At 67.4% G+C, this 57,671-nt stretch carries 42 protein-coding genes and 3 tRNA genes (1 of these 45 running past the window's edge); 19 read left to right on the top strand and 26 right to left on the bottom strand.

Going from position 1 to position 57,671, the window contains the following annotated elements; translation table 11 throughout:
* Positions 1 to 18 precede the first annotated feature (18 nt).
* From AC0B44_RS11475 to AC0B44_RS11465, 3 genes are all read right to left on the bottom strand, one after another.
* Positions 19 to 91, bottom strand: a tRNA-Arg gene (locus AC0B44_RS11475).
* 37 nt (positions 92 to 128) lie between these two features.
* A tRNA-Ser gene (locus AC0B44_RS11470) sits at positions 129 to 220 on the bottom strand.
* 74 nt (positions 221 to 294) lie between these two features.
* Positions 295 to 1,005: a dienelactone hydrolase family protein gene (locus AC0B44_RS11465; protein WP_471902996.1), complete on the bottom strand. Its 711-nt coding sequence runs from the start codon at positions 1,003 to 1,005 to the stop codon at positions 295 to 297.
* Between the two features lie 62 nt (positions 1,006 to 1,067).
* Here AC0B44_RS11465 and hisC point away from each other — a divergent pair, with 62 nt between their 5' ends.
* Together hisC and AC0B44_RS11455 are read left to right on the top strand one after the other, a co-directional pair.
* Positions 1,068 to 2,147 (top strand): histidinol-phosphate transaminase, encoded by a 1,080-nt coding sequence (gene hisC, locus AC0B44_RS11460; protein ID WP_471902995.1) that lies wholly within the window; start codon positions 1,068 to 1,070, stop codon positions 2,145 to 2,147.
* Positions 2,148 to 2,245: 98 nt separating this feature from the next.
* On the top strand, positions 2,246 to 3,931 hold the full coding sequence (locus AC0B44_RS11455; protein ID WP_471902994.1) for a bifunctional metallophosphatase/5'-nucleotidase: 1,686 nt from the start codon (positions 2,246 to 2,248) through the stop codon (positions 3,929 to 3,931).
* An 8-nt stretch (positions 3,932 to 3,939) separates the two neighbouring features.
* On the opposite strand, the gene AC0B44_RS11450 is transcribed toward AC0B44_RS11455, so the two are convergent.
* The gene (locus AC0B44_RS11450; RefSeq protein WP_471902993.1) at positions 3,940 to 4,911 is read right to left on the bottom strand and encodes an alpha/beta hydrolase; all 972 of its coding nucleotides are present in this window, start codon (positions 4,909 to 4,911) and stop codon (positions 3,940 to 3,942) included.
* 190 nt (positions 4,912 to 5,101) lie between these two features.
* On the opposite strand from AC0B44_RS11450, the gene AC0B44_RS11445 reads away from it, so the two are divergent.
* Positions 5,102 to 5,515 carry a flavodoxin domain-containing protein gene (locus AC0B44_RS11445; protein WP_471902992.1) on the top strand — a complete coding sequence of 138 codons (414 nt, stop codon included), beginning with the start codon at positions 5,102 to 5,104 and terminating at the stop codon, positions 5,513 to 5,515.
* 684 nt (positions 5,516 to 6,199) lie between these two features.
* Here AC0B44_RS11445 and AC0B44_RS11440 read toward each other — a convergent pair.
* Positions 6,200 to 6,287: transfer RNA gene (locus AC0B44_RS11440), tRNA-Ser, on the bottom strand.
* Between the two features lie 27 nt (positions 6,288 to 6,314).
* The gene (locus AC0B44_RS11435; protein WP_471902991.1) at positions 6,315 to 6,785 is read right to left on the bottom strand and encodes a MarR family winged helix-turn-helix transcriptional regulator; all 471 of its coding nucleotides are present in this window, start codon (positions 6,783 to 6,785) and stop codon (positions 6,315 to 6,317) included.
* Between the two features lie 96 nt (positions 6,786 to 6,881).
* On the opposite strand from AC0B44_RS11435, the gene AC0B44_RS11430 reads away from it, so the two are divergent.
* The gene (locus AC0B44_RS11430) at positions 6,882 to 7,868 is read left to right on the top strand and encodes an NAD(P)H-quinone oxidoreductase (RefSeq protein ID WP_471902990.1); all 987 of its coding nucleotides are present in this window, start codon (positions 6,882 to 6,884) and stop codon (positions 7,866 to 7,868) included.
* Positions 7,869 to 7,872: 4 nt separating this feature from the next.
* Here the strand turns inward: AC0B44_RS11430 and AC0B44_RS11425 are convergent, their stop codons facing one another.
* Positions 7,873 to 9,072 (bottom strand): cysteine desulfurase-like protein, encoded by a 1,200-nt coding sequence (locus AC0B44_RS11425; RefSeq protein ID WP_471902989.1) that lies wholly within the window; start codon positions 9,070 to 9,072, stop codon positions 7,873 to 7,875.
* Positions 9,073 to 9,327: 255 nt separating this feature from the next.
* On the opposite strand from AC0B44_RS11425, the gene AC0B44_RS11420 reads away from it, so the two are divergent.
* The 4 genes from AC0B44_RS11420 (at position 9,328) to AC0B44_RS11405 (ending at position 13,494) form a co-directional block, all read left to right on the top strand.
* Complete coding sequence (locus AC0B44_RS11420) at positions 9,328 to 9,828, top strand: bacterial proteasome activator family protein (RefSeq protein ID WP_471903016.1); 501 nt, start codon at positions 9,328 to 9,330, stop codon at positions 9,826 to 9,828.
* Positions 9,829 to 9,872: 44 nt separating this feature from the next.
* Entirely contained in the window at positions 9,873 to 10,736 is an 864-nt protein-coding gene (gene wzt / locus AC0B44_RS11415; RefSeq protein ID WP_471903015.1) for a galactan export ABC transporter ATP-binding subunit Wzt/RfbE, read from the top strand.
* Positions 10,729 to 11,625 carry a galactofuranosyltransferase GlfT1 gene (gene glfT1, locus AC0B44_RS11410; RefSeq protein WP_471902988.1) on the top strand — a complete coding sequence of 299 codons (897 nt, stop codon included), beginning with the start codon at positions 10,729 to 10,731 and terminating at the stop codon, positions 11,623 to 11,625. Before wzt ends, glfT1 begins: the two co-directional genes overlap by 8 nt.
* Positions 11,626 to 11,712: 87 nt before the next feature.
* On the top strand, positions 11,713 to 13,494 hold the full coding sequence (locus AC0B44_RS11405) for an AMP-dependent synthetase/ligase (protein ID WP_471902987.1): 1,782 nt from the start codon (positions 11,713 to 11,715) through the stop codon (positions 13,492 to 13,494).
* Positions 13,495 to 13,588: 94 nt separating this feature from the next.
* On the opposite strand, the gene AC0B44_RS11400 is transcribed toward AC0B44_RS11405, so the two are convergent.
* On the bottom strand, positions 13,589 to 14,167 hold the full coding sequence (locus AC0B44_RS11400; protein WP_471902986.1) for a hypothetical protein: 579 nt from the start codon (positions 14,165 to 14,167) through the stop codon (positions 13,589 to 13,591).
* 151 nt (positions 14,168 to 14,318) lie between these two features.
* Between AC0B44_RS11400 and wzm the strand changes: the two genes are divergently transcribed.
* Positions 14,319 to 15,164, top strand: coding sequence for a galactan export ABC transporter permease subunit Wzm/RfbD (gene wzm, locus AC0B44_RS11395; RefSeq protein WP_471902985.1), 846 nt, complete (start codon positions 14,319 to 14,321; stop codon positions 15,162 to 15,164).
* Here wzm and AC0B44_RS11390 read toward each other — a convergent pair.
* The 3 genes from AC0B44_RS11390 to rfbB all read right to left on the bottom strand — a co-directional run bounded on the left by AC0B44_RS11390 (position 15,152) and on the right by rfbB (position 19,736).
* Positions 15,152 to 16,675, bottom strand: coding sequence for a glycosyltransferase family 39 protein (locus AC0B44_RS11390; protein ID WP_471902984.1), 1,524 nt, complete (start codon positions 16,673 to 16,675; stop codon positions 15,152 to 15,154). The genes wzm and AC0B44_RS11390 overlap by 13 nt on opposite strands.
* Before the next feature lie 3 nt (positions 16,676 to 16,678).
* On the bottom strand, positions 16,679 to 18,583 hold the full coding sequence (locus AC0B44_RS11385) for a glycosyltransferase (RefSeq protein WP_471902983.1): 1,905 nt from the start codon (positions 18,581 to 18,583) through the stop codon (positions 16,679 to 16,681).
* Positions 18,584 to 18,728: 145 nt separating this feature from the next.
* Positions 18,729 to 19,736 carry a dTDP-glucose 4,6-dehydratase gene (gene rfbB, locus AC0B44_RS11380; protein ID WP_471902982.1) on the bottom strand — a complete coding sequence of 336 codons (1,008 nt, stop codon included), beginning with the start codon at positions 19,734 to 19,736 and terminating at the stop codon, positions 18,729 to 18,731.
* A gap of 60 nt (positions 19,737 to 19,796) precedes the next feature.
* Between rfbB and rfbA the strand changes: the two genes are divergently transcribed.
* From rfbA to AC0B44_RS11365, 3 genes are all read left to right on the top strand, one after another.
* Positions 19,797 to 20,672: a glucose-1-phosphate thymidylyltransferase RfbA gene (gene rfbA / locus AC0B44_RS11375; RefSeq protein WP_471902981.1), complete on the top strand. Its 876-nt coding sequence runs from the start codon at positions 19,797 to 19,799 to the stop codon at positions 20,670 to 20,672.
* A gap of 3 nt (positions 20,673 to 20,675) precedes the next feature.
* On the top strand, positions 20,676 to 21,257 hold the full coding sequence (gene rfbC / locus AC0B44_RS11370; RefSeq protein WP_471902980.1) for a dTDP-4-dehydrorhamnose 3,5-epimerase: 582 nt from the start codon (positions 20,676 to 20,678) through the stop codon (positions 21,255 to 21,257).
* Positions 21,258 to 21,351: 94 nt separating this feature from the next.
* Positions 21,352 to 22,227, top strand: coding sequence for a DUF559 domain-containing protein (locus tag AC0B44_RS11365; protein ID WP_471902979.1), 876 nt, complete (start codon positions 21,352 to 21,354; stop codon positions 22,225 to 22,227).
* Between the two features lie 48 nt (positions 22,228 to 22,275).
* Here the strand turns inward: AC0B44_RS11365 and AC0B44_RS11360 are convergent, their stop codons facing one another.
* Positions 22,276 to 22,821 carry a GtrA family protein gene (locus AC0B44_RS11360; RefSeq protein ID WP_471902978.1) on the bottom strand — a complete coding sequence of 182 codons (546 nt, stop codon included), beginning with the start codon at positions 22,819 to 22,821 and terminating at the stop codon, positions 22,276 to 22,278.
* Positions 22,822 to 22,828: 7 nt separating this feature from the next.
* On the opposite strand from AC0B44_RS11360, the gene AC0B44_RS11355 reads away from it, so the two are divergent.
* From AC0B44_RS11355 to AC0B44_RS11340, 4 genes are all read left to right on the top strand, one after another.
* Positions 22,829 to 23,206, top strand: a complete 378-nt coding sequence (locus AC0B44_RS11355; protein WP_471902977.1) for a VOC family protein — start codon at positions 22,829 to 22,831, stop codon at positions 23,204 to 23,206.
* Between the two features lie 47 nt (positions 23,207 to 23,253).
* Entirely contained in the window at positions 23,254 to 24,678 is a 1,425-nt protein-coding gene (locus AC0B44_RS11350) for an FAD-binding oxidoreductase (RefSeq protein ID WP_471902976.1), read from the top strand.
* Positions 24,678 to 25,439: a decaprenylphospho-beta-D-erythro-pentofuranosid-2-ulose 2-reductase gene (locus AC0B44_RS11345; RefSeq protein WP_471902975.1), complete on the top strand. Its 762-nt coding sequence runs from the start codon at positions 24,678 to 24,680 to the stop codon at positions 25,437 to 25,439. The genes AC0B44_RS11350 and AC0B44_RS11345 overlap by 1 nt, the downstream gene beginning before the upstream one ends.
* Before the next feature lie 139 nt (positions 25,440 to 25,578).
* Positions 25,579 to 27,450, top strand: coding sequence for a galactan 5-O-arabinofuranosyltransferase (locus tag AC0B44_RS11340; RefSeq protein ID WP_471903014.1), 1,872 nt, complete (start codon positions 25,579 to 25,581; stop codon positions 27,448 to 27,450).
* On the opposite strand, the gene AC0B44_RS11335 is transcribed toward AC0B44_RS11340, so the two are convergent.
* Positions 27,428 to 27,856 carry a DoxX family protein gene (locus tag AC0B44_RS11335; protein WP_471902974.1) on the bottom strand — a complete coding sequence of 143 codons (429 nt, stop codon included), beginning with the start codon at positions 27,854 to 27,856 and terminating at the stop codon, positions 27,428 to 27,430. The genes AC0B44_RS11340 and AC0B44_RS11335 overlap by 23 nt on opposite strands.
* Before the next feature lie 67 nt (positions 27,857 to 27,923).
* A complete protein-coding gene (locus tag AC0B44_RS11330) occupies positions 27,924 to 30,701 on the bottom strand; it encodes an FAD-binding and (Fe-S)-binding domain-containing protein (protein ID WP_471902973.1) in 2,778 nt (925 codons plus the stop codon).
* Between the two features lie 120 nt (positions 30,702 to 30,821).
* On the opposite strand from AC0B44_RS11330, the gene AC0B44_RS11325 reads away from it, so the two are divergent.
* Genes AC0B44_RS11325 through AC0B44_RS11315 form a run of 3 tightly spaced genes read left to right on the top strand, consistent with a single transcriptional unit; the run spans position 30,822 to position 38,162 of the window.
* Positions 30,822 to 34,109: an arabinosyltransferase domain-containing protein gene (locus AC0B44_RS11325; RefSeq protein WP_471902972.1), complete on the top strand. Its 3,288-nt coding sequence runs from the start codon at positions 30,822 to 30,824 to the stop codon at positions 34,107 to 34,109.
* Between the two features lie 44 nt (positions 34,110 to 34,153).
* Positions 34,154 to 37,462, top strand: a complete 3,309-nt coding sequence (locus tag AC0B44_RS11320) for an arabinosyltransferase domain-containing protein (protein ID WP_471902971.1) — start codon at positions 34,154 to 34,156, stop codon at positions 37,460 to 37,462.
* Positions 37,463 to 37,520: 58 nt separating this feature from the next.
* The gene (locus tag AC0B44_RS11315; protein ID WP_471902970.1) at positions 37,521 to 38,162 is read left to right on the top strand and encodes a TetR/AcrR family transcriptional regulator; all 642 of its coding nucleotides are present in this window, start codon (positions 37,521 to 37,523) and stop codon (positions 38,160 to 38,162) included.
* A 71-nt stretch (positions 38,163 to 38,233) separates the two neighbouring features.
* On the opposite strand, the gene AC0B44_RS11310 is transcribed toward AC0B44_RS11315, so the two are convergent.
* From AC0B44_RS11310 to glf, 12 genes are all read right to left on the bottom strand, one after another.
* A complete protein-coding gene (locus tag AC0B44_RS11310) occupies positions 38,234 to 39,778 on the bottom strand; it encodes an acyl-CoA carboxylase subunit beta (protein WP_471902969.1) in 1,545 nt (514 codons plus the stop codon).
* An 8-nt stretch (positions 39,779 to 39,786) separates the two neighbouring features.
* Entirely contained in the window at positions 39,787 to 44,751 is a 4,965-nt protein-coding gene (gene pks13, locus AC0B44_RS11305) for a polyketide synthase Pks13 (RefSeq protein WP_471903013.1), read from the bottom strand.
* A 51-nt stretch (positions 44,752 to 44,802) separates the two neighbouring features.
* Positions 44,803 to 46,692 (bottom strand): long-chain-fatty-acid--AMP ligase FadD32, encoded by a 1,890-nt coding sequence (fadD32, locus tag AC0B44_RS11300; protein ID WP_471902968.1) that lies wholly within the window; start codon positions 46,690 to 46,692, stop codon positions 44,803 to 44,805.
* A 567-nt stretch (positions 46,693 to 47,259) separates the two neighbouring features.
* On the bottom strand, positions 47,260 to 48,222 hold the full coding sequence (locus tag AC0B44_RS11295; RefSeq protein ID WP_471902967.1) for a cutinase family protein: 963 nt from the start codon (positions 48,220 to 48,222) through the stop codon (positions 47,260 to 47,262).
* Positions 48,223 to 48,236: 14 nt separating this feature from the next.
* Positions 48,237 to 48,782, bottom strand: a complete 546-nt coding sequence (locus tag AC0B44_RS11290; protein ID WP_471902966.1) for a DUF732 domain-containing protein — start codon at positions 48,780 to 48,782, stop codon at positions 48,237 to 48,239.
* 132 nt (positions 48,783 to 48,914) lie between these two features.
* Positions 48,915 to 50,879 (bottom strand): alpha/beta hydrolase-fold protein, encoded by a 1,965-nt coding sequence (locus tag AC0B44_RS11285; RefSeq protein WP_471902965.1) that lies wholly within the window; start codon positions 50,877 to 50,879, stop codon positions 48,915 to 48,917.
* A gap of 217 nt (positions 50,880 to 51,096) precedes the next feature.
* Positions 51,097 to 52,107 carry an alpha/beta hydrolase gene (locus tag AC0B44_RS11280; RefSeq protein WP_471902964.1) on the bottom strand — a complete coding sequence of 337 codons (1,011 nt, stop codon included), beginning with the start codon at positions 52,105 to 52,107 and terminating at the stop codon, positions 51,097 to 51,099.
* A gap of 254 nt (positions 52,108 to 52,361) precedes the next feature.
* On the bottom strand, positions 52,362 to 54,251 hold the full coding sequence (locus AC0B44_RS11275) for an arabinofuranosyltransferase AftB family protein (RefSeq protein WP_471903012.1): 1,890 nt from the start codon (positions 54,249 to 54,251) through the stop codon (positions 52,362 to 52,364).
* Between the two features lie 58 nt (positions 54,252 to 54,309).
* Complete coding sequence (locus AC0B44_RS11270) at positions 54,310 to 55,215, bottom strand: decaprenyl-phosphate phosphoribosyltransferase (RefSeq protein ID WP_471902963.1); 906 nt, start codon at positions 55,213 to 55,215, stop codon at positions 54,310 to 54,312.
* Entirely contained in the window at positions 55,212 to 55,709 is a 498-nt protein-coding gene (locus AC0B44_RS11265; RefSeq protein WP_471903011.1) for a phosphatase PAP2 family protein, read from the bottom strand. Before AC0B44_RS11265 ends, AC0B44_RS11270 begins: the two co-directional genes overlap by 4 nt.
* Positions 55,710 to 55,764: 55 nt before the next feature.
* Positions 55,765 to 57,654 carry a glycosyltransferase gene (locus AC0B44_RS11260; RefSeq protein WP_471902962.1) on the bottom strand — a complete coding sequence of 630 codons (1,890 nt, stop codon included), beginning with the start codon at positions 57,652 to 57,654 and terminating at the stop codon, positions 55,765 to 55,767.
* Positions 57,651 to 57,671: the 3' end of a UDP-galactopyranose mutase gene (glf, locus tag AC0B44_RS11255; RefSeq protein WP_471902961.1), read on the bottom strand. The gene runs 1,203 nt beyond the window's last position; only the last 21 of its 1,224 coding nucleotides appear in the window; its start codon lies off the right edge, out of view; the stop codon is at positions 57,651 to 57,653. Before glf ends, AC0B44_RS11260 begins: the two co-directional genes overlap by 4 nt.

Below are 57,671 nucleotides of genomic sequence, written 5' to 3'. Positions count from 1 at the left end.
CGAGGTGGTTTTCGTGAGTGCGCCCGAAGGGATTCGAACCCCTAACCTTCTGATCCGTAGTCAGATGCTCTATCCGTTGAGCTACGGGCGCAAGTTATTCAATTGTTCGTCAGTGACGGTACACCAACTGGCGGAGGCGAGAGGATTTGAACCTCCGGTCCCCGGTAAGGGGGACAACTCATTAGCAGTGAGTCCCATTCGGCCGCTCTGGCACGCCTCCTCGGGGATTCGAAGCTCTCGAACCGCCGGGACGAAAGATTACACATGCACCGACCCGAAACGCAAAACGGCTGGTCAGCGCAGGTGAGTGTCGAACCAATCGAAGATGCGGCGTCGCGCGTCGACGATCGCTGCTTCGGAGGTGTCCATCTCCGGATCGATCGAGTCGTCTGCGACCGGAGGCTCGTCGGGCCGGTGAGCGAGCCCTTCGTAGCTGACCACAAGCGCCGGCGCGTCCGACCGCCCCGCCGCATCCTGTAGAGCGGCGACCTCGTCCGGCGGTGTCCTCGGGTCGTCGTCGCCGTACAGACCGAGCCACGGGGCCCGCAGCGACGGCACGACATCGACCAGAGGCCGAGCGCCCTTGCGGACGGGTTTCACGATGCCGGGCGCCGCGACACTCACCACAGCGCCGACGACCCGCTGCGCCGCGACGTAGAGCGCGCCGGTGCCCGCCTCGTCGAATCCGAGCACACCGATCATGTCGGGGGCGATCCCCTCGTCCCCGATCCACCGGAACGTCGCGTCGGCTTCCGCGTAGAACCGCTCGACGAAAGGCTCGGGACTCGACGCCTCGTCGGCATCCCGAGTGGGCTGGGGCGCGACGACCAGCCAACGGTCGTCGGCGAGAGTCTCCATGAAGTGGACCAGAGGCGGCGAAAGCCTCTGGGAGCGGTGCAGGATCACGATGCTGCCGCGCGGCCTCGAATCCGGACGAACCACGGTCAGCGGTACGTTGCCGGTACCACCGGCCCGCGGCGCAGCATCGTTGCTGATTTCCGGCATGCTGTCCACGATGACACGCCCACCGGGTGCCCGCACGGAATCGTCGGGAGCATAATCGGCTGGTGACCCCACGGACCCGACCCGATCTCGCTTCGATCCCGGCCTACGTTCCCGGACGCTCGTTTCCCGGCGCTGTGAAGCTTGCCAGCAACGAGACGACCGCCGGACCGTTGCCCTCCGTGCGCAAGGCCATTCTCGATGCCGCCGCCGACGTGAACCGGTATCCCGACAACGGCGCCACGGAGCTGATCTCGGCGCTGTCGAAGCGGCTGCAGGTCCCCGCGGAGAACATCGCGGTGGGCTGCGGGTCCGTGAGCCTGTGCCAGGAACTCGTGCAGATCACCTGCGAGCCCGGCGACGAGGTGATCTTCCCGTGGCGATCGTTCGAGGCGTACCCGGTGGTCGTGGCCGTCGCGGCCGCGACCGCTGTACCCGTGGCGAACACCCCGGACCACAAGCACGAACTCGACGCGATGCTCGCGGCGATCACCGACCGGACCCGCCTGATCTTCATCTGCAATCCCAACAACCCGACCGGCTCGCTCCTCGGGAAGCGGGAACTCGAGCAGTTCCTCGACAAAGTCCCGTCCGACGTCGTCGTCGCGCTCGACGAGGCGTACTTCGAATACGTGCGGCCCACCTCGGACGACGACTTCGCCGACGGTCTGGATCTGGCGAAGAGCCGCCACAACGTGGTCGTGCTGCGCACGTTCTCCAAGGCGTACGGACTTGCGGGTCTCCGGGTCGGGTACGCCGTCGCCGCTCCCGAACTCGCCGCGGCGATGAGCAAGGTGCACACTCCGTTCTCGGTCAACACGATCGCGCAGAAGGCAGCCGTCGCGTCCCTCGAGGCCGCCGACGAACTGCTCGCGCGCACCGAACATGTCGTCGCCGAGCGCCATCGCGTGCGGGATGCACTTCTCGAGGCCGGCTACGACGTGCCCGAGAGCGGGGCGAATTTCCTCTGGTTGCCTCTCGGCGACCGCTCCGCGGCTTTTGCGGAGGCGGCGGCCGAGGCAGGCGTGATCCTGCGGAACTTCACCGGCGACGGCACGCGCGTGACCATCGGCGATCCGCACGAGAACGACCGTTTCCTCGCTTTCGCGACGGGACCGGGGCGGGCCCTCGCAGGCATTGCATGACCTGTGACGAGACCCAACCGTTATCCCCAGGTATCGGTGACGTGACCCTGCGCTGACAGACTCGGGCGATTGGTACGAACCCGACCGGAGGAAGCTGCATGCGCGTTGACAAGGCACGTCGTGTCCTGTCTGCATGTGCTCTCGCGACAGCCCTCTGTGCGGGCACCGCCGTCTCCCCCGCCGGCGCGGCGTCCCAGAACACGGTGCCGGTGCGCATGATCGCCTTCGGTGACCTCCACGGGAATCTCCTGCCTCCGCAGGGGTCGCGCAGCGAGGTGATCCGATCGGACGGCGAGTCCGTTGCCGCAGGTGGAGTGGCACATCTCGCGTCCTACGTGCGCCAACTCCGGGGACAAGCAGAGCATTCGATGCTGTACGCGGTCGGTGATACCTGGGGCTCGTCGCCGCTCGAATCGGCGATGTTCCACGACGAGCCCACAATCGAACTGCTCAACAATCTCGACGTCACCGCCGCCGCTCTGGGCAACCACGAACTCGACGGCGGCTACGCGGAGCTGGCCCGGCTGCGGGACGGCGGATGCCATCCCGACGAGGGCTGCCGTTACGGCGAGACGTTCGAGGGAGCGCAATTCCCACTCCTGGCCGCGAACCTCACCACCACCGACGGAGCACCCGCCGCGCTCCCGTTCAGCGTGAATTACGTCGACGGCATCCCCGTGGGCGTTATCGGCGTGCTTCCCAGCAACACGCCGGAGTTCATCCGTTCCGAGTCGATCGAAGGACTGAATTTCGGCGACGAGATCGAGGCCGTGGACCGGACCGCCGACATTCTCGACTCACTCGGAGTGCGCGCGATCGTGCTGCTCTACAAGGGCGATATCGGTACCGACGGTGGGAGCGACCCGTGCAACCCGGCCGACGGCCCGGCGAACGTCGTCGCCACCTCCGTCTCGCCGAAGGTCGACCTGATCGTCACCTCCGACGGCGACAGGCACTTCAACTGCACCTACCCCGATCCTCTCGGCCGACCACGCGCGGTCGTGCAGGGCGCCTCCCACGGGCGCATCATCTCCGTCGCAGATCTGATGATCGACCGCGAGACCCGCGACGTGCTGCGAGACCACACGCTCACGTTCACCCAGGTCATCACTCACGACATCGAGCCGGATCCGGAAACGCAGGAGTTCGTCGAACGCGCGGTCGAGATGTCCCATGATGTCGCGGGGCGCCGCGTCGGGTCGGCGTCGGCGGACATCACGCGCGAAACCGGACCGAGCGGCGAATCGGCGTTGGGCAACCTCGTCGCCGATGCCCAGCTCGCGGCGGCACGCTCGGCGGGAGCGCAAGTTGCCCTGACCAATCCCGGCGGTCTCCGCAGCGATCTCATGTGCGGCGATGACGGAATCCTCACGTACGGACAGACTTACGCGGCGCAGCCGTTCGGTAACCGCCTCCAGGTTCTCGAACTCACCGGCGCACAACTCGACGAACTTCTCGAACAGCAATTCCAGAAGACGGCCACGGGTGCGCCGCTCGAATGGATTCTCGCGCCGTCACACAACTTTCGATACACGCTCGATCGCATCGCCCCGCGCGGCGAACGCATCCGCGCCATCACCATCGACGGCGAGGAGGTCGATCCCGAGCAGTACTACCGCGTGGTGGTCAACGATTTCCTGGCCGAAGGCGGAGACGGTTTCGACGTCTTCACGCACGCCCGGGCGCGAACCGGTGCGGGTGAGGAACTCGATGCCCTCAACGCGTACCTGACTGCGCAGGATCCCGTCGCCCCTCCCGCAACCGACCGTATCCACATGCACTGACGTCGAATTCAAAGCTGGAGCGCAGTTTTCAGTGTCGGCCACGCGGTCTTGATATCGTCCTGCCAGTATTCCCACGAGTGGGTGCCCCACGGCCGATAGACGACCCGCGCCGGGATATCCAACTGTCGCAGGCGACGATCGAAAGTGATCGTGCACGTCAACGTTCCGAACTCGAGCGGTGTCCCGCCCGACAGGAGATCTTCACCCGATCCGAGGTCGTTCGGGCCCACGAGCCCGTTTCCGGTACTCAGGAAAATCTCTTTGCCGCGGAGACGCTCGGCAAGAAGGTACGAATCGTGTTCCTCCCAGACCGGGTCGCCGGGTGGCCCCCACATGTTGTCCGGGTTCCCGCCCTTGTAGGCGACGGTGCCGCGCACCGAATCGCGGGACGACTCGCGCGAGGTGTCGAAGCAACCGCTCAGTGCCGCAACGCCCCGATACAGATCGGGATGCCGCGTGATCAGGTTCATCGCGCCGGTTGCTCCCATCGACAGTCCGGCGATCGCGTTGACGCCGTTGCCGTGGAAGTGCGCGTCGACGAGCTGCGGCAGTTCTTCCGTCAGGAACGTTTCCCAGCGGTTGATACCGAGTATCGGATCCGCACTCCGCCAATCCGTGTAATAGCTCGCGGTGCCACCGACCGGCAGCACGACGTTGACATTCTTGTCGGCAAAGAATTCTTCGACATCTGTGCGCTGGGTCCATGTGCTTTCGCGGAACTCCGACTCCTCGCCCGCGCTGACCCCGTCGAGCAGGTACAACGTGGGGCGGGACTGGTCACTTGCCGGATGCAGCACCCGCACACGGATGACGCGCTGCATGGCAGGTGAGAACACCTCGATGTCCGTCTGGCGGTCGCCCAGCATCGCCGTCTGCTCGATCGCGGCGACTGCTGCCGGCTGGGCAGGCGCATACGCCGGAAACCCCAGTATCGACAGCAAAACCACGCCGAATACAGTGGTGATTATTCTTTTCAGCATCGAGCTCCCCATCCCCCGACGACATGGATCTTGATCCCAACCCGGCCGCGGTCTGCGGTCAAGCCCACTGGTTGCGACCCCAGTCCCGCCCATCACGATCGTGACCGGTCCCGGCTCAGCGCCCAACGCCGACCACGAGAGCCGGGTGCGACTATGTTTCCCTGATTGGACCGTGGGGAAACCCCAGGGCATGACCGTACTCGTCGTAGCCGGGACCAGCCGAGGAGTGACTCATCAGGTCGCGCAAGTGATCGCAGAGTCCCTGGGAACACGCGATATCGATGCCACGTTGGGCGAGGTGAGCGATCTCGACCGCACGGCGGAGTTCGACGCGATCATCATCGGTAGCGAAGCGGAGAGCGGTAAATGGCCGGCTGAGGCCGGCGACCTGTGCCGCCGCTACGCCGACGCGTTGACCCAGCAGCAGGTGTGGTTGTTCTCCGCGCCCGTGGAGGAGAACAGCACTATCCGCGGTGAGGTGGAAGTGCCCGAACTCCTGGCGGCTGTCGCCGCACGCGATCACAAATACTTTCCGAGTCCCGACCCTGACGAAGTCATGTCCTGGACATCATTGATCGCGGACGAACTCGAAGGAAACAGCTGACAAGCGCGGTCGACAATCCGCCTGCCGTGTAGGGGGACCACGTCGTCCGACGGCCGAGATACAACGAGCCCCCACCCGCAGTCGCAGATGAGCGGTTCGTCTGTGGGCGGCTATGGTTCGTCTGTGGGCGGCTATGGTTCGTCTGTGGGCGGCTATAAGGTCAAATCCCAGACAGGACCTCTCGCTAGGAAGTCCTCTAACCCGACCGATAAGTGGCTACTGACGACTTCACCGAGCGACTCTCCCGCGGAGTGTCATGTGTTTGGTCATACCCAGCCCCCGTGATATCAGCGCCTACCACTCCTCGGGCGTCTTTCCGCGCTGCTGAGCCCGCGCACGCCCGCGGCAGATCAAGCGCTAACCCGGATGTTCACGCGGTGGCTCGGAAAGTCGTCCCGCGCCAGCCTGCCTGAGCGCTACTCCTCGTCGGCCGCAACCTGCGCCGCCTCCTACTTAGGTTTGTTCTGCAGCTCGTCAAGCTACCTTCGAAGTCTCAAATCTCTCACGCAGCCGGCGTCTCACGCCGTCCGGTACCGGATGTCCCCGCTCGGCAGGTCGACTTTCCCAACGCCATTCCTAGACGTCGCACCCGCGATCCCCAACGACCACTTGCATGTCTGTGGCCAATCGGGGCGTTGCCGGACCTTCCCAAGTCAGGGCACAAACTAGACCGCACCTTGCCTTTGGCGGAAGCGGAGGGATTTGAACCCCCGTTGGTTTTACCCAAGCTCGCTTTCAAGGCGAGTGCATTCGGCCGCTCTGCCACGCTTCCGTCGCAAATCCTAACCGCATCTCCGGCCTAGTGGTCGGCGAGGGCTTCGTCGATCCGGCCGAAGATCTGCGCGAGCGCTTTGACCTGGCTCTTGGAGAGAAGGTCGATGAGGTTGGTGCGGACGTCGCGGACGTGGGTGGGAGCGGCTTCGGCGAGACGCCGGCGCCCCTCATCGGTGACGGAAGCCAGCACGCCACGACCGTCGTCGGGGCACGAACCTCGCACGACAAGCTTCTGCTCTTCCATCCGGCGGATCTGATGCGTGAGACGGCTGCGCGACGAGAGGACACCATCGGCGAGTTCGCTCATCCGGAGGGAGCCGTGCTCCGCCTCGGAGAGCAGGACCAGGATCCGGTACTCCGCCAACGACAATCCGTGCCGCTCCTGCAGATTCCGGTTGAGCGCATCCATCAGGCGTCCGTTGCCGTTGACGTAATTGCGCCACGCTGTCTGCTCGTCCGCGGTCAACCAGTTCGGCTCGTCCTGTTCGCTCGTCACGCGGGAAGTCTAGTGGCGCACCCCAGTGGCGGGTTCGCGATGTGTACGCGGTGAGGGAATGACCACCCGCGGCACGCACACGCTAGCGTCGGGGTCATGCACGCAATCGTCGTTACCGAACCCGGTGGTCCCGAAGTTCTCCGGTGGGCCGAGTACCCCGATCCCACGCTCGGTCCAGGCGAGGTCCTGCTCGATGTCGCAGCGACCGCCGTCAATCGTGCGGACCTTCTGCAGCGCCGTGGGCTCTACCCGCCGCCGCCCGGTGCGAGCGAGATCCTCGGGCTCGAATGCTCCGGTGTCATCGCCGAACTCGGTGAGGGCGTGAGCGGCTGGAAGATCGGCGACCAGGTGTGCGCGCTCCTTTCCGGTGGCGGTTATGCCGAACAGGTCGTGGTCCCGGCCGCCCAGTTGCTGCCCGTACCGGCGGGAATCGATATCGCCGTGGCGGCGTCTCTCCCGGAGATCGCCTGCACAGTGTGGTCGAACGTCGTGATGACCGCAGGACTCGAACGCGGCGACGTGCTGCTCGTCCACGGAGGTGGCGGCGGGATCGGCACGCACGCCATCCAGGTGGGCAAGGCGCTCGGCGCGAAGGTGGCGGTGACCGCATCGGCCGGCAAACTCGACCGGTGCCGCGAACTCGGCGCGGATCTCGCGATCGACTACCGCACGCAGGATTTCGTCAGCGAGGTGCGCAAAGCGTTCGGGGGTGCGGACGTCGTGCTCGACAACATGGGCGCGGCGTACCTGTCCCGCAACATCGATGTCCTCGCACCCGACGGACGACTCGTCGTGATCGGCATGCAGGGTGGCACCAAGGGCGAGATGAATTTCGGCAAGCTCCTCGCCAAGCGCGGACACGTGATCGCGACGGGTCTGCGCGGCCGCCCGGACACGGGCAAGTCGGGTAAGAGCGCGATCGTCGCGTCGGTCCGCGAGCACCTGTGGCCGCTGATCGAAGAGGCGAAGGTGCAGCCGGTCGTGCACGCGGAGCTTCCCATCACGGAGGCCGCGCGGGCGCACGAGATGCTCGACAGCCCCGACACGGTCGGCAAGGTGGTACTGCGGGTCGAGCGGAGCTGACCGCTCAGAGGTTGCGCAGCTCGCGGACGAGCTGGTCGATTTCGAAGGTCGTGGTGTAGGGCGCGAGACCGACGCTCACCGCGCCGCCTTCGTCGCTCACTCCGAGCGAGTCGAGCAGCCGGCTCGTACCGCGGGTACTGGCCATCGTCTCGATGCGACGGTCGGCCAGATACGCCGCAACCTTCTCCGCGGGCATGCCCTCCACGGTGAAACTGAGGGTGGGCACCCGGCTCGGTGCCCTGCCCAGCACCATGACACCGGTGAGGCTGTCGAGCTGACGCAGCAAACGGTCGAACAATCCGTCCTGGTAGTTCTGCATCGAGCTGATCGACGTTTCCAGGCGGCTCCGGCGGCTGCCGGAGGCGGTGTCGTCGAGCGAGGCGAGGAAGTCGATGGACGCGGGCAACCCGGCCAGCAGACCGAACTGGTGTCCGCCGACCTCGAGGCGCTCGGGTCCGCGGGCGTGCGGGTCCAGCGACATGGCGGGCACACGATCCAGGTGGGACGGGTCGCGGAACACGAGCGCGCCGATCTGCGGTCCGCCCCAGGCCGCGGCGTCGACGGTGAGGATGTCGGCTCCGAGATCCTCCATGTCGATGTGGGCGAAGGGGGCCGCTGCCGCTGCATCGACCACCATCAGTCCGCCGACTTCGTGCACGAGATCGGAAACTATCCGCACGTCGGGCGCCGACCCCACGATCGACGACGCCGCGGTCAGCGCGACCAGCCGGGTGGTCGACGTGATGAGTTCCTCGTACTGCCAGGTGGGCAGATCGCACGTGTCGATCTCGATCTCGGCCCAGCGGACCCGCGCGCCGTACCGGCTCGCGACACGCAGCCACGGCGCGATGTTCGCTTCGTCGTCGAGCCGGGAGAGCACCATTCCGGTGCCCAGACCGAGCTTGGAACTGAGCGCTTCCGCGAGCCACGCCAAGAGAACGGAATGGCTCGGCCCGAGCACGACACCCTCGGGGTCGCCACCCACCAGGTCGGCGACGGCGATGCGCGCATCCTCGAGGATCGCGGCGCTGCGGCGGGACGACGAGTGCCGTCCGGCGGCCGAGGACGACGCATTCCGGAAGGCGGTCGACACCATGCGCGAGACCGCGTCGGGGATCTGCATTCCCGCTTGCGGATCGAGGTGAATCCAGCCGTCGCCGAGCGAGGGGATGAGCCCCCGGATCCGGGCAACGTCGTAAGCCATGGCTGACACTCTAAAACCCTGTGTCAATCAAGGTCGCCGCCGCCGGGGTGTAGGCGGGCCGGTTGCCCGCGATCGGGTGCCCTCGAGCCGATGTGCCTCGGCGCCGGACCGGAGATTTCCGACGGGAAACAACGTGTCGTGACGTTCGTCGGTGGGAGGGGACAGAATGGAGCCATGACGAATCCGGACAGCGACCAGGTTCTGGTGATCGGCCCCGACGGCCAACCCGTCCGTGTGCCCCGACGGGAAGCGCAGATGGCCGACCCCGGGGCGGCGAAGGACGGCGACTCGGAAGGGAGCGGCGAAACCCTCGCCGACATGGTCGAACAACCGGCCAAGGTCATGCGCATCGGCACGATGATCAAGCAGCTTCTCGAAGAAGTCCGGGCCGCACCGCTCGACGACGCGAGCCGTACCCGGCTCCGGGAGATCCATCGGTCCTCGATCCGCGAACTCGAACAGGGGCTCGCCCCGGAACTGCGCGAGGAGCTGGAGCGCCTCGCCCTGCCGTTCACCGACGACTCGGTCCCGTCCGATGCGGAACTCCGGATCGCGCAGGCCCAACTCGTGGGTTGGCTGGAAGGTCTGTTCCACGGCATCCAGACGGCCCTGTTCGCCCAGCAGATGGCTGCTCGCGCGCAACTCGAGCAGATGCGGCAGGGTGCACTTCCGCCCGGCCTCGGCGGGACGGTCGCGCGCGGCGGCGAGCAGCCGGGTCCCGGCCCCGGACACCCCGGCACCGGGCAGTACCTGTAGGTGCGCGGGGTACCCTCGGTACCCGTGTCAGCCTCTGGAGCCGCATCGTGAGCCGTGTCAGCATCGAAACCCGCGACGCGTGCGTCGACTTTCCGATCTTCGACGCCAAGACGCGGTCGCTGAAGAAGGCGTTTCTCGGTAAAGCGGGCGGTTCGATCGGTCGCAACAACTCGGACGTGGTCGTCGTCGAGGCACTGCGCGACATCACGATGTCGCTGAAGGAAGGCGACCGCGTCGGACTTGTCGGGCACAACGGTGCAGGCAAGTCCACGCTGCTGCGCCTGCTGTCCGGCATCTACGAGCCGACGCGCGGATTCGCGCAGGTCAACGGCCGGGTCGCGCCCGTGTTCGACCTCGGTGTCGGCATGGACCCGGAGATCTCCGGCTACGAGAACATCGTCATCCGCGGCATGTTCCTGGGCATGAGCCGCAAGAAGATGCTCCAGAAGGTCGACGAGATCGCCGACTTCACCGAACTCGGCGACTACCTCAACATGCCGCTGCGCACGTATTCGACGGGTATGCGCGTGCGCGTCGCGCTCGGCGTCGTGACCAGCATCGATCCGGAGATCCTGCTGCTCGACGAAGGCATCGGCGCGGTCGACGCGGAGTTCATGAAGAAGGCCCGGGTCCGGTTGCAGGACCTCGTCGCGCGTTCGGGCATTCTCGTCTTCGCGAGCCACTCGAACGAGTTCCTGGCGCAGTTGTGCGACCAGGCGATGTGGATCGATCACGGACAGATCCGCGAGCGCGGCGACATCGAGCACGTCGTGCGGGCCTACGAGGGCGACGAGGCAGGCGACCACGTGCGCACCGTGCTCCACGACCTCGAACTCGAACGTCAACGTAACGGCGCCGTACGGAACGGTTCCGACGCGGCGGCCACGTCAGGCACCAACAGTGTCTGACGAATGCATCATCGGCGTCGTCGTCACGCATCGTCGCCGTGAACTGCTCGCCGAGTCGCTGAAGGTTCTGTCGACTCAGACTCGCCCCCTCGACCATCTCGTCGTGGTCGACAACGCCGATGAGGACGCCGTGCGCGAACTCGTCGAGTCCGCCGACGTCCCCGCGACCTACCTGGGCTCCAAGCACAATCTCGGCGGCGCCGGCGGTTTCGCCCTGGGCATTCTGTACGCACTGTCGCTCGGGGCCGACCGGGTGTGGCTCGCGGACGACGACGGTCGCCCCGAGGGGCCGGACGTGCTCGCGACACTCCTGGACTGCGCGCAGCGCAACGGTCTGGCCGAGGTGTCGCCGGTGGTGTGCGACATCGCCGAACCCGATCGCCTGGCGTTCCCGCTTCGGCGCGGGGTCGTGTGGCGACGGTGGCGTCACGAACTCGGGGACGAAGATCTGCTTCCCGGTATCGCGTCGCTGTTCAACGGAGCGCTGTTCACCGCTGCTGCGATCGACGCGGTGGGCGTGCCCGACCTGCGACTGTTCGTCCGCGGCGACGAGGTGGAGGTGCATCGTCGCCTCGTCAGATCGGGGTTACCGTTCGGTACGTGCCTGCAGACGGCGTACCTACATCCCGACGGCGCCGACGAATTCAAGCCGATCCTCGGCGGTCGCATGCACACCCAGTACCCGGACAACGAGACCAAGCGGTACTTCACCTACCGCAACCGCGGTTACCTGCTGGCCCAGCCCGGGCTCCGGAAGCTGTTGCCGCAGGAGTGGATTCGGTTCGGCTGGTACTTCCTGGTGACGCGACGCGATCCCGCCGGGCTGCGCGAGTGGGTTCGGTTGCGCAAGCTGGGGCGGGAAGAGAAGTTCGAGCGCCCTTCCCAATAGCCACTTCTCACAACGAATTTCGCGGTTCCGCCCACAGGCGTTGGCAGTTCGACCTACTCTGACCGCCACCGTCTCTGGGAGCCTGCGATGACATCTCGTCTCGACTCACCGTCCACCCTCTGTGCCGCTTTTCAGACCACTGCGGCGTCGTACCCCGACCACGTCGCCGTGCGGACGCCGGACAACTCCGTCCGATACACCTGGCGCGAGTACTCCGAGAAGGTTCGTGCCCTCGCCGCCGGTCTCGCCGGTCTCGGTGTGCGGGCCGGCGACACCGTCGGCATCATGCTGACGAATCGCCCCGAATTCCATCTCGTCGACACCGCCGCCTTCCATCTCGGCGCGGTGCCGTTCTCGATCTACAACTCGCTGACCGCCGAGCAGATCGCCTACGTGCTCGGCAACGCCGGGAACCACGTGATGATCTGCGAGGAGCAGTTCGTTCCTGTCCTGCAGCAGGCGATCGGCGAGACGAAGGTCGAGCACCTGATCTGCGTCGACGCGAAACCCGAGGGCACGCTCTCCCTCGAAGACGTCGAAGCCGCCGCCGAAGAATCGTTCGACTTCGAGGCCGCGTGGAAGGCGGTACAGCCGTCCGACCTGCTCACGCTCATCTACACCTCCGGAACGACCGGGCCGCCGAAGGGCGTCGAACTCACCCACGCGAACCTGCTCGCCGAACTCGCCGCGACCACGACATTCCTGCCCACAGGGCCGGACGACCGCATCGTGTCGTACCTGCCCGACGCGCACATCGCCAACCGCTGGGGTTCGCACTACTCGAGCATCTACAGCGGGATGCAGATCGTCACGCTCGACGACCTGAAAATGGCCATCGCGGTGCTGCCCAGCGTGCGGCCGACGTTGTTCGGCGCGGTCCCCCAGGTCTGGTACAAGGTCAAAGCCGCAATCGACAAGACCCTCGCCGAGGAATCCAGCCCGGTGAAGAAGCGGCTCGCGCTGTGGGCGATCGACGTGGGACGCAAGCGCGCGCGCCTGCAGTCCGACGGCAAGCCCGTGCCGAGGGCCCTCGAGATGCAGCATGCGCTCGCCGACAAACTGGTGCTGTCGGCCGTCCGCAAGAAGCTCGGTCTCGACGAGGTACGCGCCGCCGTCACGGGCGCCGCCGCGATCTCCCCCGAGGTGCTCGAGTTCGTCCTGGCGCTCGGGATTCCGTGCTCCGAGGTGTGGGGAATGTCCGAGACGTCGTGCGTGGTGACGATGAACCGGCCCGGGAAGATCCGGATCGGCACCGTCGGCCAGGCCGTCCCCGGCGTCGAGATCAAGACCGCCGACGACGGAGAACTCCTCGTGTCCGGCCCGCTGATCATGCGCGGATACCGCAACGACCCGGTCAAGACCGCAGAAGCCATCGATTCCGATGGCTGGCTGCACACCGGCGACATCGCACGGATCGACGAAGACGGTTACGTGACGCTCATCGACCGCAAGAAGGAACTCATCGTCAATGCGGCGGGCAAGAACATGTCGCCCACCAACATCGAAGGGGCGCTCCGGGCCGCGTGCCCGATCCTGGGCGGAGCCGTCGTCATCGGCAACGACCGCCCCTACATCGTCGCGCTGCTCGCACTCGATCCCGACGCGCTACCGCTGTTCGCCGAGCAGCGCGGGCTCAGCGGGTCGCACGAGGAACTTTCCCAGCACCCCGTCGTCCTCTCCGAGGTGGAGATGGCGGTGAAAGAGGCGAACACCAAGCTGTCGCGTGTCGAGCAGATCAAGAAGTACACCGTGCTCTCGACGATCTGGGAGCCGTCGGGCGACGAACTGACGCCCACGATGAAGCTCAAGCGCAAGCCGATCGACGCGAAGTACGCGGCGGAGATCGACGCGCTGTACGCGAACGCGTGATGTGAGAGGCAGGTGATCTGCACGGTGAACGGGGATGTGCGCGTGTAATTGCGCGCGTCGATCCCCGTTCACCGCGTGAATGCCTGCTGGCGGGTCAGACCGTGTCGTCGGCCGGGGCGCTCGCGATGCGGTCGAGGACGGCCCGCGCGAGCCACTTGTTGTGCTGCTCGTCCGAGTCCATCCCCTCGAGTTGCTCGGCCAGCCGGCGAATAGGACTGCCGCTTGCCGAGAGTTCTTCGAATGCAGCGAGAGACGACTCGTCGAAGAGATCGACCACCACGACGGCGGCTTCCGAAGCACCGGATTCATCTTGAACAAAACGGACGGCGGGAAGCGCCTTCGCGAGCGCGGCGAGCGACTTGCCTGCTTCCTCCTCGAGCGCCGAGCGTGAGACGCCGACGGACGCGAAGCAGCTCACCGATCCGTCGGGTCCCTCCGTGGGCTTGTCGAGTCGGAGGACTTCGGTGGTGCCGACTGCGAGCGAGAACAGCGGCGCCTCGTCGCCGCGGCCGGGCAGACAACTCACCGTCCAGCGCTCGACCTCCCCGGCTGCCGGATCCTCGAAGGCTGTGTCCAGGTAATAGGCGAGCAGGTCGAGTGACATCTCGTACAGGTCTTCGTCGCGCCGAAGCTCTCGGAAGCTCTCTTCCGATGCGGCCGGGTTCGTTGCCATCGTTCTCCTGCTCGTCCGGATCGATCCTCCCCGAGCCTACGAGTTCGCCCCGTCGTGAGGCACAGCGCGCTCGTGCCGCCGGGTGCCCGGACCGACGAATCCGGCCCACACGTGGTTGGGGCGGATTTCCGCGCGGGTAGGCTCGGGCCTTGTGTCTGCTCCCACCCATGTCGACGAACCGCTGGGAAAGTCTTCTCGGACGTTCCGGCGCGCGTTCCAGGATCTGCGCGATGGCTTCAACCATCGTGAGTTGTGGCTGTTGCTCGGCTGGCAGGACATCAAGCAGCGGTACCGGCGGTCGGTGCTCGGGCCGTTCTGGATCACCATCGCGACCGGTGTCTCGACGATCGCGATGGGCCTGCTGTACGGCACGCTGTTCAATCTCGATATCGCCGAATTCCTGCCGTACGTGGCACTCGGCTTCATCATCTGGAACCTGATCCAGGGCTCGATCCTCGAGGGCGCAGACGTCTTCATGGCGAACGAGGGCCTGATCAAGCAGCTACCGACACCGCTGAGCGTGCACGTCTATCGACTGGTGTGGCGACAGATGATCTTGTTCGCGCACAACATCGTCATCTATATCGGCATCTTCATCGTCTTCCCGCAGAACCTGAGCTGGACCGCGCTCGCGGCCATCCCGGCTCTCGGTTTGATCGCGATCAACGCGGTGTGGATCTCGCTGGTCTTCGGCATCCTCTCCACCCGCTACCGCGATATCGCACCGCTGCTCGGCAGCCTCGTGCAGTTGCTGTTCTTCATGACGCCGATCATCTGGACGGAGAAGTCCCTCGCGGGCACCGGCAACGAAGACCGGGCGCGGATCGCGGAGATCAATCCGCTGTACCACTTCCTCGACATCGTCCGGACCCCGCTCCTCGGCGGCGACCAGCAGGTCTACCACTGGGTGATCGTGCTGATCATCACGGTGCTCGGCTGGGGACTCGCCCTGCTCACCATGCGCAACTACCGCTCGCGCGTCGCCTACTGGGTCTGAGCCGGCTCGAGTTCGATCAGCTGCAACCGGTTGACGGGTTCCTGGCCGGTGACCACGAATCCCGCTTCGGCGAGCGCGCGGTAGGTCTCGGTGTCGGTGAATCGGTAGCGCTCGAACCGCCACCACACGTCGTTGGGGTGCCACACCGTGAAGGGTGTGCCGCGGTCACGGTCGGCGATCACCCACAGCTTCGAGCACCGGTCGGCGGCGCGCTCGGCCAGCACGGACGGCGGCGCATCTGACGACCACAGGCTCGTCCGCTCGGCAGCGGTCCGATCCAAGCCCACGTCCACGAGGTCCTCGAACGCGTCGGGACGTGAGTCGGCTACCGCGCGCGGGGAGGTCGGCTGCCACGACACCGACGGCTCGAACGCGACACAGTCGCCCGGCTGGGACACCTCCTCCAGCCGGTCCGCGACCACGCTGTAGTCCATCCCCCCGGCCTTGCCGAACGGCTGACGCTGAACCATGTACGCCGGTGCCGCGGCGAGCGCGACGGCGACCAGCACCGCAAGCATCGACCACCACCGCGTCGCGACGCGGCTGAGCGCCCAGCCCAGGAACAGTGTCACCGCGGGCACTGTGAACGACAGGTACCGGTCGAGGTACATATTGCTCGCCAGCAGGGAGTACACGAGCAGGATCGTCATCGGTACGAGAAATCCTGGCACCGCAAGCCACAGCAGAAAGCGTTCGCCCGGCCGGACACCCCGTACGGCAGCCGTCACCGCGCCCAGCACGGCGAGCACCCAGCACAGCCCCGCCGCCCACGGCGCCTCCGGGAACCACTGCCCGACGACGATCGTGTAGACGACCGTCTCGTCGACCGGCGGGATCCACGACACCTGCTTGACCTGCGAGTAGGCCAGTACGAGAAACGGCAGCGACAGGACGATCCCCCCGGCGGCCGCAAGCACGAACCGCAACCGGTCACTGCGCCGTGACGCGCGACCACGGGTGACGGCCCACGCCGTCACCAGATGCGCGGCGAGCACCGTCGCTGTATAGACGAACATCATCGTCGCGACGGCCGCCACCACCGCGTAGAGCACCCACCAGCGGGTCCGGCGACGCTGCAGGGCGAGAACGAGCACCAGCGACAGCACCGCCGCACACGCCACCGCGAACGCGTACGAGCGGGCTTCGGTGGCCGCCCAGGTCACCCGAGGGAGAATCGCGAACAACACCCCCGCCGCGACCGCGGCAAGTCGGCCGGCGAGTATTTGCGCGGTCGCCGTGACGGCGGCGGCCCCGACACCGAGCGCCAGCGCACCGGGTATGCGCGCTGCGAACTCACCTGGACCGACGAGAGCGAACCAGCCGTGCAGCAGGATGTCGTGCAAGCCGTGCACGGCGTCCCATTCGGCGAGCAACTCGAGCAGATCACCGAACGGCCGATCGGCAGCGGAGATCGTTGCCGCCTCGTCCCACCAGAACGACGGAACCCAGGAAAAAGCGGCACCGACGAGCACGGTCACTCCCCCGATCAACAGGGGAAGCGGCCACTTCATCGGTCAGTCGTCGATGCCGTACAGCCGCGCCCAGTTCTCGCGACTCGTGAGCTTCGGCATCGCTTCCTGCCACACGGTCTTCATCCGGGGAGCTTCCTTGCGCAACTGCCAGCACACCTTCGCAGCACGCTTGGTGAGTTCGACGGCGGTGTCCTTGTCGCGACGACGCACGCGCACCGCGTTCTGCGACGCGTCGGTGACCACAGCGCCGTCGAACAACGAGACGTGCCACCAGTCCGCGTAGTCCGCCGGGACGGTGACCGGGCGACGGTCCACCTTGCCCGCGAGTTGCTGCGCCGCACGCTTGAGAAGCACGAGACCCTCACGCTTCTTGTCGGGCTCGAACTCCCACACCGACATCTGCGTGTGGGGATCAGCTTCCTTGCCGACCTGCGACGCGGGCAGCGGCTTGGTTTCCGGGTAGCGGTCGCGCAACTCCCGCAGTTCCTTCAGGACGGACTGTCCTCCGTCGTACAGGAAGTCGGGGCCGGCCAGGAAGTCCTCGGCCGCCTTGATGAAGGTCGCGGCGAGGCCGTACTGCATCGAGACGATGAGTTCGCCGATCTTGCGGAACAGGTACTTGGAGATGTCGGGTCCGTCGAAACGCCCGTAGATCGCCGACACCACGAGACCGTTGCGGATGCTGAAGTACCGCGCCCAGTCGTCGTAGTCCTTGAGGTAGAAGTCGGCGTGCCACACACCGGCATTCGGCAGGGTGACCGTCGGGTGCCCGGCGAAACGCGCGCGGATGCCGTACTCGATGTCGTCCCACTGGAAGAACAGCGGTATCGGCAGTCCGCAGTCGGCGATGATCTCGGCGGGGAGCAGACACGTCCACCAGCCGTTCCAGCCGGCGTCGAACCGCGGATCCTGCTTCTTCTTGGTGAGGTCGACGCCCATCTTGGCGCCCGGGGTCAGCACGCCGGCCTTGATCTCGTCGAGCACCTCACGTTCCGCACTGACGTGCAGGACCTGGGGGTTGCTCAACGACAGCATCTGGGCTCCGACGATCGTCGGCTGCACCGTCATGTTCGCGAACGCGTTCAGCCGCAACACCGACTCCGGCTCACACAGGATGTCGTCGTCCATGACGATGACGTTGGCGTGTGCCGCTTTGGCCGAGCGGGTGATCTCGTACATGCCGCGGGAGAATCCGCCGGCACCACCGAGATTGGGCTGCGTCAGGTAGATGAGTTTACTGCCGAGCTTCTCGGCGACCTCGTCGAACGCGGGATGCGACCGAACCTGATCGGTGCCCTGGTCGACGATGCACACCGCATCGATGTCGGCCATTGCCCCGTCGTCGGACGCGAGCGTGCCCACGGTGACGGTGCAGTCCTCGGCACGGTTGAACGTGCAGATCACGACCGCAGCCGGACGCAGGTGCTCGGGCGCCGCGACCGTCCAGCGTGCGTCGGAGATGAGAACCGAACCGTTGCTGGCCTCGACGCCGAACCAGATCGCCCCGCCGTCGACGAAGCGCTCGATGGGCACCTCGAGGTCGAGTTCGCCCGACCCGGAAACGGTCTCGACGGAGACGACGCGTTCGCGGCCCCGGGCGTCGGACGCGTGCACGACGATCCGTGCACTGCCCGAACATCCGTACGTGAGCTGCAGATTCACGGTCTTCACGTCGGTCCAGCGCTGCCAGAAGCTGGCGGGGAACCTGCCGAAGTACGTGTTGGTGTGGGCTGTCGCGCCGTCGGCGAGCTGGAGACCGTAGCGGTCTGCGGCAGCTTCGCCCTTCGTGACGACGTACATCTTCCCGGGCACCCGCGGCGACAGCGACGCGAAGACACCGCGCTGCACGATCAGCCGATCCCGGTGCACCGGTTCGGTGAGCGCGCTGTCCAGCGCTTCCGCGTTGCTTTCGATCGCTGTCGTGTCGCCGGCAGTTGCCTGCTCCATCGAACTACTCCCCGCTAGTGGTCGATCCTGTTACGGATGCGACAGTAGCAGCGCAAATAGGTGTCTCAATGGCACGTACACACACCTCGCGCGATTCGTCCCATTCGGGTCTTCGGGCCTGAACACCCCAAGAACTGCAGGTCGCTCAACCGCCGAGGATTCTTTCGCTGCGTTCGTACACGGCCTCCGTGGCCGTTTTCTGTGGCCTCCACCACGTCTCGTGCGTGCGGTACCACTCGATCGTCGCCGCGAGCCCGGCCCGGAAATCGCGGTAACGCGGCTCCCACCCCAGCTCCGTTCGCAGACGTGTCGCGTCGATCGCGTACCGCAGGTCGTGGCCCGGCCGGTCGGTGACGAAATCGAATGCGTCCTTGTCCTCGCCGCACAACTCGAGCACCGTCTCGACGACCGTCCGGTTGTCCGTCTCCCCGTCGGCGCCGATCAGGTACGTCTCCCCGATCCGGCCTTTCTCGATGATCGTCCACACCGCACTGTTGTGGTCGTCGACGTGAATCCAGTCCCGCACGTTCGCCCCGGTGCCGTACAACTTTGGCCGCACCCCGGTCAGGACATTGGTGATCTGACGGGGAATGAACTTCTCGACGTGCTGGTACGGGCCGTAGTTGTTGGAGCAGTTCGAGATCGTCGCGCGCACCCCGAACGAGCGCACCCACGCGCGCACCAGCAGATCGGACCCGGCCTTGGTCGACGAATACGGACTGGACGGGTTGTAGGGCGTCGCCTCGGTGAACTTCGCCGGGTCGTCGAGTTCGAGATCGCCGTAGACCTCGTCGGTGGAGATGTGGTGATACCGCACGTCGTACCGCCGGACCGCTTCGAGCAGGGTGAAGGTGCCCACCAGATTGGTGTGCACGAAGGGCGTCGGGTCGCTCAGCGAGTTGTCGTTGTGCGATTCGGCGGCGAAGTGCACCACCAGGTCGGCATTCGCGACGAGACGGTCGACGAGTTCGGCGTCGGCGATGTCGCCGTGTACGAACGTGATCTTGTCGGCGACGGGATCGAGGGATGCCCGGTTGCCGGCATAGGTGAGCTTGTCGAGCACGGTCACCTCGACGCCGGGACGGTCGGCGACGGTCTGGTGCACGAAGTTCGCGCCGATGAATCCGGCGCCGCCGGTGACGAGCAGCCTCATGACGCCAAACCCTACCGACAAACCGAGAGATGTCCCGGTGGACGTGGAACACTTGCCCGCATGCGCGGAATCATCCTGGCCGGCGGGACCGGTTCGCGACTGCACCCCATCACCCTGGGCATCAGCAAGCAGCTCACACCTGTCTACGACAAGCCGATGATCTACTACCCCCTCTCGACACTGATGCTCGCGGGCATCCGGGAGGTCCTCGTCATCACGACTCCGCACGACCTCGACCAGTTCCGTCGACTGCTCGGCGACGGATCCCGGTTCGGAATCGAGTTGACCTACGCGGTACAGGAAAAGCCCGACGGACTGGCCCAGGCATTCGTGCTCGGCGCCGACCACATCGGCAACGAGTCCGTCGCATTGGTCCTGGGCGACAACATCTTCTACGGACCCGGCCTGGGCAGCCAGCTCACCCGGTTCACCGACGTCGACGGAGGCGCAGTGTTCGCCTACCGCGTGTCGGATCCCTCTGCCTACGGGGTGATCGAGTTCGATTCCGCCGGTCGCGCGCTGTCGCTCGAGGAAAAGCCCACCGACCCGAAATCGCCGTACGCGGTGCCGGGACTGTACTTCTACGACAACGACGTCGTGGAGATCGCGCGCGGCCTGACACCGTCGGCGCGCGGAGAATACGAGATCACCGACGTCAACCGCACATACCTCGAGGCCGGAAAGCTGCAGGTCGAGGTGCTACCGCGAGGCACGGCGTGGCTCGATACCGGCACCTTCGATTCCCTCCTCGACGCATCGAACTACGTGCGCACCATCGAGCAACGGCAGGGGCTGAAGATCGGCGCACCGGAAGAGGTCGCGTGGCGTCGCGGATTCGTCACCGACGAGCAATTGCGTGCACTCGCCGAACCGTTGGCGAAGTCGGGGTACGGAAAGTATCTGCTCGAGTTGCTGGAACGAGGAAGGGACTTCTAGGCAATGCAGTATCGCGAGTTGAAAGTCGGCGGGGCGTGGGAGATCACGCCGGCCACCTTCGGTGACGAGCGGGGCCTGTTCCTGGAATGGTTCAAGCAGGCCACGTTCGCCGAGGCGACCGGCCGGGATCTGGAATTGGCGCAGGCGAACTGCTCGGTTTCGGCAGTGGGCGTGTTGCGGGGCATCCATTACGCGGATGTCCCACCGGGACAGGCGAAGTACGTCACGTGCGTGTCGGGCTCGGTGCTCGACGTCGTGGTCGACCTGCGCGTCGGGTCGCCGACGTTCGGGCAGTGGGATTCGGTGCTGCTCGACACGACCGACCGTCGGGCGATCTTCCTGGCGGAAGGACTCGGGCACGGTTTCCTTGCCCTGGAGGACAATTCGACGGTGGTGTACCTGTGCTCGACGCCGTACACCCCGGATCGGGAACATGAAGTGCATCCGCTCGACCCGGAGATCGGGATCGACTGGCCGTCCGTCGGGCCGGACGGGAGGCCGCTCGAATACGAACTGTCGGCCAAGGATCGTGCCGCCCCCACCCTCTCCGAGGCACGTGAGGCAGGCCGGCTTCCCGTTCTCTGAAACTTTGGTGGTTCGATGCCCGCTCTGCGGGCACTGATTCACCAAGGCCGGACGGCACCGGAACCTCTTACGACGATGCCGCGTCGAACGAGGCATGGACCGCAAAGAGATCCACACGATCATGGCCCGACAGGACGGCGTGGTCACGCGCATCCAGGCACTCGGATGCGGCATGAGTTCGACATCGGTGGGCCGGAAGGTCGCGACGGGCGAATGGACGACGCTCGCGCCGGGCGTCTACCTGCGTTCCGATCGTGAACGCACCGACGCCGTCGAACTGCGCGCCGCGGTCTACGGAGCCGGGCAGGAAGCGGTGGCGTGGGGTCCGAGCGCCGCGTGGTGGCACGGATTGCTCGAGCGGCCACCCGCTCGCCACTACGTGACCGTTCCCCACCACCGGATCCGTTCGTGCACCCGGGCGACCCGCGTGCGCCGTCGGGACCTGCACTGGAAGGACACCGTCGTGGTCAGGAGCCTGCCGTTGACGGCTCTGCCCCTCACCGTCCTCGAGGCCGCGACCGAAATGCCGAGCGGGTCGGTGCTCATGGACCGCGCGTTGCAGCGGCACACGTCGCTCGAGGTTCTGCAGCAGGTGCATCGCCGCAACTCCGGGCGGCACGGCGCTCGCGCGGCGTCACGCCTGCTGTGCTCGGCGGGTGACGGCGGGCATTCGGAAGCCGAGCGCATCCTGCACCGGATCCTGCGCGACGCGGGTCTGACGGGATGGCGGGGGCACGTGTGGAGCTGCGGGTTCGAGATCGACGTGGCCTTCGAGGCTCGGCGGGTTGCCGTCGAAGTCGACGGCTGGGCCTGGCACCGCGACGCGCATCGTCATCGCCGCGACGCCGAACGTCAGAACGTCCTGGTCAACGCCGGCTGGCACGTCCTGCGCTTCACCTGGCACACCCTGATCGACGATCCCGACGGGGTGGTCCGGCAGATTCGGTCGGCTCTGGATTCCCGCATCTGAAACGTTGGTGGGAAAGTGCCCGCTCAGCGGGCAACAACTCACCAGAGTTCAGCGGATGCGGAAGATCACCAGACGCTGCACGGCGAAGTTGATGACGGTCGCGGTGCCCTGCGCGACGACGAACGCGAACGGGGTGACCCACCACTCGTTCCCGAGCGAGTCGTTGAGCACGCCGTTGATGCCGACCTGCGCGGCGAACGTCACGGCGTACAGAGCCACGACCGCGGCGAAGCGCAACTTGCTCGGCTCCGCCTTGAACGTCCACCGCCGGTTGATGAGGTACGCGGTGGTTGTGCCCGCGACGAACGAGAGCGCCTTCGCTCCGTCGCGGGTGACGCCGAGCGCCATGAGCAACACGTACAGGCCGTAGTCGACGACCGCCGACAGGCCACCCGTCAGCACGAACCGCACGAGTTGCGTCTTGAGCGACAGCGCATCGTCGGCCGTGGAATCGGTCAACGGCAATTCCGGGGCCAGCGGTGCGTGGTGTTCCGGCAACGGCTGCACGTGGTCATGGGGTTCGGGCACGCAGACGAGGGTAACGCCCCCGACCGAACCGACAGTTGACCTCGAGTCCGCTCGAGGTTGCACCATCGGGTTCATGAGCATCGCGCTGAATCACACCATCGTCCACGCGACCGACCCGAAACGATCTGCGCTGTTCCTGTCGGAGATCCTCGGTGTCGGGTCGCCGACCCCCTACGGACCGTTCTTCGTTGTGCAGGTGGACAACGGTGTCTCCCTGGACTTCATGGCCGACCGGCACCTCGTCCGACCGCAGCACTACGCATTCCTCGTCGGAGACGGAGAATTCGACGACATTCTCGGCCGCATCCGATCCCGCGAACTGGAGTTTTGGGCGGACCCCACACATCGCCGCGGTGGCGAGATCAACACCCGTGACGGCGGGCGGGGCGTGTACTGGGCGGATCCCGACGGTCACAACCTGGAGATCCTCACAAAACCGTATGGAGGCTAACCCTGCTCTTGCAGGGCCCCTCGGGCACGCGGGTAGCCTTCATCCTGATGTCCACGACAGCTGCAGAGCAGGCGAGTGAGCCTCTCCCCACCCAGACCCGCACCCTGACCGGCTGGGGGCGCACCGCGCCGACCACCGCAGAGGTGCTCACCACACCCGATGTCGAACTGATCGCGCAGGCAGTCGCCCGCGTCGCGGAAGACAACGAGTCCAAGCCGTCGCATCTGCGGCGCGGTGTCATCGCGCGCGGTCTCGGCCGCTCGTACGGTGACCCGGCCCAGAACGCGGGCGGACTCGTGATCGACATGACGGCACTGAACAAGATCCACAGCATCGACCGCGAATCGCGGCGTGTCGTGGTCGACGGCGGTGTCGACCTCGACCAGCTGATGCGGGCGGCTCTGCCGTTCGGCCTGTGGGTCCCGGTCCTGCCGGGAACGCGCCAGGTCACCATCGGCGGTGCCATCGGCTCGGACATCCACGGCAAGAACCACCACAGCGCGGGCAGCTTCGGCAACCACGTGCGCTCCCTGGAACTGCTCACCGCCGACGGGCAGATCCGCACCTGCACACCCACCGGGCGCAACTCCAAGCTGTTCTGGGCGACCGTGGGCGGCATGGGCCTGACCGGCATCATCCTGCGCGCGACGATCGAGATGACGCCGACCGAGACGGCGTACTTCGTCGCCGACAGCGTGCGCACCGAGAGCCTCGACGAGACCATCGCGCTGCACAGCGACGGCTCCGAGGAGAACTACGACTACTCGAGCGCCTGGTTCGACGCGATCTCCGCGCCGCCCAAGCTCGGACGCGCCGCGGTGTCGCGCGGTTCGCTCGCCACGCTCGACCAGTTGCCGAAGAAGCTGCAGAAGGATCCGCTGCGCTTCTCGGGGTCGACTTTGCTGACCTTCCCCGACATCTTCCCGAACGGTCTGGCGAACAAGTTCGACTTCTCGGTCGTCGGCGAGTTGTACTACCGCAAGACCAAGAACGCGACCGGCCAGATCCAGAATCTGACGCAGTTCTACCACCCTCTCGACCTGTTCGGTGAGTGGAACCGGGCCTACGGTCCCAAGGGATTCCTGCAGTACCAGTTCGTCGTGCCGCCCGAGGCCGTCGAGGAATTCAAGAAGATCATCCGCGACATCCAGCAGTCGGGGCACTACTCGTTCCTCAACGTGTTCAAGCTCTTCGGCGAGGGCAACAAGGCGCCGCTGAGCTTCCCCATGAAGGGGTGGAACGTCTGCGTCGACTTCCCGATCAAGGACGGCCTCAACGAGTTCGTCCGCGAACTCGACAAGCGGGTCCTCGAGTTCGGCGGACGGCTCTACACCGCGAAGGATTCGCGCACGTCCGCAGAGACGTTCCACGCGATGTACCCGCGTATCGACGAGTGGCTCAAGGTGCGCCGCACGGTCGACCCCACCAATGTCTTCGCTTCCGATATGTCCAGAAGGTTGGAACTGCACTGATGATCAACGCCGTGGGTAACCCCCAGACCCTGCTGCTGCTCGGTGGCACCTCCGAGATCGGCCTGGCCATCGTCGAGGAGTACCTGCGCAAGGCGCCTGCCCGCGTGATCCTCGCGGCTCTGCCCGGCGACTCGCGCCGTGAGGACGCCGTCGCCCAGGCGAAGGCTGCCGGTGCGACGTCCGTCGACCTCATCGACTTCGATGCACTCGACACCGCGAGCCACCCCGCCGTCATCGACCGGGCATGGAGCGGCGGCGACGTCGACGTGGCGATCGTCGCGTTCGGCCTCGACGCGGACGCCGAGACGCTCTGGCAGGACCAGCGCAAGGCCGTGCAGGTCGTGAATGTCAACTACACCGCTGCCGTGTCGGTGGGCGTGCTGCTCGGCGAGAAGATGAAGGCGCAGGGCTTCGGTCGCATCATCGCCATGTCGTCGGTCGCCGGTGAACGCGTGAAGCGCGCGAACTTCGTCTACGGCTCCACGAAGGCCGGGCTCGACGGCTTCTACCTGGGCCTCGGCGAGGCGCTGGCGAAGTTCGGGCCGCGCGTGACGGTCGTGCGCCCCGGACAGGTGCGCACCCAGTTCAGCGCCCATGTCGACGAGGCACCGCTGACCGTGAACAAGGAGGACGTCGCGAAGCTCGCGGTCGCCGCCTCCGACAAGGGCAAAGAGATCGTGTGGGCGCCGGGCACCTTCCGGTTCGTGATGATGGTGCTGCGGCACGTCCCGCGCGCGATCTTCCGCAAGCTGCCGATCTAGGAGGCGTGGGGAGAGCAGCGGCACCGGCCGGTATGTCCGAGCGCGTTCACTAAGCTCGACAACCGTGACCGACGCGCCCGTGAGCTCCCCCGCCCTTCCCGTCGCTCCGTTCCGTCGGATCGCGGCCACCGCCGGCGCCATGGTCGCCGCGGTGGTCGTCGCGGTGCTGGTGTCGGCGGTCGGGTTGTTCGCGTTCGGGCGGGTGCAGTGGCCGGCGTTCAACTCGTCCAACGTCACCCAGGCCGTCACGACCGTCATGCAGGTCGTGGCGCTCGCTGCGCTGGGCCTGTCGATCTACTTGTTGCGTCGTCGCAGGTACGTCTGGGGCGCGCGGATCCTGTCCTGGGTGGCGTTGTCCGGCCTGGTCACCGCGACCCTCGGCATGCCGCTCGCCGCGACCCGCCTGTATCTGCACGGCATCTCGGTCGATCAGGAGTTCCGTACCGAGTTCCTCACGCGCCTGACCGACAGCCCGGCCCTGCGCGACATGACGTATGCGGATCTGCCGCCGTTCTACCCGTCCGGGTGGTTCTGGATCGGTGGGCATGTCGCGAACGTTCTGGGTATGGACGGCTGGGAGGCGTTCAAGCCGTACGCGATCGGTTCGATCGCCGTCGCCGCGGTGCTCGCGCTGGTGCTGTGGTCCGAACTCGTCCGCAGCGATCTGGCGGTTCTGGTTACGACGGCGACCACCGCGATCGTGCTAGCCTACGGGTCTCCCGAGCCGTACGGCGCCGTGATCGCGTTGCTGCTCCCGCCCGCCCTCGTCCTCGCGTGGGGCGCGCTGGCACCTGCGCGCGGCTCCGGTGACACACACAAGACCCGCCAGGGGTGGGGAGCCGCCATCGGGACGGGCTTGTTCCTCGGGGTCGCCGCCACTTTCTACACGCTCTACCTGGGACTGGCCGCATTCGCAGTGACGGTGATGGCGGTTGCCGCTGCGATCCTGGCGCGCCGCGCCGGCGGATCGTGGCGGGCCGCGTTGCCGGTGCTCACCAAATTCGTGGTGATCGCCGCGATCGCCATGGTCGTCGCGCTGACGGTGTGGGCACCGTTCCTCGCCGACGTGCTGAGCGGCGCCTCCCCCTCGGGCTCGGGGACCGCCACCCACTATCTCCCCGAAGCCGGTGCGAAACTTCCGCTGCCGATGTTCCACGCCTCCCTGGTCGGGTTGCTGTCCCTGCTGGGCACAGTGTGGCTGATCGGCAGGGCCACGTCGTCGCGTCGCGCGCAGGCGCTCGGGCTCGGCGTGATCGCCGTCTACCTCTGGTATCTCGCGTCGATGGCCTTCACCGTTCTCGGCAATACGCTGCTGGCCTTCCGGCTCGAGGTGATTCTGCTGGTGCTGCTCGGCGCCGCCGGTGCGTTCGCGTTCGTCGACTTCTCCCGGTGGATCAGCCTGGCTACCAGTGACAATCCGCGGGTGCGGCGGGTTCTGGTCGCGGTCGGCGCGCTGGGAGCCCTCGCCTTCGCGCAGAACATCCCGCAGGTGCTGACGAACGAGATCAACCTCGCCTACAGCGACACCGACGGCAACGGCGAACGTGCCGAACAGCGGCCGCCCGGCGCGGCGTCGTACTTCGCGGAGGTCGACGAGGTGCTCACCTCGCAACTGGGCCCGGAACGCAGCGACTGGGTCGTCCTGACCGCCGACACCTCGTTCCTCGCCTACTATCCGTACTTCGGTTTCCAGGCGCTGACGTCGCACTACGCCAACCCGTTGGCGGACTTCGCTTCTCGTGCCGCAGCGATCGAGAGCTGGTCCGAACTCGATTCCGCCGACGAACTGATCGCCGCGTGGGACGAACTGCCGTGGCGAGCCCCCGACGCCATCGTCTTCCGACAGAGCGCCGAGGGCTACACACTGCGCCTGGCCGAGGATGTGTACCCCAACGACCCGAACGTGCGTCGCTACACGGTGACCTTCCCCGAGGAGTTGTTCGACGACCCGCGCTTCACGGTCACCGAGGTCGGTCCCTTCGTGGTGGTCACACGCGCCGAAGGGGCATGACGGCCCGGACACCGGCGTCGCGCAGGTACAACCCACCCCACACGAAGATTCCGACGTAGATCGGGAACAGGGTCGTGCTGAGGATCGGCTGTTCGGTGAGCATGTTGCTCGCGACCGCGCCGCCGAGGTACCCGGTGAGCAGCACTGCCCCGAGGATCGACGTGACCGGCACGATGTACAGCACCAGGCTCACTAGCAGGACGGCCCCGATCACCCTGTTCAGGCTCGGATCGAAGCCGAGATCGGCCATTGCGTCCTGCACCTGCGACGTGTTCATCAGGTGGATGACCGAGTCGAAGAGCAGAAACAGCACTACCAGTGCGGTGACGACGAGCCCGGCGATGCGAGCGGGCTTGGACGCGATGCCGTTGTCGGTTCGCTGAACCGATTGCGAGGTGGTGGTCATGAGAGTCTCCCGAGATCGATGCGGCTTGTGTTCCTACATCGACCGGTTCCACCGCGAGAACTCATCGCTACGACAGTCGCGACGCCAGAAGTTCGGCGAGATGAGTACCGCGACGCGAGGTCAGATCACCGATCTGGGTGCGGCACGAATACCCGTCGGCAAGCACGACCGTGTCCTCCGACGCGGCTTCGACGGCCGGAACGAGCTGAGCTCCGGCCACGGCGACCGAGACGTCGTAATGCCCGCGCTCGACGCCGAAGTTGCCCGCCAGACCGCAACACCCGCCGAGCCGCTGCACCTGCGCGCCCGCGTTCCGCAGCAGAACCGCGTCGGCACCCCACCCCATGACCGCATGGTGGTGGCAGTGCGGCTGGGCGACGATCTCGGTGCCGTCGAGCGACGGCGGCGTCCAGTCCCCCAGGAATTCGGCCAGGGTGGACGTGCTGCCGGCAACGATCCGGGCCGGTTCGGAGCCGAGCATCTCGACCGCGTCCGAACGCAGCACCGCGGTACACGACGGTTCGAGTCCCACGATCGGCGTGCCGATGCGAAACAGCTCGGAGATGGTCCGGCCCAGAATCTTTCGCGCAGCCCCGAGCTGCCCGGTGGTGATCCATGTCAGAGCGCAGCACTGCTGCTCCTCGGTGATCAGCACACGATGCCCGGCAGCCTCGAGCACCTGCACCGCGGCGACACCGACTTCGGGCGTGAAGTATTCGGTGAACGTGTCGACGAACAGCACGACCGGACGCCCCGACCGGGATCGCTGCGGTGCGGTGTCGGCGAACCAGCGTCGAAACGTTCGGGGCGCGAACGCCGGCACGTGGCGGCGCCGGTCCATTCCCGCGAGCACGAGGCCGGCAGTAGCGACACCCGGCACTCGTGTGACGCTGTTGACCAGTCGCGGCGCGCGCGACGCGAGTGCGGCCCAGCGCGGTAACCGACCCAAGCTGTAGTGCGAGATCGGGCGCCGCCGGCCGCGGTACGTCTGGTGCAGCACTTCGGATTTCCACGTCGCCATGTCCACGCCGGTGGGGCAGTCCGACAGGCAACCCTTGCAGGACAGGCACAGATCGAGCGCCTCGTGTACTTCCTTCGACCTCCACGAGTCGGTGACGAGTGTGCCGTTGAGCATCTCCTGCAGCACCCTGGCCCGTCCGCGCGTGGAGTCCTTCTCTTCACGAGTGGCCAGGTAGGACGGGCACATCACCCCGCCCGTCCCCGTGGTGTCGGCACGGCACTTGCCCACACCGGTGCAGCGGTGCACCGCCTGCGTGAAGTTTCCGTCGTCTTCGGAGTAGCGGAAACCCAACTGGTCGTTGATCTTCCGTGCCGCAGGAACCCGAAGGTCGACGTCGACGGGGTGAGGGTCGACGAGGACTCCGGGGTTGAGCACGTTGTCGGGGTCGAATACGGACTTGACCGCGCCGAACATCCGGATCGCTGCCGGGGAGTACATCAGCGGGAGTAGTTCGCTGCGTGCTCGGCCGTCGCCGTGTTCCCCGGACATCGACCCGCCGTAACCGGCAACGAGTTGTCCTGCCGCGAAGAGGAACTCGCGGAACATGCCGGGTACGTCGAGCGGCACGTCGAGGCGGATGTGGATGCAGCCGTCGGCGAAATGCCCGTAGGGATAGCCGGTGATGCCGTAACTGTCGGTCAGTTCCTGGAATTCGCGCAGGTAGCTGCCGATGCGTTCGGGCGGCACGGCGGCGTCCTCCCAGCCCGCGTGCGCCGGCAGGCCCTGCGGGCTCCGCGCGGACAACCCCGACCCGTCCTCACGGATCCGCCACAGCGCGTCCGCCCGCGCTTGCCCGTCCACGTTCAGCGCGTCCACCGCACCGGACGCCGTCACGAGGCCCCGCGCGCGCTCGCGTACCTCGTCGGGGTCGTCCCCTGCCAATTCGACGAACAACCACGCCGCACCGCGCGGCAACGGCGGCACCGCATTCGGCCCACGACGGGCACGGACCACGTCGACGATCCGGGAATCGAGTCCCTCGCACGCGGTCGGCCGGAAGCACAGCAGCGTGTGGGCTGCGTTGCCGGCCGCGACGATGTCCGGATAGCCGAGCACCACCATCGTGCGCACAGGAGGATCCTCGACGAGACGCAGCGTCGCCTCGGTGGTGATGCCGAGCGTCCCCTCGCTTCCGATCAGCAGTCCGCGCACGTCGAACCGGTTCTCTGGTAGCAGGCATTCGAGCGCGTAGCCCGACACCTGGCGTCCGAACCGGCCGAACTCGGTGCGGACGGTCGCGAGGTCGCGCGCGACGATCTCGCGCAGCGGTTCGAGGAACCGGTCGGTGCCGGGCAGCGAAAGCGGATGTCCCGTGCCGGTGAGCACCTCCAGGGCCACCACGTTGTCGGACGTACGGCCGTACCCGAGGGCGCGGGCACCACACGCGTTGTTGCCGATCATGCCCCCGACGGTGCAGCGGTTGTGGGTGGACGGATCCGGGCCGAACCGGAGTCCGTACGGTGCCGCGGCCCGCTGTACCTCGGTCTGCACGACACCCGGTTGCACCCGGGCGGTGCGGGCCTCGGGATCGACCTCCAGCACCCGGCCGAGATGGCGGGAGAAGTCGAGCACCACACCCGGGCCGACGGCGTTGCCGGCGAGCGACGTCCCGGCACCCCGCGAGGTGAGGGGCACACCCTCGCGGCGGCACACGTCGAGGACGGCAACGACCTCGTCGACCGAACGCGGCCGCACCACGGCCTCCGGGGGCACCCGATAGAGAGAGGCATCCGACGAGTACAGCGCTCTCGTGGTGGTGTCGTCGCGGACCTCTGCGATCCCGGCGCCCCGCAGCGCGCGTCCGATCGGCGTCGCAGTGTCCATGCTGTTCGATGCTAGTGGCGTCGATGTTGCGCCGGACCGGGTCGGCAGAACGCGCCACGCCGAGGTGCTCGAGCGGTGTAACAGCGGGCGCCGGAGCCCTCTCGCCTAGCATCGAGCCTTGTGTCAGTCGATACCCGAGCGCCCGAAAACACACCTTCGCCCGATCCGACCTCGCGATTCCGCACCGCGCGCACGGTCGCCATCGTCACGGGTCTGCTCGCGTTCGTGTTGGCACTGAGCATCCCGTTCCTCCCCGTCCGGCAGGAGGCGACGAGCCTCGAGTGGCCGCAGAACGACTCGCTCGACAGCATCGAGGCACCGCTCGTCTCGTACACACCGCTCTCACTGCGGGTCAGTGTTCCGTGTTCCGCGGCGGCGCTGCTCGGGCCGGACGGGGGCACCCTCGTGTCCACCGTTCCCCCGAACGCACCCGACGCGACCGACACCGCGCTCGTCATCAGGGCCCTCCCCGGCACGGACGGCAACCCCGGTGCGATCGAAGCCGTGCTGCGCAACGAGGTCCTGGTATCGACACCGCTCGACGCGCCGTGCACCGCGGTCACGGTCGCGTCGAACGCCGAACTCACCGCCGCCGCGATCGTCAGCGCAGACCCTGCCGTCTCCGTGGAGGTCGCGGGCGATCTGCGCCCCCAGATGGTCGGCGTGTTCAGCGACCTGGCCGGATCCGCCACCGAACTCACCTCGGGTGAGAACGCCGAACGGCTGTCGGTGCGCGCGGACCTCGACACCCGGTTCACATCCACACCCACGCTGGTCAAACTCGCCGCGATGATCCTGTGCGCCCTGTCGACGATGGTCTCGCTCGTCGCGTTGCACCGCCTCGACAGCGCGGACCGGCGCCGCGCCCGCCGGTTCTTCCCGGCCCACTGGTGGCGATTCACGATCGCCGACGCCGTGGTCGTCGGCACCCTGCTGGTGTGGCACGTCGTCGGCGCCAACACCTCGGACGACGGATACATCCTCAACATGGCCCGCGTGTCGGGCGACGCCGGCTACATGGCCAACTACTACCGGTGGTTCGGTGTCCCCGAGGCGCCCTTCGGATGGTTCTACGACGTCCTCGTCCTCTTCTCCCAGGTCTCCACCGCCAGCGTCTGGATGCGTCTGCCCACGCTCGTCGCGGCGATCCTGTGCTGGATGGTCATCAGCCGTGAGGTCATCCCCCGGCTCGGCAACGCCGTCCGGCACAGCAAGGTGGCGTTGTGGACCGCCGGCCTGGTGTTCCTGGCGTTCTGGCTCCCCTACAACAACGGACTGCGCCCCGAACCGATCATCGCGGTCGGTGCGCTGCTGACGTGGTGCTCGATCGAGCGCGCCATCGCGACCGGCCGGATGCTTCCCGCCGCGGTCGCCGTGCTCATCGCGGCGTTCTCGCTCGCGGCCGGACCGACCGGCGTCATCTGCGTCGCCGCACTCCTCGCCGGTGCCCGTCCCCTGGTGAAGGCCGTGGTCGCACGACGCGATCTCGTCGGGTGGGCACCGCTCGCCCCGATCCTGGCGTCGGGCACGGTGGTTCTGATCGCGGTGTTCGCCGACCAGACCCTGGCCTCGGTGCTCGAGGCCACGCGGGTGCGTTCCGCCGTCGGCCCGAACGTGCCCTGGTTCGACGAGCGGTTGCGCTGGGACGCGCTGCTGACCGTCTCCCCCGACGGGTCGGTCGCCCGCCGCTTCGGCGTCTTCGTGATGCTGCTGTGCCTGGTCGTGTGCGTCATGCTGATTCTCCGCAAGGGCCGCATCCCCGGCACCGCCATCGGTCCCTCGCGACGCATCCTCGGCATCGTCTTCGCATCGCTGCTGCTCATGATGCTCACCCCGACCAAGTGGACCCACCACTTCGGCGTCTACGCCGGACTCGCGGGGTCGATCGCCGCACTGGCCGCCGTCGGGGTCGGCGCCGTCGGGATCCGTTCGGCCCGCAACCGGGCGCTGTTCACCGCGGGAGTGCTGTTCGTGCTCGCGATGGCCTTCACCGGATCCAACGGCTGGTGGTACGTCTCGAGCTTCGGCGTTCCCTGGTGGGACAAGCCGCCGTCGATCTCCGGGTACGCCTTCTCCACCGCGCTGCTCGGCCTGACCGTGGTCGCACTGATCGTCGCCGCCTGGTTCCACCTGCGCGAACCGTTCGTGCAGCCCCGGCCCGAGCGCAACGGACGGATGAAAGCACTCGCCTCGGCGCCGCTCACCCTCGTCGCGGCCGCAGTGGTGCTGTTCGAGGTCCTGTCGCTGGTCAAGGGTGCCGTGGCGCAGTACCCCGCGTACTCGATCGCGAAGTCCAACGCCGCAGCTCTCCGCGGCGACAGCTGCGGCCTGGCCAACGAGGTCCTCGTCGAAACCGATCCCAACGCGACGATGCTCTCGCCCCTCGAGGGTTCGGTCGCCGAGGCGCTCGGCGCCGGAATGTCGACGGGGTTCACGCCCGACGGCGTCGCGTTCGACCTGACCGCCGACGCCGAGACGTCCACGACGGGCGGCGCGAACACCGTCGACTCGGAGGTCGGTGGCACCACCACATCCACGGGCGCGGGCACCGGCGGTGGCCGCAGCGGGAACGAGGGCGTCAACGGCAGCACCGTGCGCCTGCCCTTCGGACTCGACCCGGCAACCACTCCGATCCTGGGCAGTTACCGGACCGGCGTACAGCAGGCCGCCGAACTCGAGTCCGGCTGGTACGCGCTTCCCGAGCGCAGCGACGACACCCCGCTGCTCGTCGTCACCGCCGCCGGCCGCGTGCACTATGTCGACCCGGACGGCGTGATCACCCCCGGACAGGATGTGCAGCTCGAGTTCGGTGTCACTTCGGGAAGCGAGGTGACGCCGGTGAGCCGGGTCTCCCCCATCGACATCGGCCCCTCGCCGTCGTGGCGCAACCTGCGTGTGCCCACCGACGCCGTCCCTGCCGACGCGAACGCCGTCCGCATCGTCATCGACGACGGCAACCTGGCACCGGACCAATGGGTCGCGGTCACCCCGCCGCGACTGCCGCGACTCGACACCCTCGACGAGGTCGTCGGATCGCAGGCACCGGTGTTGCTCGACTGGTCGGTCGGCCTGGCCTTCCCGTGCCAGCGGCCCCTCGGTCACCGCAACGGCATCGCCGAGGTCCCCGAGTTCCGCATCCTTCCCGACCGGGTGGGCGCGGACGCGACGAACGGCTGGCAGGACGACATCGGTGGTGGACCGCTCGGCTGGATTCCGCTGCTGCTGACCGCCGAGACTGTGCCGACCTACCTCGACCACGACTGGGATCGTGACTGGGGTTCGCTCGAGCGGTACCGGCCGATCGATCCCGCCGCGACCGGAGCCACCGTCGAAACCACGGAGGTCACGCGGTCCGGGCTGTGGACTCCGGGGCGTGTCCGTGACGGGGTTCCTGTCCTGCTGGAATGAGGGCGTGTCCCGTCACACATGGGCTGCCGATACCATCGGGACCCGTGCCCGACGACGTGACGACCGCCCCCGCTCCCAGCGAGACCCCGCTCAGGTCCGTCGGCGAGGATCTTCGTTCGCAGTACCGCACCGCGCGACTCGTCGCCGCTGTCGCCGGACTACTCGGCATCGTCCTTGCCGTCGCGACGCCGTTCCTGCCGGTCCGCGTCACCGAGGCGACGGCAACATGGCCGCAGAACGGTTCGGTCACCGACATCGAACTGCCGTTGATGTCGCAGGTGCCGTTGCGGTTCGAGGCGACGATCCCGTGTACGGCTGTCGGTGAGCTCCCGGAGTCGGGCGGCATGCTGCTCGCGACCGCACCCGCGAACGGGCAGGACGCGGCGCTCAACGCGATGTTCGTCCGTGTCGGCGACGAGAACGTCGACGTCCTCGATCGCAACGTCGTGGTCGTGACGGCACCGCGCGCCGAGGTCGAGTCCAGCGCGTGCGCCGAACTGCGCATCTACTCGGATGCGGACCGCACCACCGCCGAGTTCGTCGGACTCTCCGACGAGAACGGCCTCCCGCGTGCCGGAGAACTCGGCGGCGACCTGCGGCCGCTGGTCGTGGGCGTATTCAGTGACCTGACGACCGCGGTGCCCGGCCTCGAAGTGAACGTGGACGTGGATTCGCGCTTCACGTCGTCGCCCACCCTCGTCAAGTCGCTCGCGATGATCCTCGCGGTCCTGTCGACGGCACTCGCGCTCGCCGCGCTGGCGAAGCTGGACGGCACCGACGGACGCGGACACCGCCGGTTCCTGCCCGCCCGCTGGTGGAAGTTCAGCGGTGTCGACGTCGTGGTGATCGCCACGCTGATCGGCTGGCACTTCTTCGGCGCGAACACCTCCGACGACGGCTATCTCCTCTCGATGGCACGGGCGTCCGAGCACTCCGGGTACATGGCCAACTACTTCCGGTGGTTCGGCGTCCCCGAAGCGCCGTTCGGCTGGTACTACGACGTCCTGGCCGCGTTCGCGAAGATCTCCACGGCGAGCCCGTGGATGCGCCTGCCCGCGCTGATCGCCGCCATCCTCTGCTGGATGGTCATCAGCCGCGAGGTGGTGCCCCGGCTCGGACGCGCCGTCCGCGAGAACCGCATCGCCCTGTGGACCGGCGGCCTGGTGTTCCTCGCCTTCTGGCTCCCCTACAACAACGGCCTGCGCCCCGAACCGATCGTTGCCCTCGGTGCGCTGCTGACGTGGTGCTCCATCGAGCGCGCGATCGCCACCGGCCGGTTGCTGCCGGCCGCGACGGCCGTGATCATCGGCGCGTTCACCTTGGCAGCCGCCCCGACCGGCCTGATGTGTATCGCCGCGCTGATCGCGGGCCTGCGGCCCATGACGCGCATCGTCGTGCGCCGTCACCGCGAGGTCGGCACGCTGCCGCTGCTCGCTCCGATCGGCGCGGCGGGAGTGCTCGTCCTCGTCGTGGTGTTCTCGGACCAGACCCTGGCGGCGGTCCTCGAGGCCACCCGCGTGCGCACCATCATCGGCCCCAACGAGGAGTGGTGGAACGACTTCCTCCGCTACTACTACCTGATGGTGCAGACCGTCGACGGTTCGCTGGCCCGCCGGTTCGCGTTCCTCGTGATGCTGCTGTGCCTGTTCACGACGTTGCTCGTGCTGCTGCGCCGCCGGAAGATCCCCGGCATCGCGATGAGCCCGTCGTGGCGTCTGCTGGGCATCGTCTTCGGAACGATGTTCTTCATGATGTTCAACCCCACGAAGTGGACGCACCACTTCGGGGCATACGCGGGCATCGCCGGCTCGCTCGCCGCACTGACCGCGGTGCTCGTCTCCGCCAGTGCGCTGCGATCGCGGCGGAACCGCACGATCTTCCTGGCGGGTCTGCTCTTCGTCCTCGCCGTGTCGTTCGCCGGCATCAACGGCTGGTGGTACGTCTCGAGCTACGGCGTGCCGTGGTTCGACAAGACCGTCTCGTTGCAGGGCACCCAGTCCAGCTCGGTGTTCCTGATCCTCTTCGGCGCGGCGCTCGTCCTCGTCGCGTGGCAGTACCTGCGCGAAGGCTATGCGGAACCACCCGAGAAACCGACGACGCGGAAGGGCCGCCGTATCCGGATGTTCGCGGCCGCACCGCTCACGGTCGTCGCAGGGGTCATGGTTCTGTTCGAGGTGCTCTCACTCGTCAAGGGCGCCGTGGCGCAGTATCCGGCCTACTCGCTGGCGCGCTCCAACATCGGCGCCCTCGCGGGCGACACCTGCGGCCTCGCCGGTGACGTACTGGTCGAGATGGACCCCAACCAGGGCCGCCTCGAACCGATCGCCGACCCCGCGAACCCGCCGGCCGGTGGGGATCCGCTCGCCGGAGCCTCCCCGCGCGGATTCAGCCCCGACGGTGTCCCGTCCGACCTGACCGCCGACTACGTCGAGGTCAAACCCGGGCAGGGCAACACCGACAACCAGAGCGTCGGCCCGACGTTCGAGACCGGTTCCGGCGGCGGCACCACCGGCGGACGGGGTGCGCAGACCGTCAACGGCAGCACCGTGCGACTGCCGTTCGGGCTCGATCCGGCCGTCACCCCCGTGCTCGGCAGCTACCAGCAGGGCATTCAGGAACCGGCGAGCCTCACCTCGAGCTGGTACCAGTTGCCCGAACGCGCGGAGGAATCGCCGCTGATCGTGCTCTCCGCTGCCGGTCGCATCTGGTCGTACGACGACACGGGCGCCCTCAACTACGGACAGTCGCTGCTCGTCGAGTACGGCACGCGCCTGCCCGACGGGACCGTCGAAGCGAAGGGCACCTACCTGCCGCGGGACATCGGCCCGGCACCGTCGTGGCGGAACCTGCGGGTGCCGATCGCGGATCTGCCGGAGGACGCCGACGCGGTGCGGGTCGTCGCGAACGATCCCAACCTCACCGGTGACCAGTGGCTCGCCTTCACACCGCCGCGGGTGCCGGTGCTCGACACGCTGAACAACGTGATCGGATCGGAGCAACCCATCCTCCTGGACTGGGCTGTGGGCCTGCAGTTCCCGTGCCAGCGGCCGTTCGACCACTGGGCGGGTGTCGCCGAGATGCCGAACTACCGGATCCTGCCCGACCGTCCGCTTGCGGTGTCGTCGACGGACACCTGGCAGGCTGCCGACAACGGTGGCCCGCTGGGATTCACCGAGGTCCTTGCCCGGCCCGAACAGATCCCCACGTATCTGAAGAACGATTGGGCACGTGACTGGGGCTCGCTGGAACGGTACGTCCCGAACTACCCGGACGCGGTCCCCGCGGACATCACGACCACCGAAGTGAACCGTTCGGGGCTGTGGAAGCCTGCGTCGATGCGCGTGTACGAGTAGGCCCCCCGGCAGCGCGAGGCGTCCGGGAACTGTGGATGGGTGCACCTAGAATGCGGGAGTGACCATCGAGAACAGCCCGGACGCGTCGACGCTCTCGCCGCGAGCCACCCAGGCGGTCAGGCGAAGTCTGACACCGCGGCAGGAGGCTGCGAGCCGCGATGTGGACCGGCTCATCCGCGCCGGCCGCGAACTGCTGACGCAAGGCGCTCCCGCGCGCGTCGCGGACATCGTCACCGCTGCGGGACTGTCGAACGACGCGTTCTATCGGTACTTCCGCAGCAAGAGCGACTTCGTCGACGCCGTCGTCGAGGAGGGCAGTCAGCGACTGCTGAACTACCTGCGCCGGAAGATGGATGCGGCGGACAGCCCCGAGGGCGCTCTCCGGGCGGGCGTGGCAGCGGTGCTCAGCCAGGCGGTCGATCCCCGCATCGGCGCAGCGACCCGCAATGTCGTCGCGGCGGGAGGCGGTCGTCCCCACGCGCCGAAGGTGCGCGAGGATCTCGAGTTCGCCCTCGCCGACGTTCTCGCCGGACCGATCCGTGAACTGGGCTCGACCGATCCCGAACGGGATTCGCGCGCAACGTCGATCCTGTTGCTCGCGTCGATGGAACACCTGCTCTGGCGCGACACCTCGACCTTCGATGCCGACTCCGAGGTCGAGCACATCGTCGGTTACGTGCGCCGCGCGCTCGCGACCTAGCCGGCAGACACGGATGCCGTAGCAGGCTGCACGGAAGGGTGCGGCCGGCTACGGCATCGTCGTGTGGTCGGTCAGAGCGGCAGCAGGTGGTGCTTACGCGGGTTCTTGAACACGGTCTTGTCGCGCAACAGATTCAGCGCGCGCCGGATCTCGAGCCGCGTCGAAGCCGGGTCGATGACCGCGTCGATGTAACCGCGCTCGGCGGCGATGTACGGCGTCGCCACATGCTCGTTGTAGAAGTTGATGAGCTGCTGACGCACGGCGGGAGCGTTGTCGCCCGCGTCGGCGATCTGCTTGCGGCCGATGACGGCAACTGCCGACTCCGCACCCATCACGGCGATACGGGCCGTCGGCCACGCGAAGTTGATGTCGGCACCGAGCTGCTTGGAGCCCATCACCGCGTAACCGCCGCCGTACGACTTGCGCACCACGACAGTCACCTTCGGCACGGAGGCTTCCACGTACGAGAACAGGAACCGGCCGCCGCGCTTGATGACGCCGATCTTCTCCTGCTCCACACCGGGCAGGAAGCCGGGAGTGTCGACGACGAAGACCAGCGGGATGCTGTACGCGTCGCAGACCCGCACGAAGTGCGCGGCCTTGTCGGCAGCGGCCGCGTCGAGCGCACCGGACAGATGGAGCGGCTGGTTCGCGACGACACCGACCGGGCGTCCGTCCACGCGGGCGTACCCGGTGATGATGTTGTGCGCGGTCTGCGAACGAACCTCGAAGAAGTCGCCGTCGTCGAAGATCTTCAGCAGGATGTCGTGCATGTCGTAGCCGGAGTTGTCGGCGTCGGGCATGAACGTATCGAGTTCGAGATCGTCGGGCGTGATCTCCGGTTCGAGACCGGGATTGACGACCGGCGGCTTCTCCTGCGCGTTCGACGGCATGTAGCTCAGGTACTGGCGCACCCAGTCGAACGCGGCCTTCTCGTCGGGTGCGACGTGGTGCACGTTGCCGTATTCGGCTTGCTTACGGGCGCTTCCGAGTTCGTGGAGGCTGACGTCCTCACCGGTGACCGCCTTGATCACGTCCGGCCCGGTGACGAACATGTACGCCTCTTCGGTGGCGACCACGACGTCGGTGTTGATCGGCGCGTACACGGCGCCGCCGGCGCACTTGCCGACGATGACCGAGATCTGCGGGCACAGACCCGACAGCGGCTCGGTGCGCTTACCGATCTCGCCGTACCAGGCGAGGGAGGTGACGGCGTCCTGCACTCGGGCGCCACCGGAATCGTTGATGCCCACGACGGGGCAGCCGATCTTGAGGGCGTAGTCCAGGACCGCGGATACCTTGCGGCCGAACATCTCTCCGACGCTGCCGCCGAGAACCGTCTGGTCGTGCGAGAACACCGCAACCGGACGGCCTTCGACCGTGCCGTGCCCGACGACGACGGCATCGCCGTAGAAGGCGTCCGCACGTCCGGGCGTCTTCATCAGCGCGCCGATCTCGACGAAGCTGCCCTTGTCGAGGAGCATGTCGATGCGCTCGCGCGCACTCGGAATGCCCTTCTTCGCGCGCTTGGCGATTGCGATCTCGCCTGCCGGTTCCTGCGCGATCTCCAGTTTCTGGCGCAGCTCGGCCAGCTTTTCTGCCGTGGTGGTGGTCACTACTTGGTTCAGCTCCTCGAGGCCTCGATGGCGGCCAGCTTACGGGTGAGGTCTGCCCCCACCTTCGCGATGTACGGCTCGTCGACAACCTGCAGGTGATCGCCACCCACAGGCACGATCTCCAGGTTCGCGACGACGTCACCCCAGCCGCCGTCGGGCTGCCGGGTCCCGAACGCCGGCTCGAGATCGATCGCGTCGTCGTGGTAGCGGTCGGCCATGTAGAGAACGACATCGCCGTCGTAGGTTTCCAGCTCGGCGGTCTGGATCGCGCGGTTGTCCAGCCACGAGGTGCGCTGGTGCTCGATGATCCCGCCGGGGATCTCGACACCGCTCATCTCGAGCAGACCCATGAGGATTCCGATCTGGTCCTCGTCGCTCTCGGCCTCCGCCAGAAGGTCGAACGGCAGCGGTGCGTCGATGCCGTACGTCTTCTTCGCGAACCGCGCGTAGCGCTGCCAGCGCTTCCGGATCTCCTCGGGCGTGTTCTCGACCTTCTCGCCCGCCATGACGGTGTCGATCAGTCCGACGACACGCACGTCCTTGCCGCGCTCGCGGAGCAGGCGCGCCACCGCGTAGGCGAGGACACCTCCGAGCGACCAGCCGTAGAGCACGTACGGGCCGTCGCCCTGGATCTCCTCGATGAGCGGCAGGTAGACCTTCGCGCGCTCCTCGATCGGTCCCTCGGTGCGCTCGAAGCCGTACATCGGCGTGTCGGCGGGAAGCCGCTTGAGCAAAGGTTCGTACGCCACCGTCGAGCCACCCGCGGGGTGGAAGACGAAGACCGGCACCGCATCCGAACCCTCGGGGCGCGGCCGCAGAGCACGCACGAGCCCGTCGATCCGGTCGGAGGATTCGAGGTAACCGCGAACGACGTCCGCGAGCTTCTCGATCGTGGCAGCGCCGCGTACGTCCTCGACGGTGATGGTGCCGCCGGAACGCTCCGTCAGACGGGCCGCCAGCTTCTCGGCCTTCTCGTCGTCGAGCACGGGAAGCGTGTTGAAGATGCTCTTCGCGGACCGGCCGGTCACGACCGCCCACGACGCGAACGTCAGCCGTTCCGCAGCGTCACGAGGAGGTACGTCGACACCGCCGTCGTCCGTCGTTTCCACTGACGCCGGCTCGGCGGCAGAAGGAACGGTCTCCGGCTCGGCAGGTGCTGCGTCCTCCAGGATCTGCTCGGCTTCGGCGACGACAGTCGTGTCCTCCACCGAAGTCGGTGCCTGGTCGCTGTCGGCGGCCGCGTCTTCCGCGGCCTCCGCCGCGCGCTCGGCAGCCTTGTCCGCCGCCTGCTGCTCGGCGAGTGCCGCAACCTCTTCGCGGTTCTCGACCGCGTACCGCAGATACTTCGCGACGTCGCGCAGGCTGGCGTCCTTGACCGCGGAGATCTGGAGTTGCGGAATGTCGAACTCGTACTCCACGCGGTTCTTGATGCGGACCGCCATGAGCGAATCCAGGCCCAGCTCGATCAGCGGGATCTCCACCGGCAGGTCCTCGGGGGCGTACCCCATCGACTCCGCGACGATCAACGCGAGCCGTTCCTCGAGGGTCTGCGAGCCGGCCGGATCCCACTTGTCGCCGGCGGTGTCGACGGCTTCGGTGGTGTCCTCGTCCGTACGGGTCGCCGCGACGGGCGCGACAACGGGTGCGGACAACGCGGCACCGGAGGTGACGACACCCTCGTGGACGAGCGTGAACCCGTCGTCGTCGAGCGCGTGCACCTGGAGCGACGCACCCCCGGGATGACGGGTGAGCGTGGTGGTGAGCGTGCCGGTCGCGGGAACCGCTGTGTGCGGCATCGACGCGGTGAGCGTGACCTCCGAAAGCACCTGCGAGGCCGCAGCTACCACCAGCGCGGCGGGATCGGTGACTGCCGAAGCCTGCACCTCCCACACGTGCCGGCCGTCGGGAAGGGCGACGTGCGCACCGGGGACCCGGCTGTTGCCGGCGGAACCGATGCGGGCCTCGACCCAGTACGGCTTGCGCAGGAACGCGGTGCGCGGGATGTCGGCGAAACGGCCCTCGGGCAGCACGCTGCCCAGGTCCACGGAGTGCCCGTGCACATACAACTGCGCGAGGGCGAGGAGCACGCCCAGCGACTCATCTTCCTTGCGCTTGAGCGTCTGGATGAACTGGCCGTCCTGCACGCCTGCGTCGAACGCGGTCGACGCGACCGACATGAGGGTTGCCGGATTGGCGTTGAGTTCGACGAAGGTGGTGTGCCCGTCGGACAGTGCCTGTCGCACCGCCTGCGTGAAGTACACGCTGTGGCGCATTCCCTTGGTCCAGTAGTCGACGCCGTGGATGCCGTCGTGTCCCGGCCGGTAGAGCGTCTCCTGGTCGACCGAGGAGTACACGGCGACCTTCAGCTTGTGCGGCTCGATGCCGGCGAGTTCGGCTGCGAGCTCACCGAGAATCGGGTCGACCTGCGAGGTGTGGCTGGCGCCCTTGGTCTGCAACACCCGAGCGAACTTCTCTTCGGCCTCGGCCCGCGCGACGATCGCGTTGACCTCGTCCTGCGGGCCACCGATGACCGTGTGCGTCGGCGCGGCGTACACGCACACCTCGAGGTGCGGGAAGTCCGGAAGCACCGAGGTGATCTCGTCGGCGCTGTATTCGACCAGCGCCATGAGACGGATGTCGTCGCCCTGGAGCTGACCTTCCGCTTCACCCATCAGCCGCGAGCGGGCACAGATGACGCGGACGGCGTCCTCGAGCGACAGGCCGCCCGAGATGTATGCGCCGGCGGCCTCACCCATCGAGTGCCCGACGATCGCGGCGGGCTCGGCACCGTGATGGCGTAGGACCGCCGCGAGGCCGATCTGGATCGTGAAGATGCCGACCTGCGCGGTCTCGACGTCGTAGTCCTGGCTGTCGTCGAGGAACTTCTCTTTCATCGAGTAACCGGACTCGTCGACGATCAGCTCGTCGACCTCGTCGACAGCGCGCGCGAACACGGGGTTCTCGAGGTACAGCTGCTTGGCCATCTTGCGGTGCTGGGCACCGAACCCGGAGAGCACCCAGACCGGTCCGCCGGAGGCCGGCGCGTCGGCGGTGAACACGCCCTGGGCCGGCTTGCCGGCGGCGACGGCCCGAAGACCGGCGATGGCTTCGGCACGGTCGGCGGCGACCACGACTGCGCGGGACCGGCCGTGGTTGCGGCGCGCGAGCGTGCGGGCGACGTCGGCGAGCGGCGTCGTGCTGCCCTTCTCGGTCTCGAGCCAGTCCGCGAGGTCGGCGGCGGCACGGCGGCGACGCGACGGCATCGGAGCGGACACCGCGAGAACCACCGGCATTTCACGCGCGGGTTCGGTGGAGGTCTCCACTGCCTCGGCTGCCTCGGGGACGACGTCGGCGACGATCTCGACCTCGGCCTCGGCTGCTTCCTGCCCCTCGGGGCCGGTGTATTCGTGCACGACGACGTGCGCGTTGGTGCCACCGAAGCCGAAGCCGGAGATTCCCGCGACCGCGCGACCGGTGTAGCGGGGCCACTTGGCACCGTCGGGGATTACCTGCAGATGCGCCTTGTCGAAGGGGATGTACGGGTTGGGCGCGGTGTAGTTGAGGGTCGGAGGAAGCGCATCCTCCTGCATCGCCAGGACGACCTTGATCAGTCCCGCAGCACCGGCGGCCGACTCGAGGTGACCGAAGTTGGTCTTCGCCGAACCGAGCAGCACCGGCTTGTCGGCCTCGCGGCCGCGGCCGACGACCCGTCCGAGCGCGTCGGCCTCGATCGGATCACCGAGCACCGTGCCGGTGCCGTGCGCCTCGATGTAGTCGACACCGGACGGCAGGATCTGCGCATCGCGGTAGGCGCGGCGCAACACGTCGACCTGCGCCTCGGGGTTCGGGGCGGCCAGACCGTTGGAGCGGCCGTCCTGGTTGACGGCGGTACCGGCGATGACGGCGAGGATGTTGTCGCCGTCGCGCTCGGCGTCCTCGAGGCGCTTGAGCACGACGAGACCGCCACCCTCGGCACGGATCATGCCGTCGGCGTCGGCGGAGAAAGCCTTGATGCGGCCGTCGGGAGCCATCACGCCGAGTTCGTCGAAGCCGAGAGTTCCGGCGGGCGCGAGCAGCATGTTGACGCCACCGGCCAGCGCGACATCGGCCTCACCGCCGCGCAGCGCACGAACCGCCTGGTGCACCGCCACCAGCGAGGACGAGCACGCCGTGTCGAGAGTGACCGAGGGGCCGTGGAAATCGTAGAAGTAGGAGACACGGTTGGCGATGACCGCGGACGACGTGCCGGTCAGCGCATACGGGTGCGCCACCGACGGGTCGACGGAGGCGAGCAGCATGTAGTCGCTCGCGGAACTGCCGATGAAGACACCGACGGAGCCGCCCTTGAGGTCGCTCGGCGGGATGTGCGCGTGCTCGAGCGCCTCCCAGGTCAGTTCGAGCGCGAGACGCTGCTGCGGGTCGACCATCTCGACCTCGCGCGGCGACATCGCGAAGAACTCGGCGTCGAAGCCCTTGACGTCGTCGAGGTAACCGCCGCGGGTGTTGGCCTTGCGGATCGACTCGCGCACCGCCGGGTCGCCCTCGAACTCGGACCAGCGGCCCTCGGGGAGATCGCTGATGGCGTCGCGGCCGGACGCGAGGAGATCCCACATCTGTTCGGGAGTCTCGATGTGGCCCGGGAAACGCGTCGACAGGCCGACGATCGCGATGTCCTTGGACGCACCGGACGGTCGCGTCGAATACGTCGCGGCATCGTCGTCGTCCTCCGGACGCTCCGGCTCACCCTCGATGATCCGGGTAGCCAGCGACGCGATGGTCGGATGCTGGTACGCGATCGTCGCGTTCAGGGTGACATCGAGGAGGTCCTCGATCTCACCGCTCAGGGCCACGGCGTCGCGGGACGACAAACCGAACTCTTCGAGCGGACGATCATCGGTGATCTGCGAGACCGGCTGGCCGGTCGTGTTCGCAATCCAATTCCGGAGCCAATCACGCAGTTCCGCAACGGTCATTTCCATGTCAGCCATCAACCCACCACGCTACCCGGGAACGAGAACATCTCTTCACACGCTGTCGGGGAACGCCTGCTGCTGGTACCCACCACGCAGCGTTCCCTCGATGTAGGCGGCCTTGCAGGCCCGCCGTGCGATCTTTCCGCTGGACGTACGGGGAATCGACCCCGCGGGCACGAGCAGCACGTCGCGCGCGGTCACACCGTGACGTGCCGAAATGGCGGCGCGCACCGCATCGGCGACCGGCTGCGGATCTGCCTTGCCGGCACCGGGTGCGCGCTCGGCGACCACCACGAGTTGCTCCGCCGAGTCGTCGGCGTCGAATTCGAGACCCGACGCGGAGTTCTCGAACACGACCTTCGGAAGCTGGTTCGCGGGAACCGCGAACGCCGCCACGAATCCGGGGCGCAGCGCAGGGCTGGCCTCCTGGGCCGAGTACTCGAGGTCCTGCGGGTAATGGTTGCGGCCGTCGACGATCACGAGGTCCTTGACGCGACCGGTGATGTACAGCTCGCCGTCGATGTACACGCCGTAGTCACCCGTGCGGAGCCACTTCGCGTCGTCGGGCGTGCCGTCGGCATGGCTGCCCTCGGGGAGCCGCTGCGTGATCTTGTTGTGGAACGTCTCGTCGGTTTCGGTCTTGCGACCCCAGTAACCGATGCCGATGTTGTCGCCGCGCAGCCAGATCTCGCCGACGTGCTCGTCGGGGACCTCCGCGCCGGTTTCGGCGTCGACGATCGCAGCCCACTGGCTGATCGACACGAAACCACACGACACCTGCGGGATCGCGTTCTCGGCGTCCCGATCGACGCGCACGACCCGTCCGGCGTTGAGTTCGTCGCGGTCGACGTAGATGACCTTCGCTTCGTCGCTGTGCTTGGTCGACGAGACGAACAGGGTGGCCTCGGCCATGCCGTACGACGGCTTGATCGCCGTCTTGGGCAGTCCGTACGGCGCGAACGCCTCGTTGAACTTGCGCATCGACGACGTGGTCACCGGCTCGCTGCCGTTGATCAGGCCGATGACGTTGCTCAGGTCGAGGGTTTCGCCGTCCTTGGGCAGGCCGCGCGCGGCGGCGTGCTCGAAGGCGAAGTTGGGCGCGGCGGCGAACGTGCCGGCACCGTCGGAGACGGCGGCGAGTTCGCGGATCCAGCGACCGGGACGTGCGACGAACGCACGCGGGCTCATGATGGTGATGTACTTTCCGCCGATCGCGGGCAGGATCACCGTGAGCAGTCCCATGTCGTGGAACAGCGGCAGCCAGGTCACTCCCCGCGAGGTCTCGTTGAGCTCGATCGAGTCGGCCATCTGGATGACGTTGGTGAGCACCGAACGGTGGGTGATCTCCACACCGGCGGGCACACGGGTCGAACCGGACGTGTACTGCAGGTAGGCGATGTCGTCGGTGGAGACCGCCGGACGGGTCCACGAGTCCGCGAGGGTGTCGGGGATGGCGTCGACGGCGATCACGCGGGGACGCTCCGCGGCGGGCAGCGGCCGGAAGAACTGGCGGACGCCTGCGGCCGACGAGGTGGCGGTGAGGATGGCGCTCGGGGTGCAGTCGCCGAGAACGGCGTGCAGACGGTCGGTGTGGCCGGGCTCGTCCGGGTCGAACAGCGGTACGGCGATGACCCCGGCGTAGATCGCGGCGAAGAAGGACACGACGTAGTCGAGCCCCTGTGGGGCGAGGATCGCGACGCGGTCACCCGGATCGGTGACCTGCTGCAGCCGCGCGGCAATGGCCTTGAGGCGGAGGCCGAACTGATCCCACGTCAGTTCGTGGACCTCGCCGTCCCGTTCCCGTGAGTAGTCGATGTAGCGGTAAGCCGTCTCATCGCCGTTGGAAGCCACATTCTGCTCGAGGTGATCGAGCAGCGTGTTCCCCTCCGGCAACGTGATGCGGCCGTTTTCATCGATGAACTCTTCGAACCCGACGCTCAATTCCTTCTCCCTGTCGAAGCGATCCCACAACCACTCGACATGGTTGCGCCCCTAACTGTTGCTTGCGCTGCCAGACCACCACCACGAACCTCGGGAACGGCGTCTGCGTGCGACCCAACGAACGTGTTCATCGGTCCGAGATCACGGATATGTTACAGATCGGCATCGTTCGCCCACCCTGCGAATACCGAAACCGACGGGACCAGTGCTTCCGCCTTGTCGGGGAAGTCACCAACATACGACATCGTCGACCCGCCGCGCACATCCCACAGCCGGTGGGACTCATGTTCCCATGCCCCGGTTCGGACGACGGTGCAATTCCCGCATCCGTGGCGTGCCCGGGAAACCGAGGTAGCCGGTCCGGGAACGGCCTGTCACGGCGCGGGCTGTTGCCGCTCCGTCGCTGGCACCCATCGGACCTCTTCCCCCTGTGGCAGTCGTTGTCGTTCGCCACGCACCCGGACCGGCCGGGCGTGCTGGCGCGGGATGAGTCTAGAGCCCACCGGACATACGACCGCACCGGGTGGTGACGACCGACACGACCGGACAGGAACCCTCGAGGAAACCTCACTCCTCGGCGGGGTGCGGCGCCGCCTCGATCAGGTCCGTTGCCCACGACGTGATCCACTGCGGCGCAGTCGTCCCGTTCTCGTCGACGACATAGCTGTTGTACTGCGCATGGATCGGGTTGTTGACGTACTCCAGGATCCGCGGGGCGGCAGTCGCCCAGTTCGACGGATTGAACGCATTCGCGGGAGCGTCGCAGATGCTGTCGGTCGGTGCACAGATCTGGAACGTGCGGTCGTCGAGCGCGCCGAACCCGCCCGGCCGCGCGCCCGTCATCGTGATGCCCGGCAGTCGCAAACCGTCGAGCGACAGTTCCGCACCCACTCCGGCGACAGGCGCGCCGACATCGGTTCCCGACGCGCCGTCGCGACGGCCGTCCGCGATCAGCGCGACCCCCAGGACACGATCGGCGGGCACCGGTCCGTTGCCCGCACCGATCTGGGACGCGACGTCACCGACGATCACCGCACCCTGCGAGAAGCCCGTGAGGACGTAGTTCGTCAACGGGCATTCGGCGAAGCGCTGCGCCAGGATGTCGGTGGTCGCCGCGGTACCCGCACCGCGACTGTTGTTGTAGGACTGCTGACCGTCCGGCGGGATCGCGATCGGGTTCGAGAACTGGGCGACGTACGGGACGGTGTAGACGTCCGCGCGTTGCGGGTCGAACCGTTCCTGCAGCGGACGCGTGACGTTGAGCATCAGCGACATCGGATTGGCGGACGGGTTGTAGGGATCGTCGCCGATCGCGGATTCCCACGTCCCCGGCACGGTGACGACCTGCACGTCCGGGCACGAGGCCGGTTGCGACTGCGTTTCGTCGGTACCCGGGGGCGTGGGGGTCGGACCGGGAAGGTCCAGGCGCCCCGCGAGCAGGTACCAGAGCACCAGCACGACGGCCAGGAGGAGCAGTGCCCCCAGGACCACGATCTTGCGCCCACTACGGCGCTGCTTCGTCCTGACCATCGTGCCCGAGCCTCCTAGCTGCAGTACGTATCGCCCGCGACGGCGATGTAGGTGTCCGCCGTGGCCGCGGCCTGTTCCTCGGTGATCTCCCCGCCGGAGGTGACCGATTCGCTGCCGACCAGAGCGGTGACGAAGGTCTTGACCTCGGACGGCGTGCCGCCCTGCGACTGAGCACTGCAGATGTAGTCCGCGATGCTGAGCGCGGCGGCCTCGTCGGAGGGCTCGACGCCCTCGGCGCGCAGCGCGGCGAGGAATTCGTCGCCTTCCGCACTCGGCGCGGCCGCTCCGCCACCGGGTGCCGGTTCCCCGGCGGCCGGCGGCGCGGACTGCTCGTCACCGGGGGTGGAATCGCCGGTGGTTTCCCCAGCGGTGGTGGGATCCGCCTCGTCGGTCGCGGACACCGTGCTCGTGGACGTGGTCACGCTCGTCGTCGTCGTGGTCGGTGTGCTCGTTGCGGTGGAGTCGTCGCTTCCGCAGGCGGACAGAACTGCGGTGGCGGCCATGGCCGCGGCGAGTGCGCCGAAGACGCGGGTGGAGCGCGAGCGGGTCCGTGCAGGCATTGGGTGGTGTCCTCACATCCGGTATCGAGCAGAACTGGAACAGGGTGCGCCCCAGGCTACATAGCGCACGCGCGGCCGTGCGGAGCACCTCGCCCCGCCGGCCGCGCGTGCGGCAGTAACCCTCGGATCCGGTTACGGGAACATCGTGACCTCGTCGCCGTCGACGACGACGGAACCGTTCTGGAAATTCTGCTGGATGCCGCGTCCGCCCTCGGCCGGGAACTCCTCGCCGATCGGGTAACCGAAGCGGCCGTTCTCGGCGCCCTCCGCATCCCAGGCTTCGAGCACCTTGCCGCGCACCGGCCAGGCACCGGTCGGTTCGCTCCAGTAGATACGGCCGTTCTGGAAGTTGGCGACCCGGCCGTTGTCCTTGACGATCTGTTCGCTCGAGGTCGGGTACCCCAGGATTCCGCCCTCGTAGCCGAGCCGGCTGTAGCGGTCCATGATCATGCCCTGCACCGCGTGCGCGCCGGTCTGCTCCGACCAGTACATCGCCCCGATCTCGAAGCCCTGCACGACACCTCGGCCGTCGGGGGTGCGCGCCTCGTCGAGCACGGGGTAACCGAGAGGTCCTCCCTCCCAGCCCTGCCTCTTCCACTCCTCGAAGATCGCGCCGCGCACGGGGCGGGCACCGTGTTCGGGGGTCCAGTAGATCGCGCCGTTGCGGAAGTGGTTGTACCGTCCGCGGCCGTCGGCGGTGCCGCGTTCCTCGGTCGTCGGGTAACCGAGCGCACCGGCCGGTCCGCCGTTGCCCTGGTAGACACCGCCGATCGCGCCGGCGACCGGGACGGTGACGCCCTCGGAGGAGAAGACGCGCCCGAAGCGGAAGTCCTGCACGGTGCCCCCGGCAACCGGGTATTCGGCGGTGAGGCAATCGCCCAGCCACGGACCCGCAGCAGCGACCTCCGCGACGGCACCGGCCGGTGCACACGCGGGCTTCTCCACCTCGACGCCGAGCGTGTTGGCGAGTTGCGGCCACAACTGGTGCAGTTCGAACTCCCAGTACTTCCACGTGTGCGTGCCCGACGGGCGGTAGACGATCTGCGCCGGGATGCCGGACTTCTTCAGCTTCGTGGCGAACGACTGCGACGTCAGCCGCGACAAGATCTCGAGGCCCATGCCGGCGTAATTGGTGCTCACGCCGGGGACGCTCGACGGGTCGTCGTACGGTCCGGCGCTGCCGCTTCCGCTCGACACGTACAGGCTCACCCCGCGCAGTTTGTCCGCGAGGAGATACGGATCGTGTGCCTGCCAGCCCTCACCGCCGGGCTCACCCCACATCGCTTCCGAATCGAACCCGCCCGCATCCTGCATGGCGTATTTGATCGCCTCGGGCATGCCGAGTGTCGTGGTGGTGAGGATGCCGGAGAGCGACGCCGCGAACTGGGCGAATCCGGGGTTACGGGCCGGCAGGAACATCGCGGCCGTCCCACCCATGGACAGGCCGACGACGCCGCGCTTGTCGGTGGTGCGCCAGTCCTTCTCGAGAAGCGGCGGGAGTTCCTTCGTCAGGAACGTCTCCCACTTGTAGTTCTGCCCGTTGTTCTGGTCCACCCAGTCGGAGTAGAAACTCGACTGTCCGCCGACCGGCAGGACGACGTTGACGTTCTTGTCCGCGAAGAATGCCTCGGCGTCGGTCTCGAGGGTCCAGCCGCTCTGGTCGTCGCGGGCGCGCATACCGTCGAGCATGAACACCGACGGGAACCGCTTGTCGGGTGCGATGTTCCAGTCGCGGGCGAGGAGCATCTGCACCTGGATGGGCGTACCCATCGCCGGGGAGTCGACCCACAGCGCCACGCGGCGATCCGTGAGCCAGTCCACCGCGCGCACCGTCGCACCCGACTGGGCCTGACCGGCGGGATCGGTTTGTGTGGCGAGCGGTTCCGCGGCGGCGACCGAAACCATGGTCGTCCCGGCAGCGAGCGGTGCCACGAGCGCGGCTGCGAGCAGACCGAGTGCGCGCCGCTTCCCGCGTCCCACGGAACGTGTGCTGCTGCCCTCGGATCGTGCGCTGCCCTCACGTCGTGCACTGTCCTCGCGTCGTGCGCTACCGCCCGATCTTCTCCGGTGACCGCCAAGCTCGGTTCGCATCTGCATCGCTCGCTTCCTGCGTTGCCGGGGCGCCCGTTCACGGGCGCTGCTGTGCCGGATGTCCCCCGTCCCGAATCTTGTTTGTACACGTAAACGAGTCGATCACGGGGGTGCCGCGCAGTGACTGATGGGAAGATTGTTACAGAAAACGCAGCACCGCCCACCACCTTTCGGTGGTGGGCGGTGCTGTGAGAAGCAGTGCTACCGGATCTCTACCGGGGGATCAGAAGGCGTTGAGCGCCTCGAGGATCTGCGGGCGAGCCTTCCACAGCTCGTCCTCCCAGTACTTCCACGCGTGGGTGCCACGCGCCGGGAACTCGAAGGTAGCGGGGATACCGAGCGCAGCCAGCTTGACCTGGAAGGCGCGGGTCTGGACCAGCGAGAGTGCCTCGAGGCCCATGGCGTTCGCCGTGTTGTAGAAGCCGGCGAAGCCTTCCGGGTTGTCGTGCTGGCCGGGCAGGCCGCTCGCCGCCGAGATGTAGAGGGACAGGCCCTCGAGCTTGGGGGCGAACACGAACGGGTCGTTGCGCAGCCACGACGGGCTCCACGGCGGGCCCCACATCGCGTCGACGTTGAAGCGTCCGGCGTCGAGCATCGCGATACGGATGGCCTCACGCATGCCGGGAGCCGACAGGTTCAGGTAGCCGGAGAGCGACGACGCGAACTTGAACTGGTCGCGGTGGTAGGCAGCCAGCGTCAGAGCGGCGGAGCCACCCATCGAGAGGCCGAGGATGCCGTTGTTGCTACGCGACACGCCACGGGTGGCGAGGTAGTCGGGCAGCTGCTGGGTCAGGAACGTCTCCCACTTGTAGGTGATGTCCTGGCTGTTCAGATTGCTGGGCGAGTACCAGTCGGTGTAGAAGCTCGCCTGGCCGCCGACCGGCATGACCAAGCTGACGTTGTCGTTGGAGAACTGCTGGAGAGCGTTCGTCTCGAACGTCCACGCGTTGGCGTCGTCGCGGGCGCGCAGTCCGTCGAGCATGTAGAGCGCTGCGTCACCGCCGCGCGCAGCCCACTGGATCTGGACCTTGATCGGGCCCATGTCGGAATCGACGAAAACTTCTTCGAATCCGCCGGCCGGTGCACGGTGCGAGACCGGTGCACTCTGGGCCGGTGCGGCGACAGCCGCGGAGGTTCCGGCAACACCGGCGGCAACGGGCAATACCAGCGCCACGGCGGCGGTGCCGAGCAGGCGCCGACGAAGGCCCTGCGACAACCTGGGGACAAAACGCATGAACAATGCTCACTTTCTCGATCGGCGGCGTCCGCGTTCGCGTCCCCCGTGAATACCCGGCGTTCGACGACCGGCGGGCGGTCGCCACAAGTCACACTGCGGTCAAGACTGTAAAGGACGGCGTGATCTCTGACAAACCCTGATTTCGGAGGTCCTGGGCTTGCGTCGACCGCCGTCTCAGGCGACCGATATCGCCGTTATCCGACCGTAATCTGCCGTGATACTAGCGAGACCTCGGATCCAAGCCAACTCGGTCACCCACCCGGGGTCGGCATCGGCAGATCGCACCGCTGGATTTCGTACTCCGGCACCCGATCGATCCGGTAGCCCGCGTACTCGAATGCGTTCCGCAGATTCCGCTTGAACAGCGGCCAGGTCAGTTCGGCACCGGACGAGTCCAGCAACTCCCGCGTCTCGGGGCAGGTGAGCGCGAGCTTGGCGTTCGCCACCCACTCCTCGTCGAGATAACCGGGCAACCAGGGATACACGTCGACCATCCCCGATTCGGCGACGACCCAGTCCGGATACAGGATCTTGTCGTGCCCGATCCGGCCGTCCTCAAGGCGCTCGGTGTGCGCGGCGAGCGGATAGGCCAGCCCCATCTGGTCGACGACCCGGACGTCGAGCCCGACATTCATGCTCGTCATGCCCAGATTGAGGAAGAAGACCGTGTGCCCCGCTCCGCCCGGCGGAATGGGTTCCGGAGGCGGGACGACGTCCCACGCGTCGTACGACGGTGTGGGCAGCAGGAGGCCGCCGTTCGGCGTATCCGCGATCGTCGAGACCATCGCGCGCATCCGCGGGTAGTCGAGGTAGTCCTCGGCCCGGATCGGGTGGAGATGCCCGGTGTTGAGGGAGTAGAACGCCCGCTCGTCGACGATGCCCGACCGGCCGACGACCGCGCCCTCCGGCATGCCCGTCGTATTCGACGCGAACAACGCCCACACGACCGTGCCGACCCACAGCACCGCGACAGCGCCGGCGACGCGGGTCCGGCGGGTGTTTCCGAGTGCGGACCGATCGGGAACCTGCAGCGGGATCACCGCTACCGGCAGCAACAGGCAGAACAGAGGCGGGAGCAGCACCCGGCCGTGCATGAAGTCGCCGCCCACGCGCAGTGAATACAGCATGAGCAGGACACCGCACACGACCACCAGCACCACCACGGCCGTGGGCGTGCGCAGTGCGCGTTGTCCCGTCGTGAGCAGGGTCCGCACGTCGGTTCCCTTCGCCGGGAACCTCTCGCGGATACCGGTGACGCGACCGGTGGACAGCACCACAACGACGGCCGCCACCACGAGGAACAACAGCGGCAGCCAGAGCAGGTACGGCAGCACCAGGTTGCCGAGATAGTCGAAGCCCTGCGACCACTTCGCACCACCGGCGTCCTTCGACACTGCGGTGTTCGGGTACGGCAGGCCGTAGTAACCCATTCGCCAGATCTGGTAGAGCACCGGCACCGAACCGGCGACCGCAACCATCGCGACGCGCACGCGCCAGGTCAGCCCTTCGGCGAGGAACAGCAGAGCGAGCGTGAGGCCCGCGACGATGGCCAGTTCGGGACGCACCAGAGGGCCGAGTCCGGCAACGAAGGCGGTCGTCAGGATCCCCGCGGTGCCGGGCAGCGCACGCTCACCGGCGGGGTCGGGTGTCGCCCACCGGACCATGAGCAACCACACCAGCGCGAGCCAGCAGATCACCAGGCACGTTTCGAGTCCGGACGTCGCGAAGTCGCGGGCGGGAGGCACCGCGATGTAGACGAGCACACCGGCGGGCAGCAGCAGGACCGTGCCCGTCGCCGCGCGCAGACGCCACCGGTACAACCGCGCCGCACCGAGCATGGCCAGGACGACGGCGGTCGTCGACAGGACGAGCGCGAGGCCGAGTACGACGTACTCGAGGCGGATGCCGGTGAGCCATCCGGCGCCGTAGACGATGTAGGTCCAGGCCGTGGAGGTGTTGGCTTCGACGCGTTCACCCACGTTGAAGACCGGGCCGTTTCCGGCCAGCAGGTTCCGGACCGTGCGCAGGACGATCAACCCGTCGTCGGCGATCCACCGGCGGTCCCACGCGCCCCAGAACGTCAGGAGTGCCGAGAGGACCACTCCCCCGGCGAACACTCCGCGTGCGACACCGCGAGACAGGCCGGGTCGGTGGATGTCCGCTCGGCCTGCCGCGTTGTCGTCGACGTCGTTCACGACGTCAGAAGAGGTAGACAGCACCGCCGACCACCAGGATCCAGGCAACCGCGAGGAACTGCAGCACTCGGTCCTTCAGGGCGATCTCTTCCGGTTCGCCGGCTTCGCCGCCGTCCACGTCCACCGCGTAGCGGAGGATGGCGACGACGAACGGCACCATCGAGATGGCGTACCAGTTCGAGTCGGCGCGGTTGTCCTGCTCGAAGGCCCACAGGCCGTAGCAGATCACGACGGCGGTAGCGGCCACCGTCCACACGAAGCGCAGGTAGGTCTCGGTGTAGTACTCGAGCGACTTGCGGATCTTGGCGCCGGTGCGGGTCGCGAGGCGAAGCTCGGCGTACCGCTTACCGGCCGCCATGAACAGCGACCCGAACGCCATGATCAGCAGGAACCACTGCGACAGCGGGATCTCCGCGGCGACACCGCCCGCGATCGCCCGGATCAGGAAGCCCGACGAGACGATGCAGATGTCGAGAACGGCCTGGTGCTTGAGCCCGAAGCAGTACGCGAGCTGGATGCCGATGTAGACGGCCATGACCACCGCGAGCTGCCAGTTCGCGAGGAACGACAGCAGGATCGAGGCGACCAGAAGGCCCACCGCGATCATGTATGCGAGGCGTACCGGCAGGATGCCGGCGGCGATCGGCCGGAACCGCTTCGTGGGGTGCGCACGGTCGGCCTCGACGTCGAGCGCGTCGTTGACCAGGTAGATGCCGGACGCTGCCATGCAGAACACGACGAACGCGAGCGCGACCGGCAACAGCACGTCGAGCTGGGTGACCGATCCCGCAGCCATCGGTGCCGCGAGCACCAGGACGTTCTTCACCCACTGTCGCGGGCGCATCGCCTTGACGATCGCCGCGGGCAGGGTCTTCGGGGCCTCCTTGACGGCGGCCGGTTCCTCGCTCATCCTTCTCCAAACTTCTTCTCTGCCCGCACCACGACGGCGGCGGATGCCGCACCCAGTGCCGCGCCGGCCAGGACGTCCGTCGGATAGTGCACGCCGAGAACGAGGCGCGACAGCAGCATGGGCGGCACGAGCACCGCGGGAAAGGGTAGCCCGGTGACTCGGGCGAGCAGCACGGCAGCCGCGGTCGTGGACGTCGCGTGCGAGGAGGGGAAACTCAGCCTGCTCGGCGTCGACACGTTGACCTGCACCGACGGGTCGGACGGCCGGCGACGGCGCACCACCCGCTTGATGACGATCGAGGCTGCGTGCGCACCGACGGCACCGACCGCGACGCTCGCCCACTGGCGGCGGCGCTTGCGGTCGACCACGGCTCCGATGCCGCCGACGGCGACCCAGCCGAGCGCGTGCTCACCGAAGTGCGACAGTCCGCGCGCAGCGGAGATCGCCCCCGGGGTGCTGCCGACGGCAGCCTGCACGGTCTGCAGGATTCGGATCTCGGGGTCGGTGCTCTTCCAACGGCCGCGAGCTGACTCGGGCGAACTCGTCTCGCTACTTACCGGCGCCGAAGACACGCTCCCACTCCTCCTTGCTGGTCAGGGCGGGAACCGCGTCCCGGTACCGCTGCTTCATTTCGGGGAACCGGCGCGCAAGTTCACGTCGCAGGCGAAGCGCCTCGCTCAGCAGGGCCTGGGCCTGTGCTCGGTCGCGCTTACGGTAGACGACGCCCCGGCCATCCGCGGTGGTGACGGTCACACCGTCGACCTTGGACAGCAGGAACCAGCGCGCATCGATGGTCGGCACGTTGAGCTGCGGGCGATTGTGGTGCTCGGCGTTCTCCGGACGGAGATTGTGGAGCACGCCCTTCGCCAGGCGCTTGACCTTCGCGGCGGCACCCTCGGGCAGACCGACCGCGCCGACCTCCGCGCCCGACGCCATCGGCAGTTCGGTCGACGACGGCAGCACCACCGCGTCGGAGAAGTTCTTCCGCAGCGCGTGCACCTCGCCGAGGGCTCGGGGCAGCAGGTCGAACAGGTGCTCCGGCCCGGACAGGAAGTCCTCGATGGCCTTGTTCTGGATCGCGACCGTGGAGTACTCGAGGCACACGAGATGCTTGACGGTGGCCTTGACGGTGTCGAGGACCAGGGCCTTGGCGTCGCCGTCCATGTGCATCGCGGCGACGACAAGCCGGTTGCGCAGATGGAAGTACGCCTGCCAGTCGATGGCGTCGTCCTTGTCGCTCCAGGCCATGTGCCAGATCGCGGCACCGGGCATGGTGACGGTCGGGTAGCCGGCGGCGCGGGCGCGCAGGCCGTACTCCGCGTCGTCCCACTTGATGAACAGCGGCAGCGGCTGCCCGATGTCCTCCGCGACGACCCGCGGGATCATGCACATCCACCAGCCGTTGAAATCGACGTCGATGCGGCGGTGCAGGAGCTTCGAGTTCTCGCGGTCGTGCAGCGGCTTGGTCGCGAAATCGTGGTCGTACTCGACGTTCGGCGCGGCACTCCACATGAAGTTCGCCCGGTTGATGACCTCGCCCATCGTGTGCAGATGGCTGCGTTCCTGCAGGTTGAGCATCTGCCCGCCGACCAGCATCGGCTTCTTCGCGAAACGCGAGAGAGCCAGCGCACGCAGAATCGAGTCCGGTTCGATCTCGATGTCGTCGTCCATGAACAGGATGAACGGCGAATCGGTGGTCTTCAGCGCCTCGTACATGATGCGGCTGTAGCCGCCGGAACCACCGAGGTTGCCCTGGTCGTGGATGACGAGCCGGTCGCCGAACGGGGCGGCCGCCTCGGCGAAGTCCGCCTCGTCGCGCACCTTGCGGGTGCCCTGGTCCGGGATGATCACGGCGTCGACGACATCCATGACCAGCGGATCGGACGCGAGCGCCCGCAGTGCCTTCACGCAGTCGGCTGGGCGGTTGAACGTCGGGATGCCCACGGCGACCGACGCGCGGCCCTCCGCCTCGACCGGCGAGTACCAGCCCGCGGAGTGCAGCGTGACGTCGGTGCCTGTGGTGATGTCGAACCAGATCCAGCCGCCGTCCTCGAACGGACCGAGGTCGGTCTCGAGTTCGACGAGGACCTTCTCGTCGGAGAACTCACTGCCGGTGACGTGGATGCGACTCGCGTCGGCCTTGCTGCGGTACACATCGACGCGTCCGTGGCCGGTGAGTTCGAGGCGCAGGACCACCGACGTCAGCGTGCTCCAGCGCCGCCAGTAGCTCGCCGGGAACGCGTTGAAGTAGGTGCACAGCGACACCTCCGACTCCGCACCGATCGCCAGTGCGGTGCGGGTGGTCGCGTGGGCGCGACGCGCATTGGTCGGCGATTCCTCCAGGTAGAGGGTGCGCACGTCGAGCGGTTCGCCCGGCCGGGGCAGGATGATCCGCTGCAGAAGCGTTTTACCGAGCAGGCCCGGTTCGCTCGCGCTCACGACGCGTCACCGGCGAT

The organism is Rhodococcus sp. NPDC019050, from assembly GCF_055664235.1.
This window is presented reverse-complemented; position numbering and strand designations above follow the sequence as displayed.

Coding starts and splice junctions, on each gene's coding strand:
- pks13 (WP_471903013.1), bottom strand. CDS start 44,751: ATGACCGTTGCGGAACTGCGTGATTGGCTCCGGAATTGGATTGCGAAC.
- AC0B44_RS11455 (WP_471902994.1), top strand. CDS start 2,246: ATGCGCGTTGACAAGGCACGTCGTGTCCTGTCTGCATGTGCTCTCGCG.
- AC0B44_RS11360 (WP_471902978.1), bottom strand. CDS start 22,821: ATGGTGCAACCTCGAGCGGACTCGAGGTCAACTGTCGGTTCGGTCGGG.
- AC0B44_RS11350 (WP_471902976.1), top strand. CDS start 23,254: ATGTCCACGACAGCTGCAGAGCAGGCGAGTGAGCCTCTCCCCACCCAG.
- AC0B44_RS11450 (WP_471902993.1), bottom strand. CDS start 4,911: ATGCTGAAAAGAATAATCACCACTGTATTCGGCGTGGTTTTGCTGTCG.
- rfbB (WP_471902982.1), bottom strand. CDS start 19,736: ATGAGGCTGCTCGTCACCGGCGGCGCCGGATTCATCGGCGCGAACTTC.
- AC0B44_RS11290 (WP_471902966.1), bottom strand. CDS start 48,782: ATGCCTGCACGGACCCGCTCGCGCTCCACCCGCGTCTTCGGCGCACTC.
- AC0B44_RS11295 (WP_471902967.1), bottom strand. CDS start 48,222: ATGGTCAGGACGAAGCAGCGCCGTAGTGGGCGCAAGATCGTGGTCCTG.
- rfbC (WP_471902980.1), top strand. CDS start 20,676: ATGCAGTATCGCGAGTTGAAAGTCGGCGGGGCGTGGGAGATCACGCCG.
- AC0B44_RS11445 (WP_471902992.1), top strand. CDS start 5,102: ATGACCGTACTCGTCGTAGCCGGGACCAGCCGAGGAGTGACTCATCAG.
- AC0B44_RS11430 (WP_471902990.1), top strand. CDS start 6,882: ATGCACGCAATCGTCGTTACCGAACCCGGTGGTCCCGAAGTTCTCCGG.
- AC0B44_RS11270 (WP_471902963.1), bottom strand. CDS start 55,215: ATGAGCGAGGAACCGGCCGCCGTCAAGGAGGCCCCGAAGACCCTGCCC.
- AC0B44_RS11465 (WP_471902996.1), bottom strand. CDS start 1,005: ATGCCGGAAATCAGCAACGATGCTGCGCCGCGGGCCGGTGGTACCGGC.
- AC0B44_RS11330 (WP_471902973.1), bottom strand. CDS start 30,701: ATGGACACTGCGACGCCGATCGGACGCGCGCTGCGGGGCGCCGGGATC.
- AC0B44_RS11390 (WP_471902984.1), bottom strand. CDS start 16,675: ATGAAGTGGCCGCTTCCCCTGTTGATCGGGGGAGTGACCGTGCTCGTC.
- AC0B44_RS11335 (WP_471902974.1), bottom strand. CDS start 27,856: ATGACCACCACCTCGCAATCGGTTCAGCGAACCGACAACGGCATCGCG.
- AC0B44_RS11355 (WP_471902977.1), top strand. CDS start 22,829: ATGAGCATCGCGCTGAATCACACCATCGTCCACGCGACCGACCCGAAA.
- rfbA (WP_471902981.1), top strand. CDS start 19,797: ATGCGCGGAATCATCCTGGCCGGCGGGACCGGTTCGCGACTGCACCCC.
- AC0B44_RS11340 (WP_471903014.1), top strand. CDS start 25,579: ATGGTCGCCGCGGTGGTCGTCGCGGTGCTGGTGTCGGCGGTCGGGTTG.
- AC0B44_RS11400 (WP_471902986.1), bottom strand. CDS start 14,167: ATGGCAACGAACCCGGCCGCATCGGAAGAGAGCTTCCGAGAGCTTCGG.
- AC0B44_RS11280 (WP_471902964.1), bottom strand. CDS start 52,107: ATGCGTTTTGTCCCCAGGTTGTCGCAGGGCCTTCGTCGGCGCCTGCTC.
- AC0B44_RS11285 (WP_471902965.1), bottom strand. CDS start 50,879: ATGCAGATGCGAACCGAGCTTGGCGGTCACCGGAGAAGATCGGGCGGT.
- AC0B44_RS11425 (WP_471902989.1), bottom strand. CDS start 9,072: ATGGCTTACGACGTTGCCCGGATCCGGGGGCTCATCCCCTCGCTCGGC.
- AC0B44_RS11420 (WP_471903016.1), top strand. CDS start 9,328: ATGGCCGACCCCGGGGCGGCGAAGGACGGCGACTCGGAAGGGAGCGGC.
- AC0B44_RS11345 (WP_471902975.1), top strand. CDS start 24,678: ATGATCAACGCCGTGGGTAACCCCCAGACCCTGCTGCTGCTCGGTGGC.
- AC0B44_RS11385 (WP_471902983.1), bottom strand. CDS start 18,583: ATGGAGCAGGCAACTGCCGGCGACACGACAGCGATCGAAAGCAACGCG.
- AC0B44_RS11405 (WP_471902987.1), top strand. CDS start 11,713: ATGACATCTCGTCTCGACTCACCGTCCACCCTCTGTGCCGCTTTTCAG.
- AC0B44_RS11365 (WP_471902979.1), top strand. CDS start 21,352: ATGGACCGCAAAGAGATCCACACGATCATGGCCCGACAGGACGGCGTG.